Annotated in this window: 58 protein-coding genes and 1 CRISPR repeat array (1 of these 59 running past the window's edge); of the genes, 20 read left to right on the top strand and 38 right to left on the bottom strand. The window is 53.3% G+C overall.

The features are described 5' to 3' along the window. Positions 1–739, top strand: partial view of an anaerobic nitric oxide reductase flavorubredoxin gene (norV, locus tag ACJHXA_RS16025; RefSeq protein ID WP_000029622.1) — the 3' portion only. 701 nt of this gene lie to the left of the window's left edge; 739 of the gene's 1440 nt are visible here — the last part of the coding sequence; its start codon lies off the left edge, out of view; the stop codon is at positions 737–739. After that, on the top strand, positions 736–1869 hold the full coding sequence (gene norW, locus ACJHXA_RS16020; protein ID WP_000064748.1) for an NADH:flavorubredoxin reductase NorW: 1134 nt from the start codon (positions 736–738) through the stop codon (positions 1867–1869). The genes norV and norW overlap by 4 nt, the downstream gene beginning before the upstream one ends. A 225-nt stretch (positions 1870–2094) precedes the next feature. Here the strand turns inward: norW and hypF are convergent, their stop codons facing one another. The 3 genes from hypF to ascG all read right to left on the bottom strand — a co-directional run bounded on the left by hypF (position 2095) and on the right by ascG (position 6186). Then, positions 2095–4347, bottom strand: coding sequence for a carbamoyltransferase HypF (hypF, locus tag ACJHXA_RS16015; protein ID WP_001107654.1), 2253 nt, complete (start codon positions 4345–4347; stop codon positions 2095–2097). 152 nt (positions 4348–4499) lie between these two features. Continuing rightward, positions 4500–5027 (bottom strand): electron transport protein HydN, encoded by a 528-nt coding sequence (hydN, locus tag ACJHXA_RS16010; protein WP_001078777.1) that lies wholly within the window; start codon positions 5025–5027, stop codon positions 4500–4502. Between the two features lie 148 nt (positions 5028–5175). Beyond that, complete coding sequence (gene ascG / locus ACJHXA_RS16005) at positions 5176–6186, bottom strand: DNA-binding transcriptional regulator AscG (protein WP_001374632.1); 1011 nt, start codon at positions 6184–6186, stop codon at positions 5176–5178. Positions 6187–6445: 259 nt separating this feature from the next. On the opposite strand from ascG, the gene ascF reads away from it, so the two are divergent. Continuing rightward, positions 6446–7903 (top strand): PTS cellobiose/arbutin/salicin transporter subunit IIBC, encoded by a 1458-nt coding sequence (gene ascF / locus ACJHXA_RS16000; protein WP_001107856.1) that lies wholly within the window; start codon positions 6446–6448, stop codon positions 7901–7903. An 8-nt stretch (positions 7904–7911) separates the two neighbouring features. Then, on the top strand, positions 7912–9336 hold the full coding sequence (ascB, locus tag ACJHXA_RS15995; protein WP_000110312.1) for a 6-phospho-beta-glucosidase AscB: 1425 nt from the start codon (positions 7912–7914) through the stop codon (positions 9334–9336). Between the two features lie 158 nt (positions 9337–9494). Here ascB and hycI read toward each other — a convergent pair whose 3' ends face one another. From hycI to hycA, 9 genes are all read right to left on the bottom strand, one after another. After that, positions 9495–9965, bottom strand: coding sequence for a hydrogenase maturation peptidase HycI (gene hycI / locus ACJHXA_RS15990; protein ID WP_000132961.1), 471 nt, complete (start codon positions 9963–9965; stop codon positions 9495–9497). After that, positions 9958–10368, bottom strand: a complete 411-nt coding sequence (hycH, locus tag ACJHXA_RS15985; protein ID WP_001291921.1) for a formate hydrogenlyase assembly protein HycH — start codon at positions 10366–10368, stop codon at positions 9958–9960. The genes hycI and hycH overlap by 8 nt, the downstream gene beginning before the upstream one ends. Then, complete coding sequence (hycG, locus tag ACJHXA_RS15980; protein ID WP_000067386.1) at positions 10365–11132, bottom strand: formate hydrogenlyase subunit HycG; 768 nt, start codon at positions 11130–11132, stop codon at positions 10365–10367. The genes hycH and hycG overlap by 4 nt, the downstream gene beginning before the upstream one ends. After that, entirely contained in the window at positions 11132–11674 is a 543-nt protein-coding gene (gene hycF, locus ACJHXA_RS15975) for a formate hydrogenlyase subunit HycF (RefSeq protein WP_000493792.1), read from the bottom strand. The genes hycG and hycF overlap by 1 nt, the downstream gene beginning before the upstream one ends. Positions 11675–11683: 9 nt before the next feature. Next, a complete protein-coding gene (hycE, locus tag ACJHXA_RS15970) occupies positions 11684–13393 on the bottom strand; it encodes a formate hydrogenlyase subunit HycE (protein WP_001288134.1) in 1710 nt (569 codons plus the stop codon). 17 nt (positions 13394–13410) lie between these two features. Beyond that, the gene (hycD, locus tag ACJHXA_RS15965) at positions 13411–14334 is read right to left on the bottom strand and encodes a formate hydrogenlyase subunit HycD (protein WP_000115199.1); all 924 of its coding nucleotides are present in this window, start codon (positions 14332–14334) and stop codon (positions 13411–13413) included. A 2-nt stretch (positions 14335–14336) separates the two neighbouring features. After that, entirely contained in the window at positions 14337–16163 is a 1827-nt protein-coding gene (gene hycC / locus ACJHXA_RS15960) for a formate hydrogenlyase subunit 3 (protein WP_001274407.1), read from the bottom strand. Continuing rightward, complete coding sequence (hycB, locus tag ACJHXA_RS15955; protein ID WP_001079181.1) at positions 16160–16771, bottom strand: formate hydrogenlyase subunit HycB; 612 nt, start codon at positions 16769–16771, stop codon at positions 16160–16162. Before hycB ends, hycC begins: the two co-directional genes overlap by 4 nt. Positions 16772–16895: 124 nt before the next feature. Further along, entirely contained in the window at positions 16896–17357 is a 462-nt protein-coding gene (hycA, locus tag ACJHXA_RS15950; RefSeq protein ID WP_000158056.1) for a formate hydrogenlyase regulator HycA, read from the bottom strand. A 211-nt stretch (positions 17358–17568) separates the two neighbouring features. On the opposite strand from hycA, the gene hypA reads away from it, so the two are divergent. The 6 genes from hypA (at position 17569) to flhA (ending at position 23338) form a co-directional block, all read left to right on the top strand. After that, positions 17569–17919, top strand: coding sequence for a hydrogenase maturation nickel metallochaperone HypA (gene hypA / locus ACJHXA_RS15945; RefSeq protein ID WP_001299100.1), 351 nt, complete (start codon positions 17569–17571; stop codon positions 17917–17919). 3 nt (positions 17920–17922) lie between these two features. Continuing rightward, entirely contained in the window at positions 17923–18795 is an 873-nt protein-coding gene (gene hypB, locus ACJHXA_RS15940; protein ID WP_000337665.1) for a hydrogenase nickel incorporation protein HypB, read from the top strand. Further along, on the top strand, positions 18786–19058 hold the full coding sequence (hypC, locus tag ACJHXA_RS15935) for a hydrogenase 3 maturation protein HypC (RefSeq protein WP_000334885.1): 273 nt from the start codon (positions 18786–18788) through the stop codon (positions 19056–19058). Before hypB ends, hypC begins: the two co-directional genes overlap by 10 nt. After that, positions 19058–20179, top strand: a complete 1122-nt coding sequence (hypD, locus tag ACJHXA_RS15930) for a hydrogenase formation protein HypD (protein WP_001212982.1) — start codon at positions 19058–19060, stop codon at positions 20177–20179. The genes hypC and hypD overlap by 1 nt, the downstream gene beginning before the upstream one ends. After that, positions 20176–21186 (top strand): hydrogenase maturation carbamoyl dehydratase HypE, encoded by a 1011-nt coding sequence (gene hypE / locus ACJHXA_RS15925; RefSeq protein WP_001059931.1) that lies wholly within the window; start codon positions 20176–20178, stop codon positions 21184–21186. Before hypD ends, hypE begins: the two co-directional genes overlap by 4 nt. Positions 21187–21259: 73 nt before the next feature. After that, positions 21260–23338: a formate hydrogenlyase transcriptional activator FlhA gene (gene flhA, locus ACJHXA_RS15920; protein WP_001297144.1), complete on the top strand. Its 2079-nt coding sequence runs from the start codon at positions 21260–21262 to the stop codon at positions 23336–23338. A gap of 36 nt (positions 23339–23374) precedes the next feature. Here flhA and ACJHXA_RS15915 read toward each other — a convergent pair whose 3' ends face one another. Both ACJHXA_RS15915 and ACJHXA_RS15910 read right to left on the bottom strand, forming a co-directional pair. Then, positions 23375–23728, bottom strand: a complete 354-nt coding sequence (locus ACJHXA_RS15915; RefSeq protein ID WP_000015498.1) for a nitrous oxide-stimulated promoter family protein — start codon at positions 23726–23728, stop codon at positions 23375–23377. 31 nt (positions 23729–23759) lie between these two features. Then, positions 23760–23939 (bottom strand): hypothetical protein, encoded by a 180-nt coding sequence (locus ACJHXA_RS15910; RefSeq protein WP_000611928.1) that lies wholly within the window; start codon positions 23937–23939, stop codon positions 23760–23762. 75 nt (positions 23940–24014) lie between these two features. On the opposite strand from ACJHXA_RS15910, the gene mutS reads away from it, so the two are divergent. Next, a complete protein-coding gene (mutS, locus tag ACJHXA_RS15905; protein WP_001272898.1) occupies positions 24015–26576 on the top strand; it encodes a DNA mismatch repair protein MutS in 2562 nt (853 codons plus the stop codon). Between the two features lie 105 nt (positions 26577–26681). Further along, positions 26682–27338 carry a protein-serine/threonine phosphatase gene (pphB, locus tag ACJHXA_RS15900; RefSeq protein ID WP_001141330.1) on the top strand — a complete coding sequence of 219 codons (657 nt, stop codon included), beginning with the start codon at positions 26682–26684 and terminating at the stop codon, positions 27336–27338. A 50-nt stretch (positions 27339–27388) separates the two neighbouring features. Here the strand turns inward: pphB and ygbI are convergent, their stop codons facing one another. Next, entirely contained in the window at positions 27389–28156 is a 768-nt protein-coding gene (gene ygbI / locus ACJHXA_RS15895) for a DNA-binding transcriptional repressor YgbI (protein WP_001297141.1), read from the bottom strand. A 195-nt stretch (positions 28157–28351) separates the two neighbouring features. Between ygbI and ltnD the strand changes: the two genes are divergently transcribed. From ltnD to ACJHXA_RS15870, 5 genes are all read left to right on the top strand, one after another. Next, complete coding sequence (ltnD, locus tag ACJHXA_RS15890) at positions 28352–29260, top strand: L-threonate dehydrogenase (RefSeq protein ID WP_000847985.1); 909 nt, start codon at positions 28352–28354, stop codon at positions 29258–29260. Further along, positions 29257–30519, top strand: a complete 1263-nt coding sequence (gene otnK, locus ACJHXA_RS15885) for a 3-oxo-tetronate kinase (RefSeq protein ID WP_000590392.1) — start codon at positions 29257–29259, stop codon at positions 30517–30519. The genes ltnD and otnK overlap by 4 nt, the downstream gene beginning before the upstream one ends. Beyond that, complete coding sequence (locus ACJHXA_RS15880; protein ID WP_001278994.1) at positions 30516–31154, top strand: aldolase; 639 nt, start codon at positions 30516–30518, stop codon at positions 31152–31154. Before otnK ends, ACJHXA_RS15880 begins: the two co-directional genes overlap by 4 nt. Positions 31155–31158: 4 nt before the next feature. After that, the gene (locus ACJHXA_RS15875; RefSeq protein ID WP_001136918.1) at positions 31159–31935 is read left to right on the top strand and encodes an HPr family phosphocarrier protein; all 777 of its coding nucleotides are present in this window, start codon (positions 31159–31161) and stop codon (positions 31933–31935) included. An 88-nt stretch (positions 31936–32023) separates the two neighbouring features. Further along, the gene (locus tag ACJHXA_RS15870) at positions 32024–33388 is read left to right on the top strand and encodes a GntP family transporter (RefSeq protein ID WP_000104439.1); all 1365 of its coding nucleotides are present in this window, start codon (positions 32024–32026) and stop codon (positions 33386–33388) included. 38 nt (positions 33389–33426) lie between these two features. Here the strand turns inward: ACJHXA_RS15870 and ACJHXA_RS15865 are convergent, their stop codons facing one another. The 3 genes from ACJHXA_RS15865 to ACJHXA_RS15855 are packed head-to-tail and all read right to left on the bottom strand — an operon-like array spanning position 33427 to position 35694. After that, positions 33427–33663: a non-oxidative hydroxyarylic acid decarboxylases subunit D gene (locus ACJHXA_RS15865; protein WP_000562984.1), complete on the bottom strand. Its 237-nt coding sequence runs from the start codon at positions 33661–33663 to the stop codon at positions 33427–33429. 10 nt (positions 33664–33673) lie between these two features. Next, the gene (locus ACJHXA_RS15860; protein WP_000863223.1) at positions 33674–35101 is read right to left on the bottom strand and encodes a non-oxidative hydroxyarylic acid decarboxylases subunit C; all 1428 of its coding nucleotides are present in this window, start codon (positions 35099–35101) and stop codon (positions 33674–33676) included. Next, positions 35101–35694, bottom strand: a complete 594-nt coding sequence (locus tag ACJHXA_RS15855; protein ID WP_000767707.1) for a non-oxidative hydroxyarylic acid decarboxylases subunit B — start codon at positions 35692–35694, stop codon at positions 35101–35103. Before ACJHXA_RS15855 ends, ACJHXA_RS15860 begins: the two co-directional genes overlap by 1 nt. Positions 35695–35840: 146 nt before the next feature. On the opposite strand from ACJHXA_RS15855, the gene ACJHXA_RS15850 reads away from it, so the two are divergent. Next, on the top strand, positions 35841–36248 hold the full coding sequence (locus tag ACJHXA_RS15850; protein WP_001208070.1) for a MarR family winged helix-turn-helix transcriptional regulator: 408 nt from the start codon (positions 35841–35843) through the stop codon (positions 36246–36248). Between the two features lie 120 nt (positions 36249–36368). Here ACJHXA_RS15850 and rpoS read toward each other — a convergent pair whose 3' ends face one another. The 12 genes from rpoS to cysD all read right to left on the bottom strand — a co-directional run bounded on the left by rpoS (position 36369) and on the right by cysD (position 46139). After that, positions 36369–37361, bottom strand: coding sequence for an RNA polymerase sigma factor RpoS (rpoS, locus tag ACJHXA_RS15845; RefSeq protein ID WP_000081550.1), 993 nt, complete (start codon positions 37359–37361; stop codon positions 36369–36371). A gap of 62 nt (positions 37362–37423) precedes the next feature. Next, positions 37424–38518 (bottom strand): murein hydrolase activator NlpD, encoded by a 1095-nt coding sequence (gene nlpD, locus ACJHXA_RS15840; protein ID WP_306174120.1) that lies wholly within the window; start codon positions 38516–38518, stop codon positions 37424–37426. Positions 38519–38702: 184 nt separating this feature from the next. Beyond that, positions 38703–39329: a protein-L-isoaspartate O-methyltransferase gene (gene pcm, locus ACJHXA_RS15835; RefSeq protein ID WP_000254708.1), complete on the bottom strand. Its 627-nt coding sequence runs from the start codon at positions 39327–39329 to the stop codon at positions 38703–38705. Next, complete coding sequence (gene surE / locus ACJHXA_RS15830; RefSeq protein ID WP_001295182.1) at positions 39323–40084, bottom strand: 5'/3'-nucleotidase SurE; 762 nt, start codon at positions 40082–40084, stop codon at positions 39323–39325. The genes pcm and surE overlap by 7 nt, the downstream gene beginning before the upstream one ends. Then, a complete protein-coding gene (gene truD, locus ACJHXA_RS15825) occupies positions 40065–41114 on the bottom strand; it encodes a tRNA pseudouridine(13) synthase TruD (protein WP_000568943.1) in 1050 nt (349 codons plus the stop codon). Before truD ends, surE begins: the two co-directional genes overlap by 20 nt. Continuing rightward, positions 41111–41590 carry a 2-C-methyl-D-erythritol 2,4-cyclodiphosphate synthase gene (ispF, locus tag ACJHXA_RS15820; RefSeq protein WP_001219242.1) on the bottom strand — a complete coding sequence of 160 codons (480 nt, stop codon included), beginning with the start codon at positions 41588–41590 and terminating at the stop codon, positions 41111–41113. The genes truD and ispF overlap by 4 nt, the downstream gene beginning before the upstream one ends. Beyond that, a complete protein-coding gene (gene ispD / locus ACJHXA_RS15815; RefSeq protein ID WP_000246136.1) occupies positions 41590–42300 on the bottom strand; it encodes a 2-C-methyl-D-erythritol 4-phosphate cytidylyltransferase in 711 nt (236 codons plus the stop codon). The genes ispF and ispD overlap by 1 nt, the downstream gene beginning before the upstream one ends. A gap of 18 nt (positions 42301–42318) precedes the next feature. Further along, complete coding sequence (gene ftsB / locus ACJHXA_RS15810) at positions 42319–42630, bottom strand: cell division protein FtsB (protein WP_000517476.1); 312 nt, start codon at positions 42628–42630, stop codon at positions 42319–42321. 193 nt (positions 42631–42823) lie between these two features. After that, positions 42824–43147 (bottom strand): DUF3561 family protein, encoded by a 324-nt coding sequence (locus ACJHXA_RS15805; protein WP_001246104.1) that lies wholly within the window; start codon positions 43145–43147, stop codon positions 42824–42826. A 49-nt stretch (positions 43148–43196) separates the two neighbouring features. Then, positions 43197–43802, bottom strand: a complete 606-nt coding sequence (gene cysC, locus ACJHXA_RS15800; RefSeq protein WP_001173673.1) for an adenylyl-sulfate kinase — start codon at positions 43800–43802, stop codon at positions 43197–43199. After that, positions 43802–45229, bottom strand: a complete 1428-nt coding sequence (cysN, locus tag ACJHXA_RS15795) for a sulfate adenylyltransferase subunit CysN (RefSeq protein WP_001090346.1) — start codon at positions 45227–45229, stop codon at positions 43802–43804. Before cysN ends, cysC begins: the two co-directional genes overlap by 1 nt. Position 45230: 1 nt before the next feature. After that, positions 45231–46139 carry a sulfate adenylyltransferase subunit CysD gene (gene cysD / locus ACJHXA_RS15790; protein WP_000372108.1) on the bottom strand — a complete coding sequence of 303 codons (909 nt, stop codon included), beginning with the start codon at positions 46137–46139 and terminating at the stop codon, positions 45231–45233. Positions 46140–46390: 251 nt separating this feature from the next. Between cysD and iap the strand changes: the two genes are divergently transcribed. Beyond that, positions 46391–47428 carry an alkaline phosphatase isozyme conversion aminopeptidase gene (gene iap / locus ACJHXA_RS15785; RefSeq protein ID WP_000490440.1) on the top strand — a complete coding sequence of 346 codons (1038 nt, stop codon included), beginning with the start codon at positions 46391–46393 and terminating at the stop codon, positions 47426–47428. 82 nt (positions 47429–47510) lie between these two features. Next, positions 47511–48211: a CRISPR direct-repeat array (repeat unit 29 nt; unit sequence CGGTTTATCCCCGCTGGCGCGGGGAACAC). A 96-nt stretch (positions 48212–48307) separates the two neighbouring features. Here iap and cas2e read toward each other — a convergent pair. The 8 genes from cas2e to ACJHXA_RS15745 form a co-directional block, all read right to left on the bottom strand. Further along, complete coding sequence (gene cas2e / locus ACJHXA_RS15780; protein ID WP_000063176.1) at positions 48308–48601, bottom strand: type I-E CRISPR-associated endoribonuclease Cas2e; 294 nt, start codon at positions 48599–48601, stop codon at positions 48308–48310. Continuing rightward, a complete protein-coding gene (gene cas1e / locus ACJHXA_RS15775) occupies positions 48598–49521 on the bottom strand; it encodes a type I-E CRISPR-associated endonuclease Cas1e (protein ID WP_000144848.1) in 924 nt (307 codons plus the stop codon). Before cas1e ends, cas2e begins: the two co-directional genes overlap by 4 nt. After that, entirely contained in the window at positions 49518–50168 is a 651-nt protein-coding gene (cas6e, locus tag ACJHXA_RS15770; RefSeq protein WP_000281423.1) for a type I-E CRISPR-associated protein Cas6/Cse3/CasE, read from the bottom strand. Before cas6e ends, cas1e begins: the two co-directional genes overlap by 4 nt. After that, positions 50150–50896: a type I-E CRISPR-associated protein Cas5/CasD gene (gene cas5e, locus ACJHXA_RS15765; RefSeq protein WP_000085053.1), complete on the bottom strand. Its 747-nt coding sequence runs from the start codon at positions 50894–50896 to the stop codon at positions 50150–50152. Before cas5e ends, cas6e begins: the two co-directional genes overlap by 19 nt. A gap of 10 nt (positions 50897–50906) precedes the next feature. Then, positions 50907–51962 carry a type I-E CRISPR-associated protein Cas7/Cse4/CasC gene (gene cas7e, locus ACJHXA_RS15760; protein WP_000206429.1) on the bottom strand — a complete coding sequence of 352 codons (1056 nt, stop codon included), beginning with the start codon at positions 51960–51962 and terminating at the stop codon, positions 50907–50909. 14 nt (positions 51963–51976) lie between these two features. Then, positions 51977–52513, bottom strand: a complete 537-nt coding sequence (gene casB, locus ACJHXA_RS15755; protein ID WP_000029315.1) for a type I-E CRISPR-associated protein Cse2/CasB — start codon at positions 52511–52513, stop codon at positions 51977–51979. Next, positions 52510–54072, bottom strand: coding sequence for a type I-E CRISPR-associated protein Cse1/CasA (gene casA / locus ACJHXA_RS15750; RefSeq protein ID WP_001084076.1), 1563 nt, complete (start codon positions 54070–54072; stop codon positions 52510–52512). Before casA ends, casB begins: the two co-directional genes overlap by 4 nt. A gap of 97 nt (positions 54073–54169) precedes the next feature. Next, positions 54170–56869 (bottom strand): CRISPR-associated helicase/endonuclease Cas3, encoded by a 2700-nt coding sequence (locus ACJHXA_RS15745; RefSeq protein WP_001233938.1) that lies wholly within the window; start codon positions 56867–56869, stop codon positions 54170–54172. Positions 56870–57106: 237 nt separating this feature from the next. On the opposite strand from ACJHXA_RS15745, the gene ACJHXA_RS15740 reads away from it, so the two are divergent. Then, on the top strand, positions 57107–57176 hold a 70-nt coding region (locus tag ACJHXA_RS15740; protein WP_223277024.1), incomplete at its 3' end, for a hypothetical protein.

Here is a 57176-nt window from a genome sequence, read left to right as displayed (position 1 = left end):
CCCGACGCAAATTGTCGAGCTGTACCTGAAATGGGCGGCTGATTATCAGGAAGACAGAATCACCATTTTCTACGACACCATGTCGAATAACACCCGCATGATGGCTGACGCTATCGCCCAGGGGATTGCGGAAACCGACCCACGCGTGGCGGTGAAAATTTTCAACGTCGCCCGAAGCGATAAAAACGAAATCCTGACTAATGTCTTCCGCTCAAAAGGCGTGCTGGTCGGCACTTCGACGATGAATAACGTGATGATGCCGAAAATCGCCGGGCTGGTGGAAGAGATGACTGGTTTACGCTTCCGTAACAAACGCGCCAGTGCTTTCGGCTCTCACGGCTGGAGCGGCGGTGCGGTGGATCGTCTTTCCACGCGCCTGCAGGATGCGGGTTTCGAAATGTCGCTTAGCCTGAAAGCCAAATGGCGACCAGACCAGGACGCTCTGGAGTTATGTCGTGAACACGGTCGCGAAATCGCCCGTCAGTGGGCGCTCGCGCCGCTGCCGCAGAGCACGGTGAATACGGTGGTTAAAGAAGAAACCTCTGCCACCACGACGGCTGACCTCGGCCCACGGATGCAGTGCAGCGTCTGCCAGTGGATTTACGATCCGGCAAAAGGCGAGCCAATGCAGGACGTTGCGCCAGGAACGCCGTGGAGTGAAGTCCCGGATAACTTCCTCTGCCCGGAATGCTCCCTCGGCAAAGACGTCTTTGACGAACTGGCATCGGAGGCAAAATGAGTAACGGCATTGTGATCATCGGTTCGGGCTTCGCCGCCCGCCAACTGGTGAAAAATATTCGCAAACAGGACGCCACTATTCCATTAACCCTGATTGCCGCCGACAGCATGGATGAGTACAACAAACCTGACCTCAGCCATGTTATCAGTCAGGGGCAACGTGCCGATGACCTTACCCGCCAGACGGCGGGTGAATTTGCCGAGCAGTTTAATCTGCACCTGTTTCCACAAACCTGGGTGACGGATATCGATGCCGAAGCCCGTGTGGTGAAAAGCCAGAATAATCAGTGGCAATACGACAAGCTAGTACTGGCAACCGGTGCCAGTGCCTTTGTCCCGCCTGTGCCTGGGCGTGAGTTAATGCTGACGTTAAATAGTCAGCAAGAGTATCGCGCCTGTGAAACGCAACTGCGGGATGCCCGACGCGTGTTGATTGTTGGCGGTGGTTTGATTGGTAGCGAACTGGCGATGGATTTTTGTCGTGCAGGCAAAGCGGTCACGCTAATCGACAACGCTGCCAGTATTCTGGCGTCATTAATGCCACCGGAAGTAAGCAGCCGCTTGCAGCATCGGTTGACGGAGATGGGCGTTCATCTGTTGTTGAAATCTCAGTTGCAGGGGCTGGAAAAAACAGATTCTGGCATTCTGGCAACGCTGGACCGCCAGCGCAGTATCGAAGTGGATGCGGTAATTGCCGCCACCGGACTGCGCCCGGAAACCGCCCTGGCACGACGCGCCGGGCTGACGATTAATCGCGGCGTTTGCGTCGATAGTTATCTGCAAACCAGTAATGCCGATATTTACGCGCTGGGCGATTGCGCGGAAATTAACGGTCAGGTATTGCCGTTCCTCCAGCCGATTCAACTTAGCGCGATGGTGCTGGCAAAAAATCTTCTCGGCAATAACACGCCACTGAAACTACCGGCGATGCTGGTGAAAATCAAAACGCCGGAATTACCGCTGCATCTGGCAGGCGAAACCCAGCGTCAGGATTTACGCTGGCAAATTAATACCGAACGCCAGGGAATGGTGGCGCGCGGCGTTGACGATGCTGACCAGCTTCGCGCCTTTGTGGTCAGTGAGGATCGGATGAAAGAGGCATTTGGATTGTTGAAAACATTGCCGATGTAGGTGGGCTACTGTGCCTAAAATGTCGGATGCGACGCTGGCGCGTCTTATCCAACCTACGGGGAGCGCATGTGTTGGTCACATACTGCGTTCATGTCGCATCCACCTACTGTGCCCAAAATGTCGGATGCGACGCTGGCGCGTCTTATCCGACCTACGGGGACGCATGTGTAGGCCGGATAAGGCGTTTACGCCGCATCCGGCAATGGTGTCCAAATGCAACACGTTTTATCCGTTCTGGACTTCACCCGCTAACCAACGCGCCGCAGCAATAACCCCCTGCCCCAGAGACAAACCGCCATCACCCGCCGGTAAACTCTGTGGAAAGAGCAATGTGAAATCAGCGAGATAATGCGCCAGACGTGCACGCAGCAAACGGTTATGAATAACCCCGCCGCTAAATACCAGCGTAGTGATACCACGCATCGTGGCCTGCTCACGCATCAACGCGGCAAAACCCTGCGCCAGCGCATCATGAAACGCCCACGCGCGTTGATTAACCGGTGCCTGCCAGTTCAGCCACTGCTGCCAGAAAGTGGCGAGATCCAGTTGATTGTCCACCAGCGGCATTGTCACCGGATGCGTCACTCCGTGGCACGAAGCTGCGAGTGCCTCCAGAGCACAAGCCGCTTCACCTTCATAACTTAACGTGGCTGGCGCACAGCCCAGTGCCGCCGCCACGGCATCGAACAACCGCCCACACGATGACGCCAGCGGCGCGTTAATTCCACGCTCAATGGCCCGCGCCAGCACGCTCCAGTTTTGCTGTTGCACACTTGCTGTTTCAGAATAATTCTGCCACTCCGGCACAAAGCGCAGGCACTGCGCCAGCAGGTTTCGCCACGGCTGCTTCGCCGCCAAATCGCCACCCGGAAGCGCCACTGCAGGCAAGCCGCCCAGGTGCTCACATTCGCGATAGTTCACCCGCAGACACTCGCCGCCCCACAAAGCGCCGTTCTCCCCCATACCGATACCATCGAGCGTCAAAGCAATGACATCACCGCCATCCAGCGGCCACTGATGCTCTGCCAGACACGCCGCTGCGTGGGCATGATGATGCAGCACCGTTTGCGTCGGCAGATTCATTTCGCGCGCCCACTGGCTGGAGACATAGCCCGGATGTGCGTCATGCACAACGTATTGCGGGGTGAAATCGTAGATGTTTTGCATCAGGCGTAACGCTTCGCGCCACTGCATCTGGATGCCATCGTCACTTAAATCGCCCAGATGCTGACTCAACACTGCTTGTTCACCGCGCACCAGGCAGAAGGTGTTTTTCAGATCTGCGCCGAGACACAGCACAGGCGGCACATTTTTAAAGCCCGGAGGCAAAGCCAGTGCGTCCGGTACATACCCCCGCGAACGGCGCAGCATTTCGCCGCTTTCGCGCACCACCGAATCATCCATCCGCTGCACGATGTCGCGGTTATGTATCAAGAATCCGTCGGCAATGCCCTGCAAATCCGCCAGCGCCTGTTCGTTGCTGATAGCCGGTGGTTTACCGCTCAGGTTGCCGGAGGTCATCACCAGCGGGCATTGCAGTTCCTGTAACAGCAAATGCTGGAGCGGGTTCGCAGGCAACATCACGCCGACTTCGTTAAGGCCAGGGGCGATATCATCACAAAGCTCAGGAACGTATTTTTTATCCACCAGCACAATCGGCGCGGCGGGCGTGGTAAGCAACTGGCGCGCAGCGTCTGGTAAACCTTCTGCCACTGGCAAGATGACCGCCAGCGGTTTCGCCGGGCGATGTTTGCGCGCCCGAAGTGTCGCCACCGCGGTACTGTTACGTGCATCGCAGGCAAGATGAAATCCGCCAATCCCTTTGATGGCGACAATGTTGCCCATTTTTAACTGTGCGATAGCCGCCTGTAATGCCGCCTCTTGTTCCGCATGTTCACCATGACTTACCCATTCAAGATGTGGGCCACACTCCGGGCAGGCCACCGGCTGGGCGTGGAAGCGACGATCGAGCGGGTCGCGGTACTCTTTATCACAGGCTGGACACAGCGGAAACTCCGCCATTACGGTAAACGGGCGGTCGTAAGGCATGGCGCGAATAATGGTGAAACGCGGGCCGCAGTGGGTACAGTTGATAAACGGATAACGATAACGCCGTTCGCCTGGGGTATTCATTTCGGCAAGGCAAGCAGGGCAAGTAGCGGCATCCGGGACAATTTGCGTATTCATGGCACCTCCCGCGCTCTGGCGGATAGTGAACTCGGTGGGCAGTTGTGACCAGATAAACGGCTCACGCTCGACGCTATCAATACGCGCCAGTGGCGGACAGTGCTGATGCAATTGAACAAGAAACGTTTCCGGGTCTTCCAGCAGCCGGACTTCTACGCCATCGCCGTCATTACAGACATCGCCGTGAAGATTTAATTGCTGTGCCAGCTGCCAGACAAACGGACGAAAACCGACGCCCTGCACTTTGCCACGAATACGCAGTTGGACACCGCAAGATGTGTTTTTTGCCATTGAGTTATTCCCGCCATCATGAATTGCGTAACCCGTCCAGCCGGACACGACAGCGTCGCATCCGGCAGTCACAGGTCGGCGATACCGCCCGCTTCGTATTCTACGAATATTTCCGGGAATTCCTTTGATGCCAGAACAGTTCTGTAAGATTTTTAGAACATCAGCGCCGTACGGCGGCGTTTTTCTGCGCTCAGTTGTTCAAGTTTATTACGATCGACACAAATTAGCGCATGGGTCGGGCAAGCCGCCATACACGCCGGGCCGTCTTCACGATGGTTGCACAGGTCGCATTTATTGGCTTCAGCTTTGTCAGCCCGTACATTCAGCCCCGCGCCGCTGTTGCGGATCACCGGACGTACCACCACTTCCATCGCGCCATACGGGCAAGCCACCACGCAGGTTTTGCAACCAATGCAACGTTCCTGCATCACATGAACAAACCCTTTATCACGGCTGATAGCACCATTCGGGCAGACGTTAGCGCACGGTGCATCTTCACACTGACGGCAGACTGTCGCCGTGGAAATGTTCACACCTTTAATGACATGGATTCGCGGTAAAAAGGTTTCCGGGGTCAGCGATGCACAGTCCTGATTTTCCTGATGAGAAACCACGCACGCCACTTCACAGGTACGGCAACCAATACATTTACTCGCGTCAGCAATGATGAAACGGTTCATCAAATTCTCCAGCAATGACAGTTAATGCGCCGATACATTCACAAATCATGCCAGTTTTTAATTTGCTGTTATTTAAGGAAATTAATTTCTGTAATGCAGGAAAAAAGATGTCATCGACACTAGTGACGATGACATGTGATGACAATGTTTATCGCGAAAGGGCAATGAGTGAGTCGCGGCGGATCAGTTTTCCGCTGAAGGTTTTCGGCGGTGAGAAATCCCCGCCATCGAGCATAAAAATCAGCCGTCCAATAATTTCCTGAATCATCTCTGTTACCGGAATTTTTACGCTGGAGAGCGCCGGAACGGTGTAGGGGGCAATTGCGATATCATCGAATCCGATAACTGACACCTGCTCTGGCACCGCTACGCCGCGCTCGTGCAACGCTTTCATCGCACCTATCGCCATATCGTCGTTACTGGCAACTAACGCGCTAAATTTAGCCCCACGTTCGAGCAACGTTTCTACCCCTTCGGCCCCGCTGGCGGGCGTCCATTTACCGTTAGCGATAAGTTTTTCATTGAGCGCAATACCATGCTGCGCCAGCGCGTCTTTATACCCAGCAAGACGTTCAATGCTGGTGGGGGAATCCATCGAGCCGGTAAGGAAAGCAATCTCCTGATGTCCGGCGTTTATCAACTCTGCCACGGCATTAAAGCTGGTCTGTTTATGATCGCACCAGACGCTATGGCTGCTGTTTTTGCGCAGGCGGCGATTAAGCACCATTATCGGCTGACTGTGCGCGTCAATGATGTCATCAATCTCATCCACGCTTAAAAAACGCGGGTAAATCATAATGGCGTCGCAGCGCAAATCCAGCAGATACTGAATCGCCTGGCGCTCTTCTTCGGCGCTGTGTTTACCATCTGCCAATAGCAACTGCCGCCCTTTCTCTTCCGCCATTCGCGCGGCATGAAACAGTAATTCACTAAAATAAATGCCGTGATAAAGCGTGTTGGTCACTACCAGCCCCAGCGTCTGAGTACTCTTCGCCGACAGATTGCGGGCCAGCAAATTTGGGCGGTAACCGCTCTCTTCTACCGCCTGAAACACGCGATCTTTAGTCTCCTGGCTGACGTAGCCATTACCTGAAAGCACGCGGGAAACGGTCGCTTTTGAAACCCCGGCGCGCTTCGCCACTTCCAGCATCGTCGTCATCATTTTCATCCCTTTACACGCAATCAACGCAGTGTACTGCACCGTTTGCCGATTGTCCTTGCGCAATCGGCGGGAAAAATATTCAGGTGACCGGTTTCACAAATATAAAAAATGAACAATTAACTCTCTTGCTTATTTAGTGACAACTATTCATGATTTTGTGAAACCGGTTTCCTAATTCCGTTTCAGCATCGGCATTTTTCCGTTACGTCGACTGATAACAACTACATCTACCCTACTGATAACAGGATAAAATCCGATGGCCAAAAATTATGCGGCGCTGGCACGCTCGGTGATAGCGGCACTGGGCGGCGTTGATAACATCTCGGCGGTCACGCACTGTATGACGCGTTTGCGCTTTGTTATCAAAGATGACCAGCTTATCGACAGCCCGACGTTAAAAACCATCCCCGGCGTGCTCGGCGTGGTACGTAGTGACAACCAGTGTCAGGTGATTATCGGCAATACCGTTTCACAAGCCTTTCAGGAAGTCGTCAGCCTGCTGCCGGGAGATATGCAGCCCGCACAGCCCGTGGGTAAACCCAAACTCACGCTGCGTCGCATTGGTGCAGGGATCCTCGATGCGCTGATCGGCACCATGTCACCGCTGATCCCGGCGATTATCGGCGGATCGATGGTCAAACTGCTGGCGATGATCCTCGAGATGAGCGGCGTGCTGACAAAAGGATCGCCGACCTTAACCATTCTGAATGTGATTGGTGACGGTGCTTTCTTCTTCCTGCCGCTGATGGTCGCGGCATCTGCCGCCATCAAATTTAAAACCAATATGTCGCTGGCGATTGCCATCGCGGGTGTGCTGGTACATCCGAGTTTTATTGAACTGATGGCGAAAGCGGCCCAGGGTGAACATGTCGAATTTGCCCTGATTCCGGTCACCGCGGTGAAATACACCTACACAGTGATCCCGGCGCTGGTGATGACCTGGTGCCTGTCATATATCGAACGCTGGGTGGATCGCATTACACCGGCGGTGACCAAAAACTTCCTCAAGCCAATGCTGATTGTGTTGATTGCCGCACCGCTGGCAATCCTGCTGATTGGCCCGATTGGTATCTGGATCGGTAGCGCCATTTCGGCGCTGGTTTACACCATTCATGGTTATCTGGGCTGGCTTTCAGTCGCCATTATGGGCGCGCTGTGGCCTCTGCTGGTAATGACCGGGATGCACCGCGTCTTTACGCCAACCATCATTCAGACCATTGCCGAAACCGGCAAAGAAGGGATGGTCATGCCGTCAGAGATCGGCGCTAACCTGTCGCTGGGCGGTTCATCACTGGCGGTGGCGTGGAAAACGAAAAACCCGGAACTGCGCCAGACGGCGCTGGCTGCGGCGGCATCAGCCATTATGGCGGGGATTTCCGAACCGGCGTTATACGGCGTGGCGATCCGCCTGAAACGTCCGCTTATCGCCAGTCTTATCAGCGGCTTTATTTGCGGCGCGGTTGCCGGTATGGCGGGGCTTGCCAGCCACTCAATGGCAGCGCCGGGGCTATTTACCAGCGTGCAGTTCTTCGATCCGGCGAATCCAATGAGCATCGTCTGGGTGTTCGCGGTCATGGCGCTGGCGGTCATGCTGTCGTTTATCCTCACACTGTTGCTCGGCTTCGAGGATATTCCTGTTGAGGAAGCGACTGCCGAGGCGCGAAAGCATCAGAGCGTACAACCGACCGTCGCCAAAGAAGTAAGTCTTAATTGAGGATGAAAATGTCAGTATTTCCAGAAGGTTTTTTATGGGGCGGCGCGCTTGCCGCCAACCAGTCTGAAGGTGCGTTCCGTGAAGGTGGCAAAGGGCTGACCACTGTCGATATGATCCCACACGGCGAGCATCGAATGGCGGTGAAACTGGGGCTGGAAAAACGTTTTCAGTTGCGCGATGACGAGTTTTATCCCAGCCATGAGGCGACGGATTTTTATCATCGTTATAAAGAAGATATCGCCCTGATGGCAGAGATGGGATTCAAGGTTTTCCGTACCTCAATTGCCTGGAGCCGTCTCTTTCCGCAGGGCGATGAAATCACGCCCAATCAGCAGGGCATTGCTTTTTATCGTTCTGTCTTTGAAGAGTGTAAAAAGTACGGTATCGAACCGCTGGTCACGTTGTGCCACTTCGATGTGCCGATGCATCTGGTCACCGAATATGGCTCCTGGCGTAACCGCAAGCTGGTGGAGTTTTTCAGCCGCTACGCCCGGACCTGCTTTGAAGCATTTGATGGTCTGGTGAAATACTGGCTTACCTTCAATGAAATCAACATTATGTTGCATAGCCCGTTCTCCGGCGCGGGTCTGGTGTTTGAAGAAGGTGAAAATCAGGATCAGGTGAAATATCAGGCCGCGCATCACCAGCTGGTTGCCAGTGCGCTAGCCACCAAAATCGCCCATGAGGTTAACCCGCAAAATCAGGTGGGCTGTATGCTGGCGGGCGGTAACTTCTACCCTTACAGTTGCAAGCCGGAAGATGTCTGGGCGGCGCTGGAGAAAGACCGGGAAAACCTGTTTTTTATCGATGTGCAGGCGCGGGGCGCGTATCCGGCTTACTCTGCCCGCGTATTCCGCGAAAAAGGGGTAACCATCGACAAAGCACCGGGCGATGATGAAATCCTGAAAAACACCGTCGATTTTGTCTCTTTCAGCTATTACGCCTCGCGCTGCGCCTCGGCGGAGATGAACGCCAACAATAGCAGTGCGGCGAACGTAGTGAAATCGCTGCGTAACCCGTATCTGCAAGTGAGCGACTGGGGCTGGGGTATTGATCCACTCGGTCTGCGTATCACCATGAACATGATGTACGACCGTTATCAGAAGCCGCTGTTTCTGGTGGAAAACGGCCTCGGCGCAAAAGATGAACTTGCTGCCAATGGCGAGATTAACGATGACTATCGCATCAGCTATTTACGCGAACATATCCGCGCAATGGGCGAAGCGATTGCAGATGGCATTCCGCTGATGGGCTACACCACATGGGGCTGTATTGATTTAGTTTCCGCCTCTACGGGTGAAATGAGCAAACGCTACGGCTTTGTCTTTGTTGACCGTGACGACGCAGGCAACGGTACGCTGACGCGCACGCGTAAGAAATCATTCTGGTGGTATAAAAAAGTGATTGCCAGTAATGGGGAAGATTTAGAGTAGGTAACAGTGCCGGATGCGGCGTGAACGCCTTATCCGGCCTACATGTCGCACGAACCATGAAGGCCCGATAAGCGCAGCGCATCGGGCAATTTAGCATTTGGCATCAGAGCTGGTTCACCCCATCAAGAACATCCCTGTCCTGATTCCTTAATGAAAAACTACTCTTCTTCCACCGCTAACTGCGCGAAGCCGCCATTCCCTTCCCAGCCTTCCAGTCGTTGATAAACGGTTTCTACCGCATCTTTAATCGGCTGAGTCATCGGGTAGTAAAAGCCGACGATATCCGGCTGGATGCCGAGGAAAATCACTTCGCCAATGTCTTCTTTCAACTGGTCGATAAGGTAGTTCAACGGCATGTTATGGGTAGTCATCATAAACATCTCGGCGATATCATCCGGGTCGATGATGCGGATTTCGCCGGGGTTTAGCCCCATATCAGTAGCGTCAACAATCAGTAACCGCGTAGGGCGCAGTTCACGGATGGCGACGATGTCGTTTTCCGGTGCACTACCGCCATCAATCACCACCCAGTTACCTTTCGGCGCGGCGGCGCACTTTTCCGCCAGCAGCGGGCCAGCGCCATCATCGCCCATCATGCTATTGCCAACACAGAGTAAAACGTCAGTCACGCAGTCTCCTCACCATCAAATAGATGGCGTTTTCCTGATGAATATCATGCAGCATACTTAGCAGCATTGTACTCCATTCCTGCTGCTGCGAAGTTTGCGCTGCCCGGGCTTTATCGAATGCGTTGGCCAGCATCGGCACATGGTTAATGTCGATGACGATCTCACCATATTTCGGCACGCCTTCCATTTTGCGGCGGGCTTCGCTGCCCGCCTCCAGAGTGGCAATCCATGCCAGATATTCATCCCACGGGCAGGTGAGCGCCGCTTCCAGGCAATCGATAACCCCAAGGTGGTGACCAATCGCCAGGCTGTAATAGACCACCTGCTGCGCCTCGGCGGGCGTGGCATCGTTCTCATCAATAAATTTACGGCTCAGTTGACTGAACACCACCTTTTCACTCATCGGATACGCGCCTCTTCTACAACATGATTCAGATGGCTGACAATCTCGTTCAGACGCGGATCGTTTTCCGCTTCCAGCCAGCGTGCAACCTGTTCTTCGCCCTGCCCTAACTGTGTCAGGAAGTCATCGGCAATCTGACGACCGTAACGATAACCTGCCAGGCGGCGTGCTTCGCGATCCACTTTCACACGCAGCGGCTGCACCATATCGCCATGCAGGATTTCCGCCGGTTGTTCATCCTGCTCACCCGGGCCACGGGCGTGAATTTTCTGCTCCAGCAGGCCGAGCGCCATTGCAAAGCCGTACAGCGTGGCGGCAGGCGTTGGCGGGCAACCCGGAATGTAGACATCTACCGGGATGATTTTATCCGTACCGCCCCACACGCAGTAGAGATCGTGGAAAATACCACCGCTGTTACCGCAGGCACCGTAGGAGATACAAATTTTCGGGTCCGGCGCGGACTGCCACGCACGCAGCGCAGGGGATCGCATTGCACGGGTGACCGCGCCGGTAAACAGTAAAATATCCGCATGACGCGGTGAAGGAACGACTTTAATGCCGAAGCGTTCTGCATCAAACAGCGGCGATAAAGTGGCGAAAATTTCGATTTCGCAGCCGTTGCAGCCGCCGCAGTCCACGCGGTAAACGTAGGCAGAACGTTTGATTTTTTTCAGTAACGACGCCTTCATGCTGGCGATGGATTCATCCACCGTCATCGGGACCGGAATGCCGTTGGCGTCACGGGGGCCTAATAAATTGCTCATCAGATGGCCTCTTTCATATGGCGAGTCAGTTCAATACGGTCGGACGGCACCAGGCATTTCTGGCGCTTACATTCCGGGCAAGTCTCAAAGCTTTCGCGGTGGTTTTCCGCGCGGCTGTCACCATTGTGCTTAAGCAGCGCAATGGCGTAGTCGATCTCTTTCTGGACGGCGAAAGGACGATTGCAGACGCGACAGCTGCACAGCACAAAACGGGACTGTTGCAGGAAATCTTCTTTCTTCCACACCGCCAGTTCGTACTCTTGCGACAGTTTGATCGCTGCCGTCGGGCAGACTTCTTCGCAGCGTCCACAGAAGATGCAGCGCCCGAGATTAAACTCCCACGCAAGCTCTCCTGTGGCGAGGTCAGTTTCAACCGTTAAGGCGTTTGACGGGCAGGCATTGACGCAGGCCGCGCAGCCGATGCACTGCTGCGGGTTCTGCTCTGGCTTACCACGGAAGTTTTTATCAACCGCAATCGGCTCCAGCGGATAAGACGAGGTCGCCGTGCCGGTTTTGATGACTTTTTTGATAAAGGTAAACATGGCGATTCCTTATTTCAGCGGCGAGTTTTTACGCTCAATGCTGTAACGCTCGAGTTCTTTGTACGGCACCACTTTGCTCTTCTTCTTACGCACATCGACCACGGTCATGCGGTCGGTACAGGAGTAGCAAGGGTCCAGGCTACCGATAATCAGCGGCGCATCGGAAACGGTGTTGCCGCGCAGCATGTAGCGCAGGGTCGGCCAGTTCGCGTAGGTCGCGGCACGGCAGCGCCAGCGGTACAGCTTCTGGTTGTCGCCGGTCATGCTCCAGTGGATATCGTCGCCGCGCGGCGCTTCGGCAAAGCCCAGCGCGAAACGGTGCGGAATGTAGGTAAAGCCTTCCACCATCAGCGGGCCGCCCGGCAGGTTATCCAGACCGTAGTCGATCATGTTCAGCGCGGTATAGACTTCATTGATACGCACTTTCAGACGGGAAATAACGTCGCAGCCCTGCTCGCTGTGCACTTCCATCGGCAGCAGGCCATAACCAACAAACGGGTGATCGGCGCGGGTATCGCGAGCGTGACCGCTGGCACGGACCATCGGGCCAACGTTACTGAAGTCGCGGGCAATTTCCGGGTCCAGACGACCAATGCCGACGGTGCGCTGTTCCATGTTCGGCGTACTCAGCAGCACATCCACCAGCTCCTGCACTTCACGACGCATCTGTTGCGCCAGCTGGCGGGTCTGGATCATGTCATCTTTCAGCAGATCGCGACGAATCCCGCCGATCAGGTTCAGGCCGTAGGTTTTACGCGCACCGGTAAGGATCTCTGCCATTTTCATGGAGGTTTCACGCACGCGGAAGAACTGCATAAAGCCGGAGTCGAAGCCGGTAAAGTGACAGGCCAGGCCGAGGTTGAGCAGATGCGAGTGCAGGCGTTCCACCTCCAGCAGAATGGCGCGGATCATCTGCGCACGTTCTGGCACCTGAATACCCATCGCGTTTTCCACCGACGTGGTGTAGGCGGTGCTGTGAGCAAAGCCGCAGATCCCGCACACACGGTCAGAGAGGAAGGTCACTTCGTTGTAACCCATACGGGTTTCCGCCAGTTTTTCCATGCCGCGATGGACGTAGAACAGGCGGTAGTCGGCGTCGATAATGTTTTCGCCATCGACGAACAGACGGAAGTGCCCCGGTTCGTCAGAAGTGACGTGCAGCGGACCAATCGGCACGACGTTGTTTTTCTTGTCGCCCAGTTCATTGATGAACTCGTAGGTTTCAGCATCGGTAGTCGGTGCCGGACGCTGACGATAATCCATGCTGTCTTTACGCAGCGGATAAAGTTCATCCGGCCAGTCATCCGGCAGCACCAGACGACGTTCATCCGGCAGACCAACCGGAATCAAACCGTACATATCGCGCACTTCGCGCTCGCCCCACACCGCCGCCGGAACGCGCGGCGTCACGGACGGATACTCCGGTTTGTTGGCGTCAACTTCGACGCGAACCGTTACCCAACACTTGGTGCCCTTCTCCATCGACAGCACGTAATAAACGGCGTAATGACCATTCAGTTTGCGTTCGTCGTTACCAAACAGCACCGACAGCCAGCCACCCTGCTTGTAGTAGAGAAACTCCACCACTTCCGGCAGGTAGTTCACCTTCACGGTCACGGTCAGCTGATCTTTGGTCTGCCAGGCGTGGTCCAGCACGACGCCCGGAAATGCCTCATTCAGCGCGGCGAGATAATGTTGACCTAATTTTTCTTCAGACATGCTCAAACTCTCTTTAATCACGCCGCCAGCAAGGAGACGAACGCTAAAAATGCAAAGCCAAACCCAGCCCAGGTAATGCGCGGAGTAATATCAAGACGCAGACGGGCCATGCTGTTTTCGAACAGCGCGATAACCAGGACGCCGACGACCAGTTTGACGATGGCAATCACCAGCGCCAGCAGCAGCCCACCGGCGGTGAAGGTTTCCATCTGTCCCCACGGGATAAATACGCCGACGAACATCTGCAGCACCACCAGCTGTTTCAGGCTGATACCCCATTTCATGACGCCAAAGCCGCTGCCGCTGTATTCAGAGAGCGGGCCTTCCTGCAGCTCCTGCTCGGCTTCCGCCAGGTCGAACGGCAGTTTGCCCATTTCGATAAAGGTGGCGAACGCACAGGCACAAAGCGCCAGTACCAGCGGGATGCTCTGGCTCAGCGGCCAGTGATAAACGGTGTCGGTGATGTTGCTGATGTTGGTGGAACCGGCAACCTGTGCGGCAACCCACAGACCAAGCAGCAGCATCGGTTCGACCAGCACGCCAAGCATCGCTTCACGGCTCGCGCCGATAGCGGTAAACGGGCTACCGGTATCCAGACCAGAAATGGCAAAGAAGAAACGCGCGATGGCAAAGAGATACAGTAAGGTGATTAAATCACCCAGTTGCGGCAGCGGAGAACCGACGGTCACCACCGGCAGCGCAGTAGCGATAGTCAGCATGACGCCCACCATCACATACGGCGTCAGGCGGAACACCCAGCCGGAGGCATCCGGGCCAACGCTCTGGCGGCCCAGCAGTTTGAAAATGTCACGATACTCCTGCAACACACCCGGCCCACGACGGTTATGCAGACGGGCGCGCGCCACGCGGGTAATACCGGAGAGCAGCGGCGCAACGGCAAATAACACCAGCGCCTGAATTAACGGATATAAAACACTCATTCTCAGGCTCCTCGTGAAACAATAATCACCACCAGTACCGCCAGTTCAACCAGCGCCATCCGGCGGAACAGCAACGCACTACCTTCGCACTGCCAGCCCGGCACCAGCGACACCGGATTCAGCCATTTGCGCAGTTTCAGCACTGGCGCAAACGCCTGTTTCACCGGCATGGCAAAACCGTGAGCGGTAATCACCATTGATTTTTCATGGTCGTAGCCGCACACCCAGGCCGCACCGCGGGAACGTGACGGCAGGCGGTCGCCTTTGCAAATCGCCATAATGATGAATGGCAGCAGCGGGCAGGCAATCAGCAGCAATGTGATCATTGGTTGAGAAACGGTGGTGTTAGCAGGCTCCAGAGGCAGAGGTACAGCAGCAGAGAGCATCGGCAGCAGCCACGGCGCAGCAACACCGCCAATTACGCAGCAAATCGCCAGTGCCACTACGCTTACGCTCATCAGGAGCGGCGCACAGGTGGCGTTTTCGGCTTCTTTGGTACGCGGCGCGCCGAGGAACGTGACGCCATAGACTTTCGCCATACACATCACCGCCAGCGCACCGGTAATTGCCAGACCCACAGCGAGCAGCGGCCCCAGCAGACGGGCAACAAACGCGCCGCTATTGCTCAGTTTGAAGAAGGATTGATAGATAACCCATTCCCCGGCAAACCCGTTCAGCGGCGGCAGCGCAGCCATTGCCATTAACCCGACTAACATGGCGATGGAGATAACCGGCATTTTCTTGCCGATACCACCGAGTTTTTCGATATCGCGATGACCGGTACGGAACCAGACGCTCCCCGCTCCGAGGAACAGTACGCTTTTGAACAGGCTATGGTTAAGCAGATGGTACAGACCACCGACCAGGCCAAGAGCAATCAGTGCCGGTTGTTCGAGCGCGATACCCGTTACGCCAGCGCCCAGCCCCAGCAGAATAATGCCGATATTTTCCAGGGTGTGGTAAGCCAGCAGGCGCTGGATGTTGTGTTCCATCAACGCATACAGACCACCGACGAACGCGGTGATCATGCCGAGCACCAGCAGCGCGATCCCCCACCACAGCGGTGCATTACCGCCAAGCAGTGACAGGGTTAACATGCCCAGCAGGCCAATTTTCATGACTACCGTAGAAAACAACGCGGCAGCTGGCGCAGAGGCGTTAGCATGTGCCTGCGGCACCCAGCCGTGCAGCGGAATAATCCCGGCCAGCAGGCCAAAGCCAATCACACCGAGCAGCCAGATATCGGAACCGAGCGGCAGCTGTTGCATACGCATATCCAGCAGGCGCAGATCCAGCGTGCCATAACGCTGCCACAGCAGCCAGCAAGCAATCGCCAGCAGCAGAGTGCCAAGACGCCCCAGCGCAAACCACAGTTTGCCCTCTTTGCTGTTGCTGGTAAGGAACACCGCACACAAGGCCATGACTTCAGCCATTACCACGAACATGCCGAGGTTGCTGGCGATGACGGCGCAGACGGCGGCAGCCATCAACATATTGATCTGCAAGCCGTTGCACTTCACCTGCGCGTGGCGATGCCAGTCAATGTTGTAGAGGCTGACAAACAGACCGCACAGACCGAGCGTAATCAGCCAAATCGCGTTAAGCGGAGAGATTTGCACATCGTAGCTTACCAGCGACAGCGCACCGCTCACGCCAACCGCGCCAGTCAGCACAGTAAAGCCCGCGGCTGCCGTATACAGGCTACCAACCGCGCCGCCAATTCCGGCTATCCAGCCGCTTAGCGCCTTTTGAAAAGAAAAGAGAAATGCCAGAACAGCGGCGGCGACAAACCACGCCACGCCGCTATTGATCAGGGAAATTGCGCTCATTTAGCCTCTCCACTTTGAGCCTGCTGAAACAAGGTGAGATCGCCAAAGTCCGTGTTAAAGGTCAGCTCACGCTTACGTTTGCTAACGCGGGCGATATCGGTGTTATCCACCAGATGCAGGGCTTTGGTCGGGCACATCCGCACGCAGGCCGGACCTTGTTCATCAAAGCTACAAAGGTCACATTTGACGGCGATCGCGCGAATACCCGGCACCCAGTCAAGCAGCGTACTGATACGCGCCGGAGCAGGCGGTGCCGGTGGCGCTTTCGGGGTATTGGCATTTGCAGGAATATCCAGCGGACGGCTGCCGGAAAATTCAATTGCGCCAAACGGGCAGGCGATGCCGCACAGCTTGCAGCTTACGCACAGGCTTTCATTCAACTGCACGGCCCCATCAACGCGGGTGATGGCGTTAACCGGGCAGACCACCGCGCAGGGTGCATCTTCACAGTGGTGACAGAGCTGCGGCGCAGATTCTTTTTCATTCAGCATCACTCTCAGGCGCGGCATTGATTGCAGGCCGTGCTGGCGATGCGTCTCTGAACAGGCGGCCTCACAAGTGTGGCAGCCGATACAGAGCGTGGAGTCAGCAATTACAAAACGATTCACCAGGCATTCCTCAGGTGATTGTCATTTTTGACGAAAACATGCCGATGAAATGTCATTTTCGACACTCATCGACACGCCCATCCCCAAACAGGCGTAACGCCTGCAAAACGGGCAAAGCCTCAGCTCATGCTGCCGGGCTTTGTCCCTTTACCAGTTGGCTTAAATTCACCGGCACATTGTTTTCAATGGCGGTGTATAAGCTGTCGTAAACGCCAGCGATTTTTTCGAGATAGTGTTCCAGAACCTGTTCGCGATCGCGGATGTTGACCTTGCCATCAATCATGCCGTCAATGCTCAGTTGCGCCTGCGCAATCCGCTGTTTGTCTTCGCCATCTTTTGTTTCGACGTAATACTCGATGGTGTGGCTGTTAAAGCCATCCGCCAGGGTGACGTAAATACGAAAATGTTCAAAAAGGACGAAACAGAGTTCTTTGTCCGGCGCGCAGCTCATGGCGTGATGCAGGCGCGCTTTCGATAACGTGATCCCCTGAACCAGCGAATTGCAGTAGATGTGCCACTGGTCCTGTAGGCGACGATGCCGCTGTGCGATGTAATCGGCTTTCTCGCTTATTTCCCAAATAGTCATTGTCAGGTTACCCGTTTAACAGAGATGCCAGCTTTAAGCATTTTTTGTGCCAACTTTTAATTTATTGTTATTAAAGAGATTTTTAAGATAAAGATGAATTTCGTCGCCGTGTCGACGTGTCATTTCGACATCATCGACATTATTCACCGCAGGGATAATCAACACTGGCACAATTATTGCTTGTAGCTGGCAATAGTTAATGGGAGGCGATATGCACGAAATAACCCTCTGCCAACGGGCACTGGAATTGATCGAACAGCAGGCCGCAAAACACGGCGCAAAACGCGTAACTGGGGTCTGGCTCAAAATTGGCGCATTTTCTTGTGTCGAAACCAGCTCTCTTGCCTTTTGTTTTGATCTGGTTTGCCGCGGCAGCGTGGCGGAAGGTTGTAAACTGCACCTCGAAGAACAAGAGGCCGAATGCTGGTGTGAAACATGCCAACAGTATGTGACGCTACTGACCCAGCGCGTCCGCCGCTGTCCACAGTGTCATGGTGACATGCTACAGATTGTGGCAGACGACGGTTTACAGATTCGGCGGATAGAAATAGACCAGGAGTGAGCGATGTGTACAACATGCGGTTGCGGTGAAGGCAACCTGTATATCGAGGGTGATGAACATAACCCTCATTCCGCGTTTCGTAGCGCGCCATTTGCCCCGGCGGCACGCCCGAAGATGAAAATCACCGGCATTAAAGCGCCTGAATTTACCCCCAGCCAGACTGAAGAAGGCGACCTGCATTACGGTCATGGCGAAGCGGGCACTCACGCGCCGGGCATGAGCCAGCGTCGGATGCTGGAAGTCGAAATTGACGTGCTGGACAAAAATAACCGTCTGGCTGAACGCAACCGCGCGCGCTTTGCTGCCCGCAAGCAACTGGTGCTCAACCTGGTTTCCAGCCCTGGTTCCGGTAAAACCACCCTGCTGACGGAAACCTTAATGCGCCTGAAAGACAGCGTTCCGTGCGCAGTTATTGAAGGCGATCAGCAAACCGTGAACGATGCCGCACGCATTCGCGCTACCGGCACACCAGCGATTCAGGTGAACACTGGTAAAGGCTGCCACCTTGACGCACAGATGATTGCCGACGCCGCACCGCGTCTGCCACTGGACGATAACGGTATTCTGTTTATCGAAAACGTTGGCAACCTCGTATGCCCGGCCAGCTTCGATCTCGGTGAAAAACACAAAGTAGCGGTCCTTTCCGTTACCGAAGGTGAAGACAAACCGCTGAAATATCCGCATATGTTTGCCGCCGCCTCGCTGATGCTGCTCAACAAAGTTGACCTTTTGCCGTATCTCAACTTTGACGTTGAGAAGTGCATCGCCTGCGCACGCGAAGTCAATCCAGAAATTGAAATCATCCTTATTTCCGCCACCAGCGGCGAAGGGATGGACCAGTGGCTGAACTGGCTGGAGACACAGCGATGTGCATAGGCGTTCCCGGCCAGATCCGCACCATTGACGGCAACCAGGCGAAAGTCGACGTCTGCGGCATTCAGCGCGATGTCGATTTAACGTTAGTCGGCAGCTGCGATAAAAACGGTCAGCCGCGCGTGGGCCAGTGGGTACTGGTTCACGTTGGCTTTGCCATGAGCGTAATTAATGAAGCCGAAGCACGCGACACTCTCGACGCCTTACAAAACATGTTTGACGTTGAGCCGGATGTCGGCGCGCTGTTGTATGGCGAGGAAAAATAATGCGTTTTGTTGATGAATATCGCGCGCCGGAACAGGTGATGCAGTTAATTGAGCATCTGCGCGAACGTGCTTCACATCTCTCTTACACCGCCGAACGCCCTCTGCGGATTATGGAAGTGTGTGGCGGTCATACCCACGCTATCTTTAAATTCGGCCTCGACCAGTTACTGCCGGAAAACGTTGAGTTTATCCACGGTCCGGGTTGTCCGGTGTGTGTACTGCCGATGGGTAGAATCGACACCTGCGTGGAGATTGCCAGCCATCCGGAAGTCATCTTCTGTACCTTTGGCGACGCCATGCGCGTACCAGGGAAACAGGGATCGCTGTTGCAGGCAAAAGCACGCGGTGCCGATGTGCGCATCGTTTACTCGCCGATGGATGCGTTGAAACTGGCGCAGGAGAATCCAACCCGTAAAGTCGTATTCTTCGGCTTAGGTTTTGAAACCACCATGCCGACCACCGCCATCACCCTGCAACAGGCGAAAGCCCGCGATGTGCAGAATTTTTACTTCTTCTGCCAGCATATTACGCTTATCCCGACGCTGCGCAGTTTGCTGGAACAGCCGGATAACGGTATCGACGCGTTCCTCGCGCCGGGCCACGTTAGTATGGTTATCGGCACTGATGCCTATAATTTTATCGCCAGCGATTTTCATCGTCCGCTGGTGGTCGCTGGTTTCGAACCCCTTGATCTACTACAAGGCGTGGTCATGCTGGTGGAGCAGAAAATAGCGGCCCACAGCAAGGTAGAGAATCAGTATCGTCGAGTGGTACCGGATGCCGGTAACCTGCTGGCGCAACAGGCGATTGCCGATGTGTTCTGTGTCAACGGCGACAGCGAATGGCGCGGCTTAGGCGTGATTGAATCTTCTGGCGTACACCTGACGCCGGATTATCAACGATTCGATGCCGAAGCACATTTCCGCCCGGCACCGCAGCAGGTCTGCGATGACCCGCGCGCACGTTGTGGTGAAGTATTAACGGGCAAATGTAAGCCGCATCAATGCCCGCTGTTTGGTAACACCTGTAATCCTCAAACCGCATTTGGTGCACTGATGGTCTCCTCCGAAGGAGCGTGCGCCGCGTGGTATCAGTATCGTCAGCAGGAGAGTGAAGCGTGAATAATATCCAACTCGCCCACGGCAGCGGCGGCCAGGCGATGCAGCAATTAATCAACAGCCTGTTTATGGAAGCCTTTGCCAACCCGTGGCTGGCAGAGCAGGAAGATCAGGCACGTCTTGATCTGGCGCAGCTGGTAGCGGAAGGCGACCGTCTGGCGTTCTCCACCGACAGTTACGTCATTGACCCGCTGTTCTTTCCTGGCGGTAATATCGGCAAGCTGGCGATTTGCGGCACTGCGAATGACGTTGCGGTCAGTGGCGCTATTCCGCGCTATCTCTCCTGTGGCTTTATCCTCGAAGAAGGATTGCCGATGGAGACACTGAAAGCCGTAGTGACCAGCATGGCAGAAACCGCGCGCACGGCAGGCATTGCCATCGTTACTGGCGATACTAAAGTGGTGCAGCGCGGCGCGGCAGATAAACTGTTTATCAACACCGCTGGCATGGGCGCAATTCCGGCGAATATTCATTGGGGCGCACAGACGCTAACCGCAGGCGATGTGTTGCTGGTGAGCGGCACGCTCGGCGACCACGGGGCGACTATCCTTAACCTGCGTGAGCAGCTGGGGCTGGATGGCGAACTGGTCAGCGACTGCGCGGTGCTGACGCCGCTTATTCAGACGCTGCGTGACATTCCCGGCGTGAAAGCGCTGCGTGATGCCACCCGTGGTGGTGTAAATGCGGTGGTTCATGAGTTCGCGGCAGCCTGCGGTTGCGGTATTGAAATTTCTGAATCAGCGCTGCCGGTTAAACCTGCCGTGCGCGGCGTTTGCGAATTGCTGGGACTGGACGCCCTGAACTTTGCCAACGAAGGCAAACTGGTGATCGCCGTTGAACGCAACGCGGCAGAGCAAGTGCTGGCTGCGTTACATTCCCATCCACTGGGGAAAGACGCGGCGCTGATTGGTGAAGTGGTGGAACGTAAAGGTGTTCGTCTTGCCGGTCTGTATGGCGTGAAACGAACCCTCGATTTACCACACGCCGAACCGCTTCCGCGTATATGCTAATAAAATTCTAAATCTCCTATAGTTAGTCAATGACCTTTTGCACCGCTTTGCGGTGCTTTCCTGGAAGAACAAAATGTCATATACACCGATGAGTGATCTCGGACAGCAAGGGTTGTTCGACATCACTCGGACACTATTGCAGCAGCCCGATCTGGCCTCGCTGTGTGAGGCTCTTTCGCAACTGGTAAAGCGTTCTGCGCTCGCCGACAACGCGGCTATTGTGTTGTGGCAAGCGCAGACTCAACGTGCGTCTTATTACGCATCGCGTGAAAAAGACACCCCCATTAAATATGAAGACGAAACTGTTCTGGCACACGGTCCGGTACGCAGCATTTTGTCGCGCCCTGATACGCTGCATTGCAGTTACGAAGAATTTTGTGAAACCTGGCCGCAGCTGGCCGCAGGTGGGCTATACCCAAAATTTGGTCACTATTGCCTGATGCCACTGGCGGCAGAAGGGCATATTTTTGGTGGCTGTGAATTTATTCGTTATGACGATCGCCCCTGGAGCGAAAAAGAGTTCAATCGTCTGCAAACATTTACGCAGATCGTTTCTGTCGTCACCGAACAAATCCAGAGCCGCGTCGTCAACAATGTCGACTATGAGTTGTTATGCCGGGAGCGCGATAACTTCCGCATCCTGGTTGCCATTACCAACGCGGTGCTTTCCCGCCTGGATATGGACGAACTGGTCAGCGAAGTCGCCAAAGAAATCCATTACTATTTCGACATTGACGATATCAGTATCGTCTTACGCAGCCACCGTAAAAACAAACTCAACATCTACTCCACTCACTATCTTGATAAACAACATCCCGCCCACGAACAGAGCGAAGTCGATGAAGCCGGAACCCTCACCGAACGCGTGTTCAAAAGTAAAGAGATGCTGCTGATCAATCTCCACGAGCGGGACGATTTAGCCCCCTATGAACGCATGTTGTTCGACACCTGGGGCAACCAGATTCAAACCTTGTGCCTGTTACCGCTGATGTCTGGCGACACCATGCTGGGCGTGCTGAAACTGGCGCAATGCGAAGAGAAAGTGTTTACCACTACCAATCTGAATTTACTGCGCCAGATTGCCGAACGTGTGGCAATCGCTGTCGATAACGCCCTCGCCTATCAGGAAATCCATCGTCTGAAAGAACGGCTGGTTGATGAAAACCTCGCCCTGACCGAGCAGCTCAACAATGTTGATAGTGAATTTGGCGAGATTATTGGCCGCAGCGAAGCCATGTACAGCGTGCTTAAACAAGTTGAAATGGTGGCGCAAAGTGACAGTACCGTGCTGATCCTCGGTGAAACTGGCACGGGTAAAGAGCTGATTGCCCGTGCGATCCATAATCTCAGTGGGCGTAATAATCGCCGCATGGTCAAAATGAACTGCGCGGCGATGCCTGCCGGATTGCTGGAAAGCGATCTGTTTGGTCATGAGCGTGGGGCTTTTACCGGTGCCAGCGCCCAGCGCATTGGTCGTTTTGAACTGGCGGATAAAAGCTCCCTGTTCCTCGACGAAGTGGGCGATATGCCACTGGAGTTACAGCCGAAGTTGCTGCGTGTATTGCAGGAACAGGAGTTTGAACGTCTCGGCAGCAACAAAATCATTCAGACGGACGTGCGTCTAATCGCCGCGACTAACCGCGATCTGAAAAAAATGGTCGCCGACCGAGAGTTCCGTAGCGATCTCTATTACCGCCTGAACGTATTCCCGATTCACCTGCCGCCACTACGCGAGCGTCCGGAAGATATTCCGCTGCTGGCGAAAGCCTTTACCTTCAAAATTGCCCGTCGTCTGGGGCGCAATATCGACAGCATTCCTGCCGAGACGCTGCGCACCTTGAGCAACATGGAGTGGCCGGGTAACGTACGCGAACTGGAAAACGTCATTGAGCGCGCGGTATTGCTAACACGCGGTAACGTGCTGCAGCTGTCATTGCCAGATATTGTTTTACCGGAACCTGAAACGCCGCCTGCCGCAACGGTTGTCGCCCAGGAGGGCGAAGATGAATATCAGTTGATTGTTCGCGTGCTGAAAGAAACCAACGGCGTGGTTGCCGGGCCTAAAGGCGCTGCGCAACGTCTGGGGCTGAAACGCACGACCCTGCTGTCACGGATGAAGCGGCTGGGAATTGATAAATCGGCATTGATTTAACTGCAAATTGCCGGACAGATCTGCCTGTCCGGCATACTATTCACGAGGTTTTTTCGGACGATATTTTTCCGGCAGTTCTGGCACCGGACGCTTGTCATCGATGAGATGACGCACGGTTAAGATCGGATGACGCCACAGCATTCTCGGCCCGGCCCAACGCATAATCTGTTTCATCTCTTCACGCTTTGCAGGCTGGTAACAGTGCACCGGACACTGCTTACAGGCTGGTTTCTCTTCGCCGAACACACATTTATCCAGCCGCTTTTGCGCGTAAACAAACAACGCCTCGTAATGCTCCGGCTCCGCTGACGCCTGCGGGCATTTCGCTTGATAAAGATCGATCATTTTTTTAATCGTCAGTTTTTCACGAGAGATACGCTTGCCGGACATGCTGCCTCCACCTCATTAAGATGTATTTATATTACATCTTAATCTTAAAGGGCACTATGACTCTAAAGAAGAAAGGTTCGCCAACCGACGCAATTTTGCGTACTTGCTTCATAAGCATCACGCAAAAGCTGCAAAACAGCATCTTTCCCGGAACCAGCATCAAGAACTCGCCGTTCGCTTCTTCCCCTGAAATGATTAACTCCGGTATCATGTGCGCCTTATGTGATTACAACGAAAATAAAAACCATCACACCCCATTTAATATCAGGGAACCGGACATAACCCCATGAGTGCAATAGAAAATTTCGACGCCCATACGCCCATGATGCAGCAGTATCTCAAGCTGAAAGCCCAGCATCCCGAGATCCTGCTGTTTTACCGGATGGGTGATTTTTATGAACTGTTTTATGACGACGCAAAACGCGCGTCGCAACTGCTGGATATTTCACTGACCAAACGCGGTGCTTCGGCGGGAGAGCCGATCCCGATGGCGGGGATTCCCTACCATGCGGTGGAAAACTATCTCGCCAAACTGGTGAATCAGGGAGAGTCCGTTGCCATCTGCGAACAAATTGGCGATCCGGCGACCAGCAAAGGTCCGGTTGAGCGCAAAGTTGTGCGTATCGTTACGCCAGGCACCATCAGCGATGAAGCCCTGTTACAGGAGCGTCAGGACAACCTGCTGGCGGCTATCTGGCAGGACAGCAAAGGTTTCGGCTACGCGACGCTGGATATCAGCTCCGGGCGTTTTCGCCTGAGCGAACCGGCCGACCGCGAAACGATGGCGGCAGAGCTGCAACGCACTAATCCGGCGGAACTGCTGTATGCAGAAGATTTCGCCGAGATGTCGCTGATTGAAGGCCGTCGCGGCCTGCGCCGTCGCCCGCTGTGGGAGTTTGAAATCGACACCGCGCGCCAGCAGTTGAATCTGCAATTTGGCACCCGCGATCTGGTCGGTTTTGGCGTCGAGAACGCGCCGCGCGGACTTTGTGCTGCCGGTTGTCTGTTGCAGTATGCGAAAGATACCCAACGCACGACCCTGCCGCATATTCGTTCTATCACCATGGAACGTGAGCAGGACAGCATCATTATGGATGCCGCGACACGTCGTAACCTGGAAATTACTCAGAACCTGGCGGGCGGTGCGGAAAATACGCTGGCTTCTGTGCTCGACTGCACCGTCACGCCGATGGGTAGTCGTATGCTGAAACGCTGGCTGCATATGCCAGTGCGCGATACCCGCGTGTTGCTTGAGCGCCAGCAAACTATTGGCGCATTGCAGGATTTCACCGCCGAGTTGCAGCCGGTACTGCGTCAGGTCGGCGACCTGGAACGTATTCTGGCACGTCTGGCTTTACGAACTGCTCGCCCACGCGATCTGGCCCGTATGCGCCACGCTTTCCAGCAACTGCCGGAGCTGCGTGCGCAGTTAGAAACTGTCGATAGTGCACCGGTACAGGCGCTACGTGAGAAGATGGGCGAGTTTGCCGAGCTGCGCGATCTGCTGGAGCGAGCAATCATCGACACACCGCCGGTGCTGGTACGCGACGGTGGTGTTATCGCATCGGGCTATAACGAAGAGCTGGATGAGTGGCGCGCGCTGGCTGACGGCGCGACCGATTATCTGGAGCGTCTGGAAGTCCGCGAGCGTGAACGTACCGGCCTGGACACGCTGAAAGTTGGCTTTAATGCGGTGCACGGCTACTACATTCAAATCAGCCGTGGGCAAAGCCATCTGGCACCCATCAACTACATGCGTCGCCAGACGCTGAAAAACGCCGAGCGCTACATCATTCCAGAGCTAAAAGAGTACGAAGATAAAGTTCTCACCTCAAAAGGCAAAGCACTGGCTCTGGAAAAACAGCTTTATGAAGAACTGTTCGACCTGCTGTTGCCGCATCTGGAAGCGTTGCAACAGAGCGCGAGCGCGCTGGCGGAACTCGACGTGCTGGTGAACCTGGCGGAACGGGCCTATACCCTGAACTACACCTGCCCGACCTTTATTGATAAACCGGGCATTCGCATTACCGAAGGCCGCCATCCGGTGGTTGAACAGGTGCTGAATGAGCCGTTTATCGCCAACCCGCTGAATCTGTCGCCGCAGCGTCGCATGTTGATCATCACCGGTCCGAACATGGGCGGTAAAAGTACCTATATGCGCCAGACCGCGTTGATTGCGCTAATGGCCTATATCGGCAGCTACGTACCGGCGCAAAAAGTCGAGATTGGCCCGATTGACCGTATCTTTACCCGCGTAGGCGCGGCAGATGACCTGGCTTCCGGGCGTTCGACCTTTATGGTGGAGATGACCGAAACCGCCAATATTTTACATAATGCCACCGAATATAGTCTGGTATTGATGGATGAGATCGGGCGTGGAACGTCCACTTACGATGGTCTGTCGCTGGCGTGGGCGTGCGCGGAAAATCTGGCGAATAAGATTAAGGCATTGACGCTGTTTGCCACCCACTATTTCGAGCTGACACAGTTACCGGAGAAAATGGAAGGCGTCGCCAACGTGCATCTCGATGCACTGGAGCACGGCGACACCATTGCCTTTATGCACAGCGTGCAGGATGGCGCGGCGAGCAAAAGCTACGGCCTGGCGGTTGCTGCTCTGGCGGGCGTACCGAAAGAGGTTATTAAGCGCGCACGGCAAAAACTGCGTGAGCTGGAAAGCATTTCGCCGAACGCCGCCGCTACGCAAGTGGATGGTACGCAAATGTCTTTGCTGTCCGTACCAGAAGAAACTTCGCCTGCGGTCGAGGCACTGGAAAACCTGGACCCGGATTCACTGACTCCGCGTCAGGCGCTGGAGTGGATTTATCGCTTGAAGAGTCTGGTGTAATAAAAATTCCCGATAGTCTTTTGCTATCGGGAATATTAACGACAACTGACGAATCAAATAAAAATACCCTGTATAATAGGAAAGCTTATTTTACAGGGTAAAACCATGCCATCTACACGCTATCAAAAAATCAATGCCCATCACTATCGCCATATATGGGTCGTTGGTGATATTCATGGTGAATATCAGTTATTACAATCCCGCTTACATCAACTCTCTTTTTTCCCCGAAACCGACTTACTTATTTCTGTCGGCGATAATATTGATCGTGGGCCGGAGAGTCTTGACGTCCTGCGCCTGCTAAACCAGCCCTGGTTTATCTCCGTTAAAGGCAACCACGAAGCAATGGCGCTGGATGCGTTCGCGACCGGCGATGGCAATATGTGGCTTGCCAGCGGTGGTGACTGGTTTTTCGATTTAAATGATTCAGAGCAAAAAGAAGCTACAGATCTGTTGCTGAAATTCCATCACCTTCCACATATTATTGAAATCACTAACGACAACATAAAATATGTCATCGCACATGCAGATTATCCGGGGAGTGAATATCTCTTTGGTAAAGAAATAGCGGAGAGCGAATTACTCTGGCCTGTTGATCGTGTGCAGAAATCGCTTAATGGCGAGTTACAACAAATAAACGGCGCTGATTATTTTATATTTGGACATATGATGTTTGATAACATTCAGACGTTCGCTAACCAGATTTATATTGATACCGGATCGCCGAAAAGTGGGCGGCTGTCATTTTATAAAATAAGGTAGTCTCATGCTTCTTCTGTGAAGCATGAGTAACCAGATGTTATTGCAGGCCATTATTCATTTTTCGCTACCAGCAAAGAGAGATCCTGCTTCGCCAGCGCGCGACTGGCACTCTCCGGCAAACCGTCGTCTGTAATAATCTGATCAAACTCGCTTAATGGTAACGCCAGCCATGTCGCCACCTGACCATATTTCGTCGCATCACAGACCAAAACTCGCTGGCGGCTGGCACTGGCAATCGCCCGTTTCACCGTGACTTTATCTTCCGCTGGCGTAGAAATCCCCCGCACACTCCATGACGATGCAGAAATAAAAGCCTGATCAATCATCAGGCTGCGCAGCATGGTCGCAGCGGCTTCCCCGACACAGGAACGGTTTTCCCGACACACTGCACCGCCAGTGTGAATAATTGTGCAATTACTGTTGTCGAGCAAGTAGTTCGCAATAACGAAATCGTTTGTGACCACAGTCAGTGACTCCATGTGAATCAGATGCTGTGCTATCGCTAACGTGGTCGTTCCCGCATCCAGATAGATACAACTTCCCGGCTGAACAAGACTTGCCGCCAGCTTGCCAATAGCCGCTTTTTGCGTCATTGCCAGCGCAGTTTTTACCTGATGAGAAGGTTCATGCGCCACGCGTCCCGGAGACTGGACGCCTCCGGACACCAGCACAACGGCTCCCTGCTGCTCCAGTTTTTGTAAATCCCGACGAATGGTCATATGTGACACATTCATTCTGTCCGTTAGTTCAGCAATACTGACAATGCCTTTTTCAGCTACCATCTCAAGGATGATTTGGCGACGCTCTACGGGTATCAACTTTTGCTCCTTCCTTTGTCCTGCTGACATTCTACGCTATTTGCCTGCGAAACGTGCGCGGCGCAACTAACGCTTAGTTCACATAAAATAACACACAATGTTAATTTATGTGAATCAGCTCACCATATCGTTATCTTCCAGCGCTTATATTCACAATATCAAACAAAATATCACTTAAATTAACAAGGAGAGCAGATGAAAACGGGATCTGAGTTTCATGTCGGTATCGTTGGCTTAGGGTCAATGGGAATGGGAGCAGCACTGTCATGTGTCCGCGCAGGTCTTTCTACCTGGGGCGCAGACCTGAACAGCAATGCCTGCGCTACGTTGAAAGAGGCAGGTGCTTGCGGGGTTTCTGATAACGCCGCGACGTTTGCCGAAAAACTGGACGCTCTGCTGGTGCTGGTGGTCAATGCGGCCCAGGTTAAACAGGTGCTGTTTGGTGAAACAGGCGTTGCACAACATCTGAAACCCGGTACGGCAGTAATGGTTTCTTCCACTATCGCTAGTGCTGATGCGCAAGAAATTGCTACCGCTCTGGCTGGATTCGATCTGGAAATGCTGGATGCGCCAGTTTCTGGTGGTGCAGTAAAAGCCGCTAACGGTGAAATGACTGTCATGGCCTCCGGTAGCGATATTGCCTTTGAACGACTGGCACCCGTGCTGGAAGCCGTTGCCGGAAAAGTTTATCGCATAGGTGCAGAACCGGGACTAGGTTCGACCGTAAAAATTATTCACCAGTTGTTAGCGGGCGTACATATTGCTGCCGGAGCCGAAGCGATGGCACTTGCAGCCCGTGCGGGGATCCCGCTGGATGTGATGTATGACGTCGTGACCAATGCCGCCGGAAATTCCTGGATGTTCGAAAACCGGATGCGTCATGTGGTGGATGGCGATTACACCCCGCATTCAGCCGTCGATATTTTTGTTAAGGATCTTGGTCTGGTTGCCGATACAGCCAAAGCCCTGCACTTCCCGCTGCCATTGGCCTCAACAGCATTGAATATGTTCACCAGCGCCAGTAACGCAGGTTACGGGAAAGAAGACGATAGCGCAGTTATCAAGATTTTCTCTGGCATCACTCTACCGGGAGCGAAATCATGATCAAGATTGGCGTTATCGCCGATGATTTTACCGGCGCGACGGATATCGCCAGTTTTCTGGTGGAAAACGGTCTACCAACGGTACAAATTAACGGTGTTCCAACAGGTAAAATGCCGGAAGCAATCGACGCACTGGTGATCAGCCTGAAAACGCGCTCCTGTCCGGTGGTTGAAGCCACACAGCAATCGCTGGCGGCTCTGAGCTGGTTGCAACAGCAAGGTTGCAAACAGATCTATTTCAAATACTGCTCTACTTTCGACAGTACGGCGAAAGGTAATATCGGCCCGGTTACCGATGCATTAATGGATGCTCTCGACACGCCGTTTACGGTCTTCTCTCCGGCCCTGCCGGTCAACGGACGTACGGTTTATCAGGGGTATTTGTTCGTAATGAATCAACTGCTGGCCGAATCCGGGATGCGCCATCACCCGGTAAATCCCATGACCGACAGCTATCTTCCCCGTCTGGTTGAAGCGCAATCCACAGGGCGCTGCGGCGTCGTTTCGGCACATGTTTTCGAACAAGGTGTGGATGCCGTTCGTCAAGAGCTGGCTCGCTTACAGCAAGAGGGCTACCGCTACGCGGTGCTTGATGCGCTGACCGAACACCATCTGGAAATTCAGGGAGAAGCCTTGCGCGATGCCCCACTGGTAACGGGCGGTTCTGGTCTGGCGATTGGCCTGGCCCGGCAGTGGGCGCAAGAAAACGGTAACCAGGCTCGCGAAGCAGGGCATCCGCTCGCTGGGCGCGGCGTAGTGCTCTCCGGTTCATGCTCTCAAATGACCAACCGCCAGGTGGCACATTACCGTCAAATTGCACCAGCCCGTGAAGTTGATGTGGCACGCTGCCTCTCAACCGAAACTCTGGCCGCTTATGCACACGAACTGGCAGAGTGGGTTCTGGGCCAGGAAAGTGTACTTGCTCCACTGGTTTTTGCCACCGCCAGCACTGACGCATTGGCAGCAATTCAACAGCAATACGGTGCACAAAAAGCCAGTCAGGCAGTAGAAACTCTATTTTCTCAACTAGCGGCGCGGTTAGCAGCGGAAGGCGTGACACGCTTTATTGTCGCAGGCGGTGAGACCTCCGGCGTAGTCACACAGAGCCTGGGCATAAAAGGGTTTCATATTGGCCCAACCATTTCCCCCGGCGTGCCGTGGGTAAACGCACTGGATAAGCCTGTCTCACTCGCCCTTAAATCTGGCAACTTCGGTGATGAAGCTTTTTTTTCACGAGCCCAAAGAGAGTTTTTATCATGAGCGATTTCGCAAAAGTAGAGCAGTCTTTGCGAGAGGAGATGACGCGGATTGCCAGTTCATTCTTTCAGCGCGGCTATGCAACCGGTTCGGCTGGCAATCTGTCGCTGCTTTTACCTGACGGGAATTTACTGGCGACACCGACAGGTTCATGCCTGGGCAATCTCGATCCGCAGCGGCTTTCCAAAGTCGCCGCGGATGGCGAATGGTTAAGTGGTGACAAACCCTCGAAAGAGGTGCTCTTTCATCTGGCGCTGTATCGCAACAATCCGCGCTGTAAAGCGGTGGTGCATTTGCACAGCACATGGTCGACGGCGCTTTCCTGCCTGCAAGGGCTGGACAGCAGCAACGTTATTCGTCCGTTCACACCATACGTGGTGATGCGGATGGGAAATGTCCCGCTGGTGCCTTATTACCGACCGGGCGATAAACGCATCGCACAGGATCTGGCGGAACTGGCAGCAGACAATCAGGCTTTTTTACTGGCAAATCATGGCCCAGTGGTTTGCGGTGAAAGCCTGCAAGAAGCCGCCAACAATATGGAAGAGCTGGAGGAAACGGCAAAGCTGATTTTTATTCTCGGTGACCGCCCGATCCGTTATCTGACCGCAGGTGAAATTGCGGAATTAAGGAGTTAATGCAATGCCTCGTTTTGCAGCTAATTTATCCATGATGTTCACCGAAGTGCCTTTTATTGAACGCTTCGCCGCAGCGCGAAAAGCCGGGTTCGATGCTGTGGAATTTCTGTTTCCCTATGACTACTCCACCCTGCAAATCCAAAAGCAACTGGAGCAAAACCATCTGACACTGGCGCTGTTCAATACCGCTCCCGGAGATATTAATGCGGGGGAATGGGGATTATCCGCCCTTCCCGGACGTGAGCACGAAGCACACGCAGACATCGACCTGGCACTGGAATATGCATTGGCGCTCAATTGTGAACAAGTCCATGTGATGGCAGGCGTCGTGCCCGCTGGCGAAGACGCTGAACGGTACCGGGCAGTATTTATCGATAATCTCCGCTACGCTGCCGACCGCTTTGCGCTACACGGCAAGCGAATATTAGTTGAAGCACTCAGCCCCGACGTTAAGCCTCATTATCTCTTCTCCAGCCAGTATCAGGCACTGGCTATTGTTGAAGAGGTTGCGCGAGATAACGTGTTTATTCAACTAGATACTTTTCATGCGCAAAAAGTAGATGGCAACCTGACGCATTTAATCCGCGACTACGCTGGGAAATATGCGCACGTACAAATTGCCGGACTACCTGATCGACATGAACCGGACGATGGAGAAATCAACTATCCGTGGCTGTTCCGCCTGTTCGATGAGGTGGGATATCAGGGCTGGATCGGTTGTGAATATAAACCTCGTGGCCTCACCGAAGAAGGGCTTGGCTGGTTTGACGCCTGGCGCTAATTCGTTAAATCCCTAATTACAACGTACCCATACATCCCCCCATCTACGGATGGGGTAGGTTAACTATAACTTTCAGACAGGGTTTCCCATGTCCACAATTACATTGTTATGCATTGCGTTAGCTGGCGTAATCATGCTGTTGCTGCTGGTCATCAAGGCAAAGGTACAACCATTCGTTGCTCTGCTCCTCGTCAGCCTGTTAGTCGCACTTGCGGCGGGTATACCGGCGGGCGAAGTGGGTAAAGTGATGATCGCCGGGATGGGCGGTGTGCTTGGTTCCGTCACTATTATTATTGGTCTGGGCGCTATGCTGGGGCGTATGATCGAACACTCTGGTGGTGCAGAGTCACTGGCTAATTATTTCAGTCGCAAGTTAGGTGACAAACGAACTATCGCTGCGCTGACTCTGGCAGCGTTCTTCCTCGGTATTCCCGTCTTCTTTGATGTCGGCTTTATTATTCTTGCGCCAATCATTTACGGTTTTGCCAAGGTTGCCAAAATATCGCCACTCAAATTTGGCCTGCCTGTCGCTGGAATCATGCTAACTGTTCATGTGGCGGTACCGCCGCATCCAGGCCCTGTCGCCGCAGCGGGGTTACTCCACGCAGACATCGGCTGGCTAACCATCATCGGTATTGCGATTTCTATTCCCGTAGGGATTGTTGGCTACTTTGCAGCGAAAATAATCAATACGCGCCAATATGCGATGTCGGTGGAAGTACTGGAACAGATGCAACTGGCTCCGGCCAGTGAGGAAGGCGCAACAAAATTAAGCGATAAAATAAATCCACCGGGCGTCGCGCTGGTCACCTCGCTAATTGTTATTCCTATCGCGATTATCATGGCGGGTACGGTTTCCGCAACACTGATGCCGCCTTCGCATCCCCTGCTTGGTACGCTACAGCTGATCGGCTCACCAATGGTAGCTCTAATGATTGCGCTGGTGCTGGCATTCTGGTTATTGGCTTTACGTCGCGGCTGGAGCTTACAACACACCAGCGACATTATGGGCTCAGCCCTTCCCACTGCGGCGGTAGTGATTTTGGTTACTGGTGCTGGAGGGGTATTTGGCAAAGTGCTGGTGGAATCGGGCGTCGGCAAAGCCCTTGCCAATATGCTACAAATGATTGACCTGCCTCTGTTACCAGCCGCATTTATTATTTCACTGGCTCTGCGTGCATCGCAGGGGTCAGCAACCGTAGCAATCCTGACAACCGGCGGGTTACTCTCAGAAGCGGTGATGGGATTGAATCCGATTCAGTGCGTATTGGTGACGCTGGCAGCCTGCTTTGGTGGGCTTGGCGCGTCACATATTAATGACTCAGGGTTCTGGATTGTGACCAAATATCTGGGGTTGTCGGTAGCAGACGGTCTGAAAACCTGGACAGTGTTAACGACCATTCTCGGTTTTACCGGATTCTTAATTACCTGGTGCGTATGGGCGGTAATTTGACCTTAATAAAAAGGTCCGATGGGCATCGGACCTTTTATTTAACGCTTACCTTCCACCAGCAGCGGCGGGATGCTCGGCACCATTGGCGCGTCATCAATATCTTTCTGCGTCATGCGGAACGCTTCGGGATAATGTTCGCGGCTGGTACGGCGCAGCGGTTCGGTATCGCGCCAGGTATAAAGGCAATGCTGGCACTGATATACCGTCCAGACATCTTTCACCGGCGATTTCGCCATCACTTCAATCTGTTCATCGGCACAACGTGGACAAATCATCTTCTTCTCCTTATTTACGTGCAGCCAGCATAGCGGTCAGTTTTTCAGCCCAGGCTTTGGTTTCCGGTAAATCCACCACCGGTTGGCTGTAGTGACCACGGTTGTCCGGGGCGACAGGCGTAGTGGCGTCGATAATCAGCTTGTCGGTGATCCCCGCAGGGCTTGAGCCTGGATCGAGTTCCAGCACGGACATATTCGGCAACTGCACCAAATCCCCTGCCGGGTTCACTTTCGAGGAGAGCGCCCACATCACCTGCGGCAGGTTGAACGGGTCAACGTCTTCATCGACCATAATCACCATCTTCACGTAGCCCAGACCATGCGGCGTGGTCATTGCGCGCAGGCCCACCGCGCGGGCAAAGCCGCCGTAGCGTTTTTTGGTGGAGATAATCGCCAGCAGGCCATGGGTGTACATGGCGTTTACCGCCTGCACTTCCGGGAACTCGGCTTTCAGCTGCTGATACAGCGGCACGCAGGTGGCTGGCCCCATCAGGTAGTCGATTTCGGTCCACGGCATACCGAGGTACAGCGATTCGAAAATCGGCCTGGTGCGGTAAGAGACTTTATCGATGCGCACCACGGTCATGTTACGCCCGCCGGAGTAGTGCCCGGTAAACTCACCGAACGGCCCTTCGATTTCGCGTTTACGGCTTTCGATAACCCCTTCGAGGATCACTTCTGAACCCCACGGCACATCAAAACCGGTCAGCGGGGCGGTGGCGATCGGGTACGGGCTTTCACGCAGCGCGCCTGCCATTTCATACTCAGACTGATCGTATTTCAGCGGCGTGGCCCCCATCAGCGTGATGATCGGATCGTTACCGAGCGTGATCGCAATCGGCAGATCTTCACCGCGCTCTTCTGCTTTATGCAGATGCAGGGCGATATCGTGCATCGGCACCGGTTGCAGGCCGAGCTTACGCTTGCCCTTCACTTCCATGCGGTAGATGCCGACGTTCTGCTTGCCGAAGTTATCTGGGTCGAGCGGATCGCGGGAAACCACGCAGGCTTTGTCGAGATAGAAACCGCCATCGCCATCGTTTAAACGAAACAGCGGCAGGATATCGAACAGGTTAATCTCTTCGCCATCGACGGTGTTCTGCGCCCAGGCTGGATTGGCGCGGCGCTCCGGGGCAATCGGGAAGTTATCCCAGCGGCGGATAAACTCATCAATCTGCTTTTTGACCGGGGTGTTTGGTGGCAGGCCAAGGGAAATCGCGTGGTTCTGCCAGGAACCGATGGTATTCATCGTCACGCGGGCATCGGTAAAGCCGCGAATATTATCAAACCACAGCGCGGGCGCGCCGTCGCCGATACGCCCGGTGGCGTTAGCTGCTGCTGCCAGATCCGGCTCAGCGTTCACCTCTTCGCTGATTTTCAGTAACTGGCCGTGGTCATCAAGCGCCTGTAAAAAGCTGCGTAAATCATCAAATGCCATTATTCATTCTCCTGAGAAAAATTCCGGGCCTGCGGCAATCCTTGCCAGCGCCTGGCATGGGGATGTTCGAGGCCAAATTGATCCAGCACGCGGGCTACCACATGGTGGACAATGTCATCTACCGTTTCGGGATGGTTATAAAAGGCAGGCATCGGCGGCACCATCGCCACGCCCATGCGTGAAAGTGCGAGCATATTTTCGAGATGGATGGTGCTAAGCGGCATTTCACGCGGCACCAGCACCAGTTTGCGGCCTTCTTTGAGCACGACGTCCGCCGCGCGCCCTACCAGGCCATCGGCGTAACCAGCGCGGATACCGGCGAGCGTTTTCATACTGCACGGAATAACGATCATGCCGTCGGTACGAAAAGAACCGGATGAGATGATCGCCGCCTGATCCGCCGGGTTATGGCTGAAGTCTGCGAGGGCAGCAACATCGTGAGCGCTGTAAGGCGTTTCTAGTTCAATGGTGGTTTTCGCCCACTTCGACATCACCAGATGAGTCTCGACATTCGGCATATCCCGCAGCGCTTGCAGTAATGCCACACCAAGAGGCGCACCGGTAGCCCCTGTCATCCCGACGATCAGTTTCATTGCTTATCCTCTTAATTGTTCGTATACGAACGTTATTATTAACATACTCCTTCATTTCCACAGCGGCAAGGATTGAAAAGTAACAACATCTTCTTCGTCACTAAAAAACCGCTATGATAGCGACAGAGAATTAGCCCGGAGTTTACATGGCGTTACGAAATAAAGCGTTCCATCAGTTACGACAGCTTTTTCAGCAGCACACGGCTCGCTGGCAGCACGAGTTACCTGACCTGACCAAACCACAGTACGCGGTGATGCGCGCCATTGCTGATAAACCTGGTATCGAACAGGTGGCACTGATAGAAGCAGCTGTCAGCACCAAAGCAACGTTAGCAGAAATGTTGGCAAGAATGGAAAATCGTGGCTTAGTCAGACGTGAACATGACCCCGCTGATAAGCGGCGACGCTTTGTCTGGTTGACTGCCGAAGGCGAAAAGATACTTGCTGCGGCGATACCCATTGGTGACAGCGTGGATGAGGAATTTTTGGGGCGTTTGAGTGGAGAAGAGCAGGAGCTGTTTATGCAGCTGGTGCGCAAGATGATGAACGCATAGGGGGCAAATTTCCGGATGCGACGCTATCGCGTCTTATCCAGACTACAAATACACCGACTCACCAACCGAAAGAAAAAAGGCCAGCCTCGCTTGAGACTGGCCTTTCTGACAGATGCTTACTTACTCGCGGAACAGCGCTTCGATATTCAGCCCCTGCGTTTGCAGGATTTCGCGCAAACGGCGCAGGCCTTCAACCTGAATCTGGCGAACACGTTCACGGGTGAGGCCAATTTCACGACCTACATCTTCCAGTGTTGCCGCTTCGTACCCCAGCAAACCGAATCGACGTGCCAGCACTTCACGCTGTTTGGCGTTCAGCTCGAACAGCCATTTGACGATGCTCTGCTTCATATCGTCATCTTGCGTGGTATCTTCCGGACCGTTCTCTTTTTCATCGGCCAGGATGTCCAGCAACGCTTTTTCGGAATCACCACCCAGCGGGGTGTCTACCGAGGTAATGCGCTCGTTAAGACGAAGCATACGGCTGACGTCATCAACTGGCTTATCCAGTTGCTCTGCGATCTCTTCCGCACTTGGTTCATGGTCCAGCTTATGGGACAACTCACGTGCGGTTCGCAGGTAAACGTTCAGCTCCTTTACGATGTGAATCGGCAAACGAATAGTACGGGTTTGGTTCATAATCGCCCGTTCAATCGTCTGGCGAATCCACCAGGTTGCGTATGTTGAGAAGCGGAAACCACGTTCCGGGTCAAACTTCTCTACCGCGCGGATCAGCCCCAGGTTGCCCTCTTCGATAAGGTCCAGCAACGCCAGACCACGATTGCCATAACGGCGGGCAATTTTTACCACCAGACGCAAGTTACTCTCGATCATCCGGCGGCGAGAGGCGACATCTCCACGCAGTGCGCGACGCGCAAAATAAACTTCTTCTTCGGCCGTTAACAGTGGTGAATAACCAATCTCACCAAGGTAAAGCTGAGTCGCGTCCAACACACGCTGTGTGGCTCCCTGCGATAACAGTTCCTCTTCGGCCAAATCGTTATCACTGGGTTCCTCTTCTACTAAGGCCTTTTCGTCAAAAACCTCAACTCCGTTCTCATCAAATTCCGCATCTTCATTTAAATCATGAACTTTCAGCGTATTCTGACTCATAAGGTGGCTCCTACCCGTGATCCCTTGACGGAACATTCAAGCAAAAGCCTGGTTCCGCCGATTTATCGCTGCGGCAAATAACGCAGCGGGTTTACGGATTTCCCCTTGTAACGAATTTCAAAATGCAAGCGTGTTGAACTGGTTCCGGTGCTACCCATGGTTGCTATTTTTTGCCCCGCCTTCACTTCTTGTTGTTCCCGGACCAGCATTGTGTCGTTATGGGCGTAGGCACTCAGGTAATCATCATTATGTTTGATGATAATCAGATTACCGTAGCCGCGCAGCGCGTTACCGGCATAAACAACGCGGCCATCTGCGGTCGCGATAATTGCCTGTCCTTTGCTGCCTGCGATATCAATCCCCTTGTTGCCCCCCTCAGAAGCGCCAAAGGTTTCGATCACTTTGCCCTCAGTCGGCCAGCGCCAGGTGGAGATAGGCGTACTGGTTGATGTACTGCTGACAGTCGGCTCGGTTGTGCTTGCTGTTGGTACCGTTACAGGCGCTGTGACCGTGGTCGCAGTTGGCTTGTTGTTCGGCAACATTTTGTTAGCACTCTGTTCACCCGAAGACTCAGAATACGTAATTGTCGGTTGCGACGCAACAGCAACGGTGGAATTTTGTGCAGGCTTGATCACAACTCCTTGCTCTGCTGCATCGGCCTGGGTAATGGCATTTCCGCCAGTGATTGGCGTACCGGAAGCATTACCCACCTGTAAGGTCTGACCGACGTTCAGCGCGTATGGTGCCTGAATATTGTTGCGCTGAGCAAGGTCACGGAAATCGTTGCCAGTAATCCAGGCGATATAGAAAAGTGTGTCGCCTTTTTTCACGGTATAGGTACTGCCGCTATAACTGCCTTTCGGAATGTTCCCATACTGACGGTTATAGACGATGCGTCCGTTTTCCATCTGTACCGGCTGCTGAGCTACTGGCTGTACTGGCTGGATTTGCGGTTGTTGAGTAGCCTGAATTTGTGGCTGCTGTACCGGCTGAATTTGCGGTTGCTGGGCTGTAGACGTCGTCCCCATTTTCGGCGGCGGCGTAATCAACATACCAGAATTGGTATTTGCAGGCGCATTGCCATTAACGGAGCTGACCGGTGCCGGTGGATTTGAAGTGTCAGAACAGCCTGCCAGCCATAGCGAAACCAGTGACAAAGCCGCAATGCGGCGAACGGTGAATTTTGGGCTTCCCGCGCTCATTTATCCCCCAGGAAAAATTGGTTAATAACCAGTGACATAATTACCGTGCAAGGCACCCTACTGAACACTGGAAAAGATGTTCACGATACGCTGACCTGCGGCAAAATAACCAGGAAAAATCCAGGTATTTCCTCACGTTTTAAGCCAGCTCACCCTTCACTAAAGGGACAAAGCGCACGGCCTCCACGGTATCGATAATAAATTCGCCTCCCCGACGACGCACCCGTTTCAAATACTGGTGCTCCTCCCCTACGGGTAAGACGAGAATCCCGCCTTCGTCCAGCTGCGTCATTAGCGCAGTTGGAATTTCCGGCGGTGCCGCCGTAACAATGATAGCGTCAAACGGCGCGCGTGCCTGCCAACCTTGCCATCCATCGCCATGACGGGTTGAAACATTATGTAAATCAAGATTTTTCAGGCGGCGACGCGCCTGCCACTGCAAACCTTTAATCCGTTCGACCGAGCAAACATGCTGGACAAGATGCGCCAGGATTGCCGTTTGATATCCCGAACCGGTGCCAATTTCCAGCACCCGCGACTGCGGCGTCAGCTCGAGTAATTCGGTCATTCGCGCCACCATATACGGCTGCGAAATTGTCTGCCCCTGACCTATCGGCAAGGCGATATTGTCCCAGGCTTTTTGTTCAAACGCTTCATCAACGAATTTTTCACGCGGCACGGCAGCAAGTGCATTCAGCACCTGCTCATCCTGAATACCTTGCGCACGTAATTGATCCAGAAGTGCTTGTACGCGTCTGCTTACCATTGCGTGCCAACTCCCACGCTGTTTAACCAGTCTGAAACCACATCTTGCGCGCTATGCGCAGTTAAATCCACATGCAGCGGCGTGATGGAGACATAGCCCTCATCTACCGCAGCAAAATCGGTCCCCGGACCGGCATCACATTTACCGCCCGGCGGGCCAATCCAGTACAGCGTATTGCCGCGCGGATCTTGCTGCGGGATCACCTGATCTGCCGGATGTCGTGTACCGCAGCGCGTCACGCGAATACCTTTGATTTGATCCAAGGGTAAATCCGGAACGTTAATATTAAGAATACGCCCGGTGCGCAACGGCTCTTTACACAGTGCGCGCAAAATTGAACAGGTTACCGCCGCGGCAGTGTCGTAATGTTTATGCCCGTCAAGCGAGACGGCAAGCGCCGGAAAACCTAAATGACGGCCTTCCATCGCGGCGGCTACCGTACCGGAATAAATAACATCATCCCCCAGATTCGGCCCGGCGTTAATTCCGGACACAACAATGTCCGGGCGCGGACGCATCAGAGCATTCACGCCAAGATAGACGCAATCGGTCGGGGTTCCCATTTGCACAGCAATATCACCATTTTCAAAGGTAAACGTGCGCAGGGAGGATTCCAGTGTCAGAGAATTTGAAGCGCCGCTGCGGTTACGATCGGGGGCGACCACCTGAACGTCAGCAAACTCACGCAAGGCTTTCGCCAGCGTTTGTATACCGGGTGCATGTACCCCGTCATCATTACTCAGCAATATGCGCATAATCACCTGTTGTGTTGATAAGTTCCCTGACAACGCTGGTTGCAAAACTACCCGCCGGAAGCCAGAAACGGATCTCTACGGTGACGTCATCCCACCAATTCCAGCTTAATTGTTGCGGATACAGCAGCATCGCTCTGCGCGCGGCTTCAACTTTTTCGCGCACCAGTAAAGCTTGTAATTCAGTTTCTGCGGCAACAGCTGCTTGTTCGAATGCCAGCGCTTCACGCTGAGTTCCCCATTCGCCACTGCCCGGCAATGCGGCGGTTATCATCAGCTCTTTATCGTTAACGCGACGCTGTAATTCCGCCAGTTCTTCGGTGGTTGCGACAAACCAGCTACCACGTCCGGCTAATTGTAGCGCATCGCCGTCAACAACTTGATTAACGTCTGCTTTTTTGAGGCGCTCAGCAACAATCTGATTAAACAACGCACTGCGGGCTGCCGACAACCAAAAACTCCGTTTATTGCGATCGCGCACCGGAGTATTGGTTTGCGCCCAGCGCTGCGCCCCCTGCAAGTTGCTACCGCCAATCCCAAAACGTTGGGCACCGAAGTAGTTCGGTACACCTTTTACGCAAATATCGATCAGACGTTGTTCAACGTCATCGCGATTGCTCACTTCGCGCAGAACCAGGGTAAAGGCGTTACCTTTCAGCGCGCCTAAACGCAGCTTGCGCTTGTGCCGCGCATACTCCAGCACCTGGCAGCCTTCCAGTTGAAAGGCGCTCAGATCGGGCATTTCCTTGCCTGGCACGCGAGCGCATAACCACTGTTCCGTAACAGCATGTTTGTCTTTTTGCCCAGCGAAGCTGACTTCACGGGCATGAATTTTCAGGAATTTCGCCAGTGCATCCGCCACAAAACGGGTATTGCAGCCGTTTTTGAGGATTCTAACCAGAATATGCTCACCTTCACCATCAGGCTCAAAGCCCAAATCTTCCACCACCACAAAGTCTTCCGGATTGGCTTTCAGCAGCCCGGTGCCTTGCGGTTTACCGTGGAGGTAAGTGAGATTATCAAACTCAATCATTTTGTTGCCTTAATGAGTAGCGCCACCGCTTCACAGGCAATCCCTTCCCCACGTCCGGTAAATCCAAGTTTTTCCGTAGTAGTGGCTTTCACGTTAACATCATCCATATGGCAGCCGAGATCTTCGGCAATAAACACGCGCATTTGTGGAATGTGCGGCAACATCTTCGGTGCCTGAGCGATGATAGTGACATCGACGTTGCCCAGGGTATACCCCTTCGCCTGAATACGACGCCAGGCTTCGCGTAGCAGCTCGCGGCTGTCGGCACCTTTAAATGCCGGATCGGTATCCGGGAACAGCTTGCCGATATCCCCCAGCGCCGCCGCGCCAAGCAATGCATCGGTCAACGCATGGAGCGCCACGTCGCCATCAGAATGCGCCAGCAATCCTTTTTCGTAAGGAATGCGTACGCCACCAATGATAATTGGGCCTTCACCGCCAAAGGCATGTACGTCAAAACCGTGTCCAATTCGCATTATGTATTCTCCTGATGGATGGTTCGGGTGAGGTAAAACTCGGCCAGTGCCAAATCTTCCGGGCGCGTGACTTTAATGTTATCCGCACGGCCTTCGACCAACTGAGGATGGAATCCGCAATATTCCAGCGCCGAGGCTTCGTCGGTAATAGTCGCGCCTTCATTTAGAGCGCGCGTCAGACAGTCATGTAACAGCTCACGAGGGAAAAATTGCGGCGTCAGCGCGTGCCATAAGCCGTTGCGATCAACGGTATGAGCAATGGCATTTTTGCCCGGTTCGGCACGTTTCATCGTATCGCGCACTGGTGCGGCTAGGATCCCTCCCGTGCGGCTGGTTTCGCTCAACGCCAACAATCGCGCGAGGTCATCCTGATGCAGACAAGGACGAGCGGCGTCATGCACCAATACCCACTGCGCGTCGCCAGCGGCTTTCAGACCTGCCAGCACGGAATCGGCACGCTCATCACCGCCATCTACAACGGTGATTTGCGGATGATTCGCCAGAGGAATTTGTGCAAAACGGCTATCGCCAGGACTTATGGCAATGACGACACGTTTCACCCGGGGATGCGCCAGCAGCGCATGCACCGAGTGTTCAAGAATGGTTTGATTACCGATTGAGAGATATTGCTTAGGACATTCCGTTTGCATTCGACGGCCAAATCCGGCCGCCGGAACCACGGCGCAAACATCCAAATGAGTGGTTGCCATGTTAATTCCCGGGCTGATTTATCGATTGTTTTGCCCCGCAGACTGTGCGCGCTTCGACGCGTCAGGCACCAGACGATAAAAAGTTTCGCCCGGCCTGGTCATGCTGAGTTCATTACGCGCACGCTCTTCGAGCGCCTCCTGGCCGCCATTGAGATCGTCAATTTCGGCAAAAAGTTGATCGTTTCGCGCTTTAAGTTTCGCGTTTGTAGCTTGCTGTGCCGCCACATCATCATTGACGCGGGTATAGTCATGTATACCGTTCTTACCGAACCACAGCGAATACTGTAGCCAGACCAGAATAGCCAGCAACAGCAGCGTTAGTTTACCCATCCTGCCCCCTGAAAAACGGCATCATCATCCCATGCATCCGAAGACGACTCTACATCCTCTGTTGGGGATACCGCGACAACGCGGGCAAATGTACCACATTTGTCCATTGTTACGTATACCCAGGGCGTGCAGAACATAATCTCATTATTAGTTACGGTTTGAATTATGAACAGAGGAGACGGGAAAGTACAAATTAGCCCAGTAGCCACATAAACAGTGCGCCAAACATAATGCCTACTGTCACCAGGGTGAAAACAATACTGTAGCGTAGCTTTCCGTCCATCAATGAATGCAGCGCAATCCCCACCACTACCGCGACGGGCATCAGCGCCAGAAAGAAAGGCCAGGTGTAGATAAAGAAGAACAGCGTGTTAGAGCCATAAATCAACATCGGCATCGCCAGCGCAAATAACCAGGAGATAAAACCGACCACGGCACCAGGCAGTGACCATGTGGTTTCTTCATCCTCAGTAAGGCTGTCGTTATTTGTTAGTGTAATGTTATGGCTATTACGCATATTTGATCCTGTTACTTTGACGAACCGGGCATGGAAACCCGGTGGTGTCTCAGGATCTGATAATATCGTTCTGTCTCAACAGATCTAATAATTGCTGTACCAAATTTGTTACTAATTGTTCACCATTGAGATGAATTTCTGCCGATTCAGGCGCTTCGTAAACGGAATCTATTCCCGTAAAGTTGCGCAGTTCACCGGCACGCGCTTTCTTATATAAGCCTTTTGGATCGCGGGCTTCGCAAATCGCCAGCGGCGTATCGACAAACACTTCGATAAAGCGCCCTTCTCCTACGCGTTCGCGAACCATCTGGCGTTCGGCGCGGTGTGGCGAGATAAATGCGGTCAGCACTACCAGTCCGGCTTCAACCATCAAATTCGCCACTTCACCGACGCGACGGATATTCTCTTTACGATCGGCATCGCTAAAACCGAGATCGCTGCATAATCCGTGGCGAACATTATCGCCATCCAGCAGATACGTACTGACGCCGAGTTTATGTAACGCCTCCTCCAGCGCCCCGGCGACCGTTGATTTACCGGACCCGGAGAGGCCGGTAAACCACAGCACTACACCACGATGACCGTGGTGTAGCTCGCGTTGTTGCACAGTGACCGGATGGCTATGCCAGACGACGTTTTCGTCATGCAGCGCCATTATTTATCCCCCAGCAAATCGCGCGCGCCCCAGTGCGGAAAGTGGCGACGAACCAGAGCATTCAATTCCAGTTCGAATGCACTGAATTCAGATGGCGCAGCAGTTGCCTGGCTAACTGGCTCGTGCACCATACCGGCACCCACGGTCACATTGCTCAGGCGATCGATAAAAATCAGCCCACCCGTCACCGGATTTTGTTGATAACGATCTAACACCAGCGGCTCGTCAAAAGTGAGATCCACGAGGCCGATCCCATTCAGTGGCAGGTTTTCAACTTCACGCTGGGTAAGGTTATTAATATCAACCTGATAGCGAATGCCATCAATACGCGCGCGCGTCTTCTTACCGGCAATTTTGATGTCGTAACTCTGGCCCGGGGAAAGCGGCTGTTCCGCCATCCATACCACATCCACCGACGCGCTCTGCACCGCCGGTAACGCTTCGTCTGCCGCCAGCAGCAGATCGCCACGGCTGATGTCGATCTCATCCGTCAGCACCAGGGTGATCGCTTCTCCGGCAAAGGCTTCTTCGCGATCACCATCAAAAGTCACGATCCGCGCGACGTTTGATTCCACACCAGAGGGCAGCACTTTGACACGTTGCCCGACTTCCACGCGACCGGATGCCAGCGTTCCGGCGTAGCCACGAAAATCGAGATTCGGGCGATTAACGTACTGCACCGGGAAGCGCATTGGCTGAGCATCCACCACTCGCTGGATCTCCACGGTTTCCAGCACTTCGAGCAGTGTCGGACCGCTGTACCACGGCATACTTTCACTTTGCGAAGCCACGTTGTCGCCTTCCAGCGCAGAGAGCGGCACAAAGCGAATATCCAGATTGCCAGGTAACTGTTCGGCGAAAGTCAGGTAGTCTTCACGAATGCGGGTGAATGTCTCTTCACTGTAATCCACCAGATCCATTTTGTTGATCGCTACGACCAGATGTTTGATCCCCAGCAGCGTGGAGATAAAACTGTGACGACGGGTTTGATCGAGCACGCCTTTACGGGCATCGATCAGTAAGATCGCCAGCTCACACGTTGAGGCGCCGGTCGCCATATTGCGGGTATACTGCTCGTGCCCGGGGGTGTCGGCGATAATAAATTTACGCTTCTCGGTAGAGAAATAGCGGTAGGCCACATCAATAGTGATGCCCTGTTCGCGCTCAGCTTGCAGGCCGTCCACCAGCAGAGCCAGATCCAGTTTTTCGCCCTGGGTGCCGTGACGCTTACTGTCGTTATGCAGCGATGAGAGCTGATCTTCGTAGATTTGGCGGGTATCGTGCAGCAGGCGACCAATCAGGGTACTTTTGCCGTCATCGACGCTACCACAGGTCAGAAAACGCAGCAGGCTTTTATGTTGTTGCGCAATCATCCAGGCTTCGACGCCGCCTTCATTAGCGATTTGTTGTGCAAGTGCGGTGTTCATCTTAAAAATACCCCTGACGTTTTTTCAGCTCCATAGACCCCGCCTGGTCGCGGTCAATCACGCGGCCCTGACGTTCACTGGTGGTGGAAACCAGCATCTCTTCGATGATCTCCGGCAGTGTTTGTGCATTTGACTCCACCGCACCGGTCAGCGGCCAGCAGCCCAGCGTACGGAAACGCACCATCCGTTTTTTAATCACTTCGCCCGGTTGCAGGTCGATACGGTTGTCATCAATCATCATCAACATACCGTCGCGTTCCAGAACCGGACGTTCCGCAGCGAGATACAGCGGCACAATGTCGATATTTTCCAGCCAGATGTATTGCCAGATATCCTGCTCGGTCCAGTTAGAGAGCGGGAAGACGCGGATGCTTTCGCCTTTGTTAATTTGCCCGTTGTAGTTGTGCCACAGCTCCGGGCGCTGATTTTTCGGATCCCAGCGATGGAAGCGGTCACGGAAAGAGTAGATTCGCTCTTTAGCGCGGGATTTCTCTTCGTCACGGCGCGCACCACCGAAGGCGGCATCAAAACCGTATTTGTTCAGCGCCTGTTTCAGGCCTTCAGTTTTCATAATATCGGTATGTTTCGCGCTGCCGTGCACGAATGGATTAATCCCCATCGCCACGCCTTCCGGGTTTTTATGCACCAGCAGCTCGCAGCCGTAGGCTTTCGCCGTACGATCGCGGAACTCATACATCTCGCGGAATTTCCAGCCGGTATCGACATGCAGCAACGGGAAAGGCAGCGTACCTGGATAAAACGCCTTGCGCGCCAGATGCAGCATGACGCTGGAATCTTTACCGATAGAGTAGAGCATCACCGGATTTGAGAATTCTGCCGCCACCTCGCGAATAATGTGGATGCTTTCCGCCTCCAGTTGCCGCAGGTGAGTAAGTCGTATTTGATCCATAACCGTTCCTTTGCAATACCGCTATTTTCTTGCCATCAGATGTTTCGACTATAGGGAGCGTAAGAGAACGAATGAAATTACCAATTAGAATGAGTAGTTCCTTAACGGAATAACGATTTGGCAAAGCTAATATCAAAAAGTGCTTAAGGCACCGGATTTCGGGCGTTTAGGAAGATTTGAAATTGTTTTAGCGCAGCGGCAGTTTCATACTATGGCGGTAAAAAAATTTGCATGGTATTTAAGGACTCACTATGTTTTCCGCATTGCGCCACCGTACCGCTGCCCTGGCGCTCGGCGTATGCTTTATTCTCCCCGTACACGCCTCGTCACCTAAACCTGGCGATTTTGCTAATACCCAGGCACGACATATTGCTACTTTCTTTCCGGGACGCATGACCGGAACTCCTGCAGAAATGTTATCTGCCGATTATATTCGCCAACAGTTTCAGCAAATGGGTTATCGCAGTGATATTCGGACATTTAATAGTCGGTATATTTATACCGCCAGCGATAATCGTAAGAGCTGGCATAACGTGACGGGAAGTACGGTGATTGCCGCTCATGAAGGCAAAGCACCGCAGCAGATCATCATTATGGCGCATCTGGATACTTACGCCCCGCTGAGCGATGCTGACGCCGATGCCAATCTCGGCGGGCTGACGTTACAAGGAATGGATGATAACGCCGCAGGTTTAGGTGTCATGCTGGAATTGGCAGAACGCCTGAAAAATACGCCTACCGAGTATGGTATTCGATTTGTGGCGACCAGCGGCGAAGAGGAAGGGAAATTAGGCGCTGAGAATTTACTCAAGCGGATGAGTGACACCGAAAAGAAAAATACGCTGCTGGTGATTAATCTCGATAACTTAATTGTTGGCGATAAATTGTATTTCAACAGCGGTGTAAAAACCCCTGAAGCAGTAAGGAAATTAACGCGCGACAGGGCACTGGCAATTGCGCGCAGTCAGGGAATAGCCGCGACGACCAATCCTGGTTTGAATAAAAACTATCCGAAAGGCACCGGGTGTTGTAATGACGCAGAAATATTCGACAAAGCGGGCATTGCTGTACTTTCGGTGGAAGCGACTAACTGGAATCTTGGGAATAAGGATGGTTATCAGCAACGCGCAAAAACAGCCGCATTCCCTGCGGGAAATAGCTGGCATGACGTCAGGTTTGATAATCAACAGCATATTGATAAGGCACTTCCTGGAAGAATAGAACGTCGCTGCCGTGACGTTATGCGGATAATGCTACCTCTGGTGAAAGAGTTGGCGAAGGCGTCTTGATGGGTTGGAAAATGGGAGCTGGGAGTTCTACCGCAGGGGCGGGGGAACTCCAAGTGATATCCATCATCGCATCCAGTGCGCCCGGTTTATCCCCGCTGGCGCGGGGAACACCAACGAAATTGAGAGCAAAGGTCGCTACGCAGCGGTTTATCCCCGCTGGCGCGGGGAACACTTCATGAAGCACGCTGGAATTTATATTTGCCCCGGTTTATCCCCGCTGGCGCGGGGAACACTTCATGAAGCACGCTGGAATTTATATTTGCCCCGGTTTATCCCCGCTGGCGCGGGGAACACGCGCAGCCCGATGCGGTTAGAGATATAGGCCTCCGGTTTATCCCCGCTGGCGCGGGGAACACAAAAAATGATGCTGTATTTCACTATTGGGTTCCGGTTTATCCCCGCTGGCGCGGGGAACACCCGTTAAAATATTCGCCCGTTGTGTAAGCGTACGGTTTATCCCCGCTGGCGCGGGGAACACATCTCCAGCGCCTTTTCGACGCAACGGTGCGCCGGTTTATCCCCGCTGGCGCGGGGAACACTGACCGATTTTATTGATCGCCCGATAGACCTGCGGTTTATCCCCGCTGGCGCGGGGAACACCCAGATTCCGCTTTCTCTACCTTCTCTTTTTCCGGTTTATCCCCGCTGGCGCGGGGAACACGGGTTGTGCGCCCTGGTGGGCGAAAACGGTGGCGGTTTATCCCCGCTGGCGCGGGGAACACATTTTCCTGATCGAGTTTTGAGAATTTTGTCGCGGTTTATCCCCGCTGGCGCGGGGAACACACTAAGCATACATATCTGTTTTTAAACAAATTTATTCCACATCAACAATCTACCAACTAAATTCAAACATTTCCTTATTTTTAAAGAACACATAACCTATTGATTATCAACAGGAAGAAAAGAAACCAAACGTAACCCATCCAAATCCACCGGAATACGTCTGTTTTCTCCCCAGGTCTGAAATTCAAAACCCGATTCGGTATTGGTCGCCCAGGCCATCACCACATTTCCGCAACCAGCCAGTTGGGTAATTTGTTGCCAGATCATCTCCCGAATACGTTTTGATGTATCACCAACATACACACCGGCACGCACTTCCAGTAGCCAGATTGCGAGCCGTCCACGTAAGCGCGGAGGGACATTTTCTGTAACAACCACGACCATGCTCATCCGCCGCGCCCCCGGTGACCACTATCACCCAGCGTTTCAGGTTCAGGGATGGCAGGCGGTAACATATCCGGCGCGGGTTGTGGTGGTTCAATTTCACCTGCAGCAAGGACTTCCTCAATTAACGGTATTAATTTGCCCGTTAACTTAGTGCTACGGAAAATATCGCGACAGGCTAATCTGACTTCTTTATCAGGTTCTGCGGGTTGCCTCGCTGCTATTTCAAATGCCTTTGGCACAACCGAATCAAATTTAATGATATCGGCTATGTCATAAACAAATGAAAGCGGTTTGCCACTATGAATAAATCCAATAGTGGGCGCATATCCCGCGGCTAATACTGCCGCTTCAGAAATACCGTACAGACATGATGTGGCAGCACTGATGCAGCGATTCACAACATCGCCTTTTTCCCAGTCTTTAGGATCGTATTTGCGACCATTCCATTTCACACCATATTGTTTCGCCAGTAATGCATAGGTCTGGCGAACGCGGGATCCCTCAATTCCCCGTAGCTGATCCACTGAACGGCGAGCTGGCGGTGGCTCACGAAAACGTAATTCATACATTTTGCGCACCACCTTCAGGCGTAGATCTTCCGTTAAAGCCAGCTTTGCCTGGTAGAGTAATTTATCTGCCCGCGCCCCTCCGGGTTGTCCGGAAGAGTAAACGCGAACGCCCGCTTCACCGACCCAGACCAGCAGTGTTCCCACCGTGGCGGCCAGATGCACCGCCGCGTGGGAAACTCTCGTTCCCGGTTCGAGCATAATGCAGGCGACCGATCCCACCGGAATGTGCGTGCGGATCCCGGTTTTGTCGATCAGCACGAAAGCGCCGTCCAGTACGTCGATTTGACCGTACTGGAGGAAGATCATAGAGGTGCGATCTTTTAACGGGATCGGACTCAGTGGTACAAACGTCACGCCTCTGCTCCGGGTTTGATCAGCATCAGACCACAGCCGAACGCGCGGCTTTTGCCATACCCCTGACTGAGACGTTGCAGAAATAACCCGGGATCGGTGACCGTAAGCATCCCCGTATAATCCACGCTACTGAACTGGATCAGTTGCCGGGAGTTTTCCCGCCGCAGTTGCTGTTGTCGGTAGGCATCAACCGAGGTATCCAGCAGTGTAAAACCGCTTCTCTCCCCCTGCGCTGCCAGCCAGTCCAGCGCCGCCTGTTGTTGATGCAACCAGACATCACGCCCTTCCGCCTGTCCCCTCACCTGCCGTTTCGCCTCCATCAGCAGATCGTGGCGCTTGCCCGCTTTACAAATTGTGGGATTCGCCCGCAGGTTGAAACAAAGGGATTGTCCGGTACGCAGCTCCGGAGCAAATGACCGGCATTCGATAGTGAAAGTTTCACTTTCCGCCGGGCGTTCCTGCGAGAGGACAAAAAAGCGAAACGCACCCTGAAGTTCCTCCCGACGATAAAGAAATTGCCTTTCTTTGCCGCCAGGGAAGAGATCCCACAGCCACTGATGCATCACATATTCACCGCGATCCACCAGATGCAGCAACTGCGCAGGCAAAAGCTGAGCGGTATGTAAGGTTATTCTTGAGAGGTACATGGTTCCTCCTTGCTGAGCCACGGCCCCTGATTGACGGTGCGTTCCCCAAACAGCCACTGCTGGCGATTTAAAGGAACATCCCGGCGGCGTAATATTTTGCTCACGACCAGGCCGTCGTGCTCCCCTTCCCACCAGCATTCATCCTGAAGTTTCGGGAGTGAGACTTTCAGGTCGTGGAAATGATCCTGATACTGTTGGTATGCGTTACGTAAAACATCAGACGCGTTGCCTTCGAGCAGTAACGGCGCAAGTGGTAATGCCAGCGGATGACTTTTTCGCCCCAGATAAAGAGGAAAAACTGGATGGCGTAAACCGCCCTGCAACTGTTCGAGGCTGTAAGGCGCATCGGCTGTTGTTGCCACCGCCACCATCCACCAGGCGTCGGTGTAGTAGTCGCGCCGGGAGATAATCGCGCTCAGAAGATCAGGGTCGCTCAACTCTTCGCGACGGCTGAAATAACGCGCTTTACGCACCTCTTTTGGCATCTGGATCGTGTGATAATCCCGTGCCCAGCGCGGGTTACGGCTGGCGCAAACCACCAGTGAATAGTGGCGATTAAACGCGTTTAAGCGTTCGGTATCATCACGCCGAATCCCTACCCCGGCAGCCAGCAGACCCAGCAATGCTGAGCGCGAAGGCAGTTCATGGGTATGACGCACTTCGCCGGGGGCATCGACGCCCCAGGATGCCATTGGCCCATGAAGCTGAAAAATCAGATATTGGCTCATAAGCCGCCCCTTACGCGCAGATAAAGTCCAGCACGTCCTTCATGCTTCCCTGTTTGTTCATCACGTCAAAACTTGCGCATTCGGTCTTCTGTTCGTAGACCGTATTCATATTTTCGCGAAGCGTTGTAATACGCTGCACCGCCACGTCTAACTGCCGGGTGCCATTAATGGGTTCATAGAAGGCCGCAGCCAGAGAACGCGGTTGATCGGTGCCTTTTTCCGCCAGCGCCCAGGAAGCATAGGCACGGCTGGCAAAGCTATTTTGTTTACCGGTTGGGGAAACTTTAAGCGCGGCTTCCGTAAAAGCGCGTATGGTCTGATTAGCTAACGCTTCGTCACCGCCGAGGTTTTCTACCAGCAGATCTTTATCAATGCAGATATAGGTGTAGAAAAGTGCTGAACCGAATCCGGTTTCTCCGAGATGCCCGGCACCGGCATCTTCAGAGGCCTGGCGCAAATCATCAACGGCGGTGAAAAAATCATCTTCGACAATCGTTTCACTGACACCAAACGCATGCGCGACCTGGCAGGCGGCTTCAACATTAAACTCAGGTTTATTCGCCAGCATACGACCAAACATGGCGATATCTACCGCCATACGGTCTTTGCGTAACAGACTGAGATCTTCCTCTTTTGGCGCGCGCTTTTCTTCTGCCAGTTGATGGGCCAGCGCTTTTACGGCGTCAAATTCTGCCGGGCTGATATGGACTAATTGTTCAGTTTCGGCGTTAGTGAGCGGATCTTTTGGTTTTTTGTCGTTTTTAGCTTTCCCAAGATAATCTGCAATTTTTGCCGCCCATTCGATGGCTTTTTTATCTTCGATTCCTTTCTCAATCAGGATAGTTGCCGCCTCACGCGCGATACGCCCACTGCGAATACCAATATGGCCCGCCAGCGCCTGTTCAAAAAGTGCAGAAGTGCGCCACGCACGTTTCAGACTTTGCGAGGAAACGCGCAGACGCGTTGCTCCACCCAACACCACGGTTTTTGGCGCACCGGTGTCATCACGGTTAAGGTTGGCAGCAGGGTAAGCGGTTAACAAATGAAGCTGAATAAATGTCGTCATGAGATAGTCCTTTATTAATTTTGTTCGTTATCGGCGTCACCGGCCTGGTAATATTCCAGCGCCCAGCGAATACGGATAAATTCGGTTGGCCTCTGCTGGCGGCGGTGATGATTGAGCAGGTCGTCGCTCTCCTGGCACCAGCGGAAAATATCGTCTGCCAAAGAGATAAGATTGACGGAACCGTTTAATAATTTGACCGCGCGACGTAACTGACGCAGTAAATCATCCGGCGTTTTTACTGCCGACAGGCAAGTAAAACGCCCCTCTGACATTACCGCCGCCAGCTGTGCGGCAAAAGGCTGCCGTTCATCAATGGCTTTAACATTGGCGGCAACGGCGGCGACCAGTGCCAGTGCGGTAAAACGCCACTCTTGTGCTTCAATTTTCCACAAAGTGTGGGTCTGCATCAGCAGAGAACGAAACCCTTCTGACAAGCAAACATCATTAACCGTTGTGCTACGCCGCAGACTGGCACGATTGCCGCGTTTAGCCTGCAACTCTTCGTGCCATTTACGCAGCGTGGCTTTGTGCCCGTCTTTTACAATACTCATTCAGCAGCCTCCTGCTTTTTCTCCCTGGCGGCTTTAGCACTTTGCTTCTCCGCCGATGTTGTAAAATATTTTTTGCGCGCGGTCATGACGCGTTTTAAATCAACGGGCTCATAAGGATTGGTGAATACACGCTCGTCAAAATCCTGACGCGCGAATAACCAAATCTCCTTATTCCATTTGCTGAGTAATCCATCCGCATCCTGACCTTCTTCAATTTGGCGCACTAACCTCAGGAAGCGATGCTGAGTTTTGTTCCAGAAGTCGATATCCACAAAACTGAAATCACCCCGTGCACCTTTTGGATCGGAGAACCATGCTTCTTTCAATGCACTCCGTAACAGACTTAGAATGCGTGAAGCCGTTTGCGCAGCCAGCCGCAGTTTCGGTATCTGGCCTTCTTTTTTATTGAGCAGCAGCGGGAAACGGTGTTCGTACCAACAGCGGGCTTTCATGTTGTCGAAATCATAGCCAAATCCCCATAGGCCTACTTTTGCCTGCTTGAGACTGCTGGCATTAAAGAGTTTCACCACCAGAGCGGGAAGTTCCGTATTGTTTTCTGACTTACCCGTTTCGATAAGGCCTAACCAGTCGCGCCAAATTAAACCGCCTGGTTGTGGTTTAACTGAGTAAAACTCACCACCCTCTTTAAGTGGTACACGGTAAGGCGTTAATGGATGCTGCCACATGGCATAATTCGCACCGTAATTTTTGGTCGTCATCAGGCTCAGAAGCGCGTCGTCCTGCTCACCGCAAATATCGCAGTTGCCGACTGTCGTGGTATTAAAATCAATACGAATACGCCGCGGCATTCCCCAGTACGCCTGGAGTTTATTGACCTGATCATCGGTTACCACCGCACCGGCCAGTTCGCTGGTACGCGTCGGGCCAAGCCAGGGGAAAACCAGATCGTCAAATTTTTTGGGTAGCGGTAAGTCGGCTTCATCCTGCGGCATCACGTTGAGCCACAGTTTGCGCCACAAGGGGGCTTGTTGATTGCCCTGATACTCCTGCAATTCAATCAGAGTCGTCATCGGCCCACCGCCGCGTATACCGGTGCGATAGCCTTTGCCACCTGACGGCGCATTTAACTGTAGGGAGAACAGAGCTAACGCAGAACAATGAGAGCATACGTGTTCAGTCACGCCACGCTTAATAAAGTGGTCTTTATTAAACTTCGTTGTTTGAGCGCCGGGAATCTCAGGCAGTAGCGAAGCGACCTGAACTTTATCGCCCATGAGCACCTCGAAATCCTGCATAAATGAAGGTGAATCTGGGCCAAACTGGAAAGCGTGTTCTAATGACAGCAATGCTTCCCGTAGCTTTTCAGCTTCCAGCCCGTCTTCCCAGATATCATCCCAACGACGATAATCTTTTGGCGCGAAACTGCTTTGTAGTAACCCCAGCAAAAACTGCCATGCCGCCCCCTGGAGATCTGCCCGCGGCGCAGCGATATCGACAACATTTTCATCCGCCAGATCGACTGGCGCCAGTTTGCCTGTCGTTCCGTCTTTAAAACGAACGGGCAACCACGGGGTTGTCAGAAGTGAAAACGAGTTCATACGCATCCTCTCGTAAAAAAGACCATCCCTGATCGGTTATCCATCATTCCATCTTTTTAGGTGTATCAACTATTCAGAGAGCTCTATCGCAGGCATCTCAACCAACCTTGCCAATCAATCCCTCCGTAGCCGAATACCCACAACTTTCGTTATCGGTGACTAAAATCACGTTTGCCATCTCTGGATCTTGCCGCTGTTCAATGCACCACTGCCTGAACGCTTCCCCTTCCAGTAAAGAAAACTCATCGCGATGTTTTTTCCACCAGCTTCGACGCACTCTGACAACACTCATTTCCCATGCGTGAGCGCCAGTGGTATAAGGCTTCACCACACCGTCAATACAGGTAGCCAGCCACAGGGAAACAGATTCCTCAGCCAGACGTGTCGACAGTTTTTCAGGGAGGTAATCGTTGATATTGGCGGCATAGCCGGGCCTGAAGTTGAGTACAAACTTTTTAGCCATTGCACGATCGCAGTAATATTTGCCCACTTGCTCCTGCTCGGAGCGAGCAAACCCTTCCGGCATCACCACGTCCTCACCGTAGACTGATTCAATAAGAAGCCGGGCTGAGTGTGGCATTTGAATAGCGCCTTGCTGACGCAGTACACGCTGCGTCAGCCAGATTCGTCCATGATCGGGATAGATATATGCACTGTTCCGCATGGCACTGCCAAACCATTCTTCATCAGGTGAATCGTCCCAGACGGGGGCCAGAATCAGCAATTCAGGAGGGGAACGCTCGTCTTTTCCATCACGCTTTAACTGACCATTAATATCGCGGATATGCCGCTGTAATCGCCCCGCTCGCTGGATCAGCAAATCAATGGGGGCAAGGTCGGAAATCATTTCGTCCAGGTCGCAATCAACGCTCTGCTCCAGTACCTGAGTGCTAATAAGGGCTTTTCCGGCACGCTGTGAGCTACCTTCTTTACCAAAGCGCGCCAGCGTTTTCGTTTCGATTCGCTGGCGATCGCTAAAAGCAAAGCGGCTATGAAAGAGTGAAAGGCTGGAAGTGGGAATGACGCCGCGGGCAAGCAGCTGACGATGAACCTTAATAGCGTCATCGACAGAATTCCGGATCCAGGCGATGCATTTTCCCTGACTTACCGCCGACTCGATACGCGCAATACTCTCTTGTTCACTATGAAGCCAACCCACGCTGACGCTACGCTCAACGTCTTTGCGCGTCGCTACCCGGTGTGAGTTCACATCGGATTTCGTGACATGCGTCAGCCAGGGGTAATCATCCTTTTCCAGGAACGGAGCTTCTTGCTGGCCCTCTGTACCCCGCGCAAAGGCAGCGACGAGTTTGTCGCGCTGCTGTTGAGATAACGTGGCAGAAAGCAAAATAACGCTGTTTCCGCCACGCGCCTGCCGCTCGATCAACCCTTCAAGAATGCACGACATGTAAGCGTCACAGGCGTGGATCTCATCAGCCAGCAGGATTTTGTTACTCAGCCCCAGAAGCCGCAGATTATTATGTTTGAACGGCATCACCGCCATCATCGCCTGATCCAGCGTGCCGACGCCAATTTCAGCCAGCAACGCCTTCTTGTTACTGTCGGCAAACCAGGCCGCACATCCCTGACTGAACGTTTGTTCATCCGGTTCTTCTGACCCGACTAAATCACCAGACCAGAGTGATTCATTAAAGCGGTCCATTAATGTGCGGGCACTATGTGCCAGCACCAGGCTGGGGCGGGATTCTGGCGAATAGAAAGCAAGCCAGGTTTTGACCAGCCGATCGTACATGGCATTGGCCGTTGCCATTGTTGGCAGACCAAAAAACAGCCCCTGAGCTTTCCCCGCAGCTATCAACCTGTGCGCCAGGATAAGCGCCGCTTCTGTTTTACCTGCGCCAGTCACATCTTCCAGAATAAATAACTGCGGTCCTTGCTGGCTGATATCCAGATCCAGCACCTTTTGCTGTAACGGTGTCGGATTCTCAATAAAAGGAAACAGCGTATTAATTCCGTTGAAAGGCGCGACTTTTGCTTTTAGAGGAAAGACGGTTAAGGCGTTTTGAGCCTGAATTAAAGTTTTCTGCCAGTAACCTTTAATATCCATTGGGTGTGCGACGCGTGGAAAAAATCGCGTTGACGAACCCGTCCAGTCTGCGAGCACGACGGTTGCAGAGATATACCAGGAAAGGTGTTTTATAAGTTCAATGCCCTCATCATCATCCCAGAATGCGGGGATCTCTATGAGCGGAAACAGTGGTTTGATTTCAAGGAGAAAATCTCGTGCTGCAGCTTTGTCTTCAGGCAGAAAATTATCCAATTCATCCATACGATCAGGGGGCTGACCATGATGCCCTGTCGTCACGGGCATCCACATTTCTATCACTCGCCTAAGTTTGCGCGGAGAGAGCGAAGATGAAGGAAGTAACTCCTGACATTCACTTAAATAATGATTCCACAACCAGTAGCCCAGCGTTGAATGAGAGATTTTTTCGTAATTTTTTCTGGCACCTTCCTGAATCTTGAGTTCAGGGGGCAGGTAAAGTTGTTGAAAAGAGCGGGCAAATTTTCCAATATCGTGCCAGCACAGCAACCAGGCGAAAAATTGAGCCGCCTGTTCCTTGTCAGAAATCCCTAATTGACGAAAATAATCAGCCAGCCCGAAGCAATTTCTTTTAACCATTAAATAGCCCATCGCGGCTACATCCAGCGAATGCCAGCAAAGAAGGTGATAGTCGTCGCCCCCGTCTTTCTCGCCGCGTCGGGTTTTTCCCCAGAAATCAAAAAAAGTCACAATATTTTTATCCTTCAGTAAACTTAAAGGATATTTACGCATATTTTAAAAATTATCTGTGATATATATCAGCCAATAAAACATTTACATTATGAATAAATTAATGATTTTCATTTGAAATTCATAATAATAAATAGAGACTATATATTCACATAAAAAATATAAATTTTAAAAAAGGGTGCAGGAGACCAAACCATCACAATTCAGTACGCGGGGTTTTACCCCATAAGCGCTAACTTAAGGGTTGTGGTATTACGCCTGATATGATTTAACGTGCCGATGAATTACTCTCACGATAACTGGTCAGCAATTCTGGCCCATATTGGTAAGCCCGAAGAACTGGATACTT

The sequence above is a fragment of the Escherichia sp. WS33 genome, assembly GCF_046486385.1.
GTDB lineage: Bacteria > Pseudomonadota > Gammaproteobacteria > Enterobacterales > Enterobacteriaceae > ECMA0423.
This window is presented reverse-complemented; position numbering and strand designations above follow the sequence as displayed.

Bases quoted from the DNA above. Each gene is read 5' to 3' on its own strand.
- norW (WP_000064748.1), top strand. From the start codon at position 736: ATGAGTAACGGCATTGTGATCATCGGTTCGGGCTTCGCCGCCCGCCAA.
- hypF (WP_001107654.1), bottom strand. From the start codon at position 4,347: ATGGCAAAAAACACATCTTGCGGTGTCCAACTGCGTATTCGTGGCAAA.
- hydN (WP_001078777.1), bottom strand. From the start codon at position 5,027: ATGAACCGTTTCATCATTGCTGACGCGAGTAAATGTATTGGTTGCCGT.
- ascG (WP_001374632.1), bottom strand. From the start codon at position 6,186: ATGACGACGATGCTGGAAGTGGCGAAGCGCGCCGGGGTTTCAAAAGCG.
- ascF (WP_001107856.1), top strand. From the start codon at position 6,446: ATGGCCAAAAATTATGCGGCGCTGGCACGCTCGGTGATAGCGGCACTG.
- ascB (WP_000110312.1), top strand. From the start codon at position 7,912: ATGTCAGTATTTCCAGAAGGTTTTTTATGGGGCGGCGCGCTTGCCGCC.
- hycH (WP_001291921.1), bottom strand. From the start codon at position 10,368: ATGAGTGAAAAGGTGGTGTTCAGTCAACTGAGCCGTAAATTTATTGAT.
- hycG (WP_000067386.1), bottom strand. From the start codon at position 11,132: ATGAGCAATTTATTAGGCCCCCGTGACGCCAACGGCATTCCGGTCCCG.
- hycF (WP_000493792.1), bottom strand. From the start codon at position 11,674: ATGTTTACCTTTATCAAAAAAGTCATCAAAACCGGCACGGCGACCTCG.
- hycE (WP_001288134.1), bottom strand. From the start codon at position 13,393: ATGTCTGAAGAAAAATTAGGTCAACATTATCTCGCCGCGCTGAATGAG.
- hycD (WP_000115199.1), bottom strand. From the start codon at position 14,334: ATGAGTGTTTTATATCCGTTAATTCAGGCGCTGGTGTTATTTGCCGTT.
- hycC (WP_001274407.1), bottom strand. From the start codon at position 16,163: ATGAGCGCAATTTCCCTGATCAATAGCGGCGTGGCGTGGTTTGTCGCC.
- hycA (WP_000158056.1), bottom strand. From the start codon at position 17,357: ATGACTATTTGGGAAATAAGCGAGAAAGCCGATTACATCGCACAGCGG.
- hypA (WP_001299100.1), top strand. From the start codon at position 17,569: ATGCACGAAATAACCCTCTGCCAACGGGCACTGGAATTGATCGAACAG.
- hypB (WP_000337665.1), top strand. From the start codon at position 17,923: ATGTGTACAACATGCGGTTGCGGTGAAGGCAACCTGTATATCGAGGGT.
- hypC (WP_000334885.1), top strand. From the start codon at position 18,786: ATGTGCATAGGCGTTCCCGGCCAGATCCGCACCATTGACGGCAACCAG.
- hypD (WP_001212982.1), top strand. From the start codon at position 19,058: ATGCGTTTTGTTGATGAATATCGCGCGCCGGAACAGGTGATGCAGTTA.
- flhA (WP_001297144.1), top strand. From the start codon at position 21,260: ATGTCATATACACCGATGAGTGATCTCGGACAGCAAGGGTTGTTCGAC.
- ACJHXA_RS15915 (WP_000015498.1), bottom strand. From the start codon at position 23,728: ATGTCCGGCAAGCGTATCTCTCGTGAAAAACTGACGATTAAAAAAATG.
- ACJHXA_RS15910 (WP_000611928.1), bottom strand. From the start codon at position 23,939: ATGATACCGGAGTTAATCATTTCAGGGGAAGAAGCGAACGGCGAGTTC.
- mutS (WP_001272898.1), top strand. From the start codon at position 24,015: ATGAGTGCAATAGAAAATTTCGACGCCCATACGCCCATGATGCAGCAG.
- pphB (WP_001141330.1), top strand. From the start codon at position 26,682: ATGCCATCTACACGCTATCAAAAAATCAATGCCCATCACTATCGCCAT.
- ltnD (WP_000847985.1), top strand. From the start codon at position 28,352: ATGAAAACGGGATCTGAGTTTCATGTCGGTATCGTTGGCTTAGGGTCA.
- otnK (WP_000590392.1), top strand. From the start codon at position 29,257: ATGATCAAGATTGGCGTTATCGCCGATGATTTTACCGGCGCGACGGAT.
- ACJHXA_RS15880 (WP_001278994.1), top strand. From the start codon at position 30,516: ATGAGCGATTTCGCAAAAGTAGAGCAGTCTTTGCGAGAGGAGATGACG.
- ACJHXA_RS15875 (WP_001136918.1), top strand. From the start codon at position 31,159: ATGCCTCGTTTTGCAGCTAATTTATCCATGATGTTCACCGAAGTGCCT.
- ACJHXA_RS15870 (WP_000104439.1), top strand. From the start codon at position 32,024: ATGTCCACAATTACATTGTTATGCATTGCGTTAGCTGGCGTAATCATG.
- ACJHXA_RS15865 (WP_000562984.1), bottom strand. From the start codon at position 33,663: ATGATTTGTCCACGTTGTGCCGATGAACAGATTGAAGTGATGGCGAAA.
- ACJHXA_RS15860 (WP_000863223.1), bottom strand. From the start codon at position 35,101: ATGGCATTTGATGATTTACGCAGCTTTTTACAGGCGCTTGATGACCAC.
- ACJHXA_RS15855 (WP_000767707.1), bottom strand. From the start codon at position 35,694: ATGAAACTGATCGTCGGGATGACAGGGGCTACCGGTGCGCCTCTTGGT.
- ACJHXA_RS15850 (WP_001208070.1), top strand. From the start codon at position 35,841: ATGGCGTTACGAAATAAAGCGTTCCATCAGTTACGACAGCTTTTTCAG.
- rpoS (WP_000081550.1), bottom strand. From the start codon at position 37,361: ATGAGTCAGAATACGCTGAAAGTTCATGATTTAAATGAAGATGCGGAA.
- pcm (WP_000254708.1), bottom strand. From the start codon at position 39,329: ATGGTAAGCAGACGCGTACAAGCACTTCTGGATCAATTACGTGCGCAA.
- surE (WP_001295182.1), bottom strand. From the start codon at position 40,084: ATGCGCATATTGCTGAGTAATGATGACGGGGTACATGCACCCGGTATA.
- truD (WP_000568943.1), bottom strand. From the start codon at position 41,114: ATGATTGAGTTTGATAATCTCACTTACCTCCACGGTAAACCGCAAGGC.
- ispF (WP_001219242.1), bottom strand. From the start codon at position 41,590: ATGCGAATTGGACACGGTTTTGACGTACATGCCTTTGGCGGTGAAGGC.
- ispD (WP_000246136.1), bottom strand. From the start codon at position 42,300: ATGGCAACCACTCATTTGGATGTTTGCGCCGTGGTTCCGGCGGCCGGA.
- ftsB (WP_000517476.1), bottom strand. From the start codon at position 42,630: ATGGGTAAACTAACGCTGCTGTTGCTGGCTATTCTGGTCTGGCTACAG.
- ACJHXA_RS15805 (WP_001246104.1), bottom strand. From the start codon at position 43,147: ATGCGTAATAGCCATAACATTACACTAACAAATAACGACAGCCTTACT.
- cysC (WP_001173673.1), bottom strand. From the start codon at position 43,802: ATGGCGCTGCATGACGAAAACGTCGTCTGGCATAGCCATCCGGTCACT.
- cysN (WP_001090346.1), bottom strand. From the start codon at position 45,229: ATGAACACCGCACTTGCACAACAAATCGCTAATGAAGGCGGCGTCGAA.
- cysD (WP_000372108.1), bottom strand. From the start codon at position 46,139: ATGGATCAAATACGACTTACTCACCTGCGGCAACTGGAGGCGGAAAGC.
- iap (WP_000490440.1), top strand. From the start codon at position 46,391: ATGTTTTCCGCATTGCGCCACCGTACCGCTGCCCTGGCGCTCGGCGTA.
- cas2e (WP_000063176.1), bottom strand. From the start codon at position 48,601: ATGAGCATGGTCGTGGTTGTTACAGAAAATGTCCCTCCGCGCTTACGT.
- cas6e (WP_000281423.1), bottom strand. From the start codon at position 50,168: ATGTACCTCTCAAGAATAACCTTACATACCGCTCAGCTTTTGCCTGCG.
- cas5e (WP_000085053.1), bottom strand. From the start codon at position 50,896: ATGAGCCAATATCTGATTTTTCAGCTTCATGGGCCAATGGCATCCTGG.
- cas7e (WP_000206429.1), bottom strand. From the start codon at position 51,962: ATGACGACATTTATTCAGCTTCATTTGTTAACCGCTTACCCTGCTGCC.
- casB (WP_000029315.1), bottom strand. From the start codon at position 52,513: ATGAGTATTGTAAAAGACGGGCACAAAGCCACGCTGCGTAAATGGCAC.
- casA (WP_001084076.1), bottom strand. From the start codon at position 54,072: ATGAACTCGTTTTCACTTCTGACAACCCCGTGGTTGCCCGTTCGTTTT.
- ACJHXA_RS15745 (WP_001233938.1), bottom strand. From the start codon at position 56,869: ATGCGTAAATATCCTTTAAGTTTACTGAAGGATAAAAATATTGTGACT.